Genomic DNA, 57,671 nt, shown 5'->3' with positions numbered 1-57,671 from the left:
CTACACCAAGACCAAAAGAACGCGCCACTCCAGTCTCTGTATCCGAATTCAAATCAATGGCGATTTTTTTATCTATTTTAAAGCCTTCTTTGATAATTTCCTTATAAGTGAATCCATGTTCCCGGCTAAGATGCGCTCCTGATACGATCGTTTGGAGACAAAGCTCCCGGTCGTCCCTGATCTTTTTCATGAGCGGTGCGAGTAATCCATATTCCGCCCGAGTTCCGGTAAAAACACAAATTTTTCTCTTCATCGCAATTCTCATAAAACAATCATCTCATCTTGTTGAAAATCCCTTGGCGAAATTTTACCCAAAACCTCATGCCATCGCATAGGACTTATTCCTATCCCCGGCCGTTTAACCGCCAGGTTATGCTCATCAAAAACTTCGCCTTTTCGAATATATCTACGTGCCACAATACTTTTTCTTACAATTGGCAGATTCTTCTTTTCTGATAATGAAGGTTTTTTTACCCCATCTCCTAAGGACAATCCAATACGTCTAATCCCTGTTACCATTTTTTTTAGTTCTTCCACATCTGCAGAAGAACTATGATCAGGGCCTTCCATTTCTTTATCCAAAGTGAAGTGCTTTTCAATAATTTCCGCACCCAAAGCAGCTGCAGCCAGTGCGACCTCTATCCCTTCTGTATGATCCGAATAACCTACTTTAATGCCGAATTCTTTACGCATCGTTTCCATAGCCCTAAGGTTGGCTTCTTCAACAGGAGCAGGGTACTCAGTGCAACAGTGAAGAAGGGATATTCTTTCTCTGCTTGATCCGGCGTTAAGCAGCAAATCTACTGCGATCCTCACTTCCTCCAGATCAGCCATCCCCGTTGAAAGAATGATTTCTTTATGGAAAGAAGCTATTTTTTCAAGGCTAGGAAGATTCGTAATTTCCCCGGAAGGAATTTTAAAAATACTTACACCCAGGCTGTTAAGAAAGTCAATACTGTCCAAATCAAAAGCCGAAGCCAAAAACATAATCCCTTTTGATCTGCAATGCTGAAACAGTTCTTTTTGCTGATCGAAGCTCAACTCGAGTTTTTTTATCATCTCAAGCTGGCTCTCGGACGTTGATGTTGTTTTTTTCTGGTACTCGGCCTTGACAGCATTTCGGGAAATGCAGTCTTCCGCCCTGAATGTCTGGAATTTTATAGCATCAGCGCCTGCCAGCGCAGCCGCATCAATCATTTTTCTGGCTATGCTGATATCCCCGTTGTGGTTGACTCCAGCTTCAGCAATAATAAATACTTTACTCATCTAACGAGTCTCCCAGCTTTAATAAATGTGTTTTCCTGTACCGCTGCCCCCTGAATAACCCTGGCCCCCATCCCAACATGACTACCCGCTCCAATAATAACACTTCCACCTAAAATCGCTCCGGGAGCGATATGGACAAAATCACCTATGCGACAATCGTGATCAACAGAAGCATTTGTATTAACAATCACATTATTTCCGATAACAGTACCAGGATTAATGATAGCCCCGGCCGCGACAAATGTTCCTTGACCAATCATAACATCTGAAGAAACATACGCAGACGAATGAATCAATGACGGAAAAATAAAACCAACTTCAACCGCTTTTTCAAAAAGCTCTTTTCTCAAACAATAATCACCTACTGAACCGATAGAAATAAAAGCGTACTTGACCCCTTCCTGATAAAGTTTTTCTAGTAAAGAATCATCGCCCACAATTTTCACTCCTAAAACATCACCTTGTTTCTTGTCAAGAATTCCCGTAATCCTGAATTCTTGATTTCCCTTCAAGGCATCAATAACAACCTTGGCATGCCCGCCGCCGCCAATTAAAATTAAATCCTGCTTAATCATTGAGCACCTCTCTAATCGCCACCACCGCTTCTTTTATAACTTTTTCATCATTCATCGTTGAACCCGGTAAACATAGAGCATGATTATAAATTTTATCCGAAATTGAACAATGAACTGAATATTTCTTAAAATAAGGCATCTGAGTTAAAGGAATAAAAATATCTCTAACTAGCAGTCCGTATTCTTTCATAACACCAGCAGTCACATCTTTTTGACCATTTACCCATCCCGCCGAAAACCAGCGAGAAGAGCTGCCTCCTGCCTCCTCCTGCTGAAAATCGATCTTGTCAGATAAAAACTCTTCATAAATTGAAAAAATTCTTTTCTTCTTTTCAATAAATTCTTGCAGTCTTTCCAACTGGGCCAGCCCCAATGCCGCCTCAATATTCGTCATCCGATAATTAAAGCCCATCTCCGAATGAAATCCTGGGCGATCAGAATCTTTAGCCTGATTGATCAGATAACGGATATGATCCATTTTTTTCTGATCACGCCCGACAATTAAACCTCCGCCGCCAGTTGTTATAAGTTTGTTACCGTTAAAACTAAAACACCCAAAATTACCAAATGTTCCTGTAGGCTTATTTTGAAAAGTCGCGCCCAAACTTTCCGTGGCATCTTCAATAATATGCAGCCCATGTTCCTCGGCGATTTGCATGATTTCTGTCATATTGCAGGGGTTGCCATATAAATGAACCGGGATAATCGCTCTGGTCTTTTCAGTAACGGCTTTCTTAATCTTATCCGGATCAATATTCCACGTTTTTGAATCAACATCAACGATCACGGGATTCGCTCCGACATAAAGAACAGGATTGACTGTTGCCGCGAATGTCAGTGCGGGAACAATGACTTCATCGCCTGGGCCAATCCCCAGTTCATGTAAAGCCATATGAATGGCCGCGGTACCGCTTTGAACTGCCACTGCCGAAGGAACACCAAGATAGTCGGCCATCTTTTGTTCAAACTGTTTCACAAAAGGACCCACCGATGAAACAAAGCCCGAATCAATAGCTTCGCATAGATATTTTTTTTCCAGTTCCCCGATACATGGATCATCTAAATAAATTTTTTTAGACATTATAAATATCAGCCTTGTAACGGTTAAGGTTTTCCTTGTTGGAAAACCACTTAATTGTTTCTTTCAATCCATCCTCCAAAGAATACCTGGATTTCCATCCTGTCAACTCTTTGATCTTGGCATTTTCGCCGCATAAGCGCCTGACTTCGGATTTTTCAGGACGGATCCTTTGCTGATCACAAATAATTTTAGCCTGAGAGCCGATCAACGAAATTAATTTTTCTGCGAGCTCCTGTATTGAAATCTCACTTCCTGAACAAACATTAATCTCATCCCCAACTGTTTTATCTGATTTCGCGATCTCAATAAAACCCTGACAAACATCTTTCACATAATTAAGATCCCGCATGGGAGTTAAATCGCCTAATTGTATTTCTTTTTTTCCTGAAATTAGCTGGGTGATGATGGTGGGAATAATCGCTCTGGCTGATTGTCTCGGACCATAGGTATTAAAAGGCCGAACAATTGTGACCGGCAAATCAAACGATCGATAAAAAGATTCGGCGATTTTATCCGCGGAAATCTTTGTGGCACTGTAAGGAGACTGTCCTTGCAATGGATGTTTTTCATCAATGGGAACATATTGTGCTGTTCCATAGACCTCAGAAGTTGAGGTTACCAATACTCGTTCAGTCTTCTGCTCTCGTGCCGCCTGTAAAACATTTAAGGTTCCTTTAATGTTTGTATCAACATACGAATCAGGAGAATGATAGGAAAATGGGATGCCGATTAATGCCGCCAAATGAAAAACCATTTCACAGCCCCTCATAGCCTCCCGGACACCGTTAGGGTCTCTCACGTCCCCGCAAAAGACATCTATCTTTGCAAGGATTTCCTTTGGCAAGCTATCAAGCCATCCCCAAGAATTGAAAGAATTATAAAAAACAAAAGCCTTAACTTTATATCCCTCTCTTACTAACTCCTCAGTCAAATGGCTTCCAATAAATCCATCTGCACCAGTCAAAAGAATTTGTTTTATTTTTTTCTGCTTAGTCATGATTGTTCAAAATCTAAAATCTTAATAGTTAAAATAGTATTTAGCACTGATCAAAAAAACAAGAGCTAAAAAACAGAGCTCTCGCCATCCTCTTGCAAACCATGCTCTTTAGCCAATTCATGAATACAATCAACAACCTGATTTGTAATTGATTTATCAATAATGACATTTTCTTTACAAATTAAAAATAAGCCGTCCATTTTTTCTTGAGGAATGACCTCAAAATGCTCCAAAGAATAATCTTTAAGATTCATCTCCTTTACAGCTATATCAATCATCATAGCTAAATCAGATTTTCCAATAACAATAAATTTTCGCTCCCCTTTTTCATAAATTTCTCTCAGAAGATCTTTGAGACGCTCTTTGATAAGGCTAATAGAATTAATCGTCCTTAAGGTATATTTGATGGATTTGTTCATTTTTTCCGCAAGACCTTGCGGAGTAAGCAAGTATTTGACTCTGCGCTTATCAATTTTTCTTATGCGAATATAGCCCTTAGCAATAAGCCTGCGCAAAAGCATGTTTGTCTGACCTAAGGAAAGGTTGACGTGGTGGGATAGATCTCTTTGATTGGAAACAATTTCAGAGCCAATAATATTCACAAGTTCAAATTCTCTTTCATCAATCATATCAAAATCCTTCAGCGGTTTATTCTAAAAACAAGATCAATGTTCAATTAATGAACATTATTATAAAAGATTTTAATATTCTGTCAAGGATTAACCCGAATTTTACATTTGAATATCTTTTTCGTCTTAAAACAGGGAATTAAAGAATTCAAATGCAAAACGCTTTATGGCGAGGGTAACCCCGCAAGTCGCAACAAGTTGCGACGCTGCGACCCTACGGGCGGATTTTGCTTCTGCAAAATCCGGATTAAAAATGTTGTGCTGTAATGACTTAGGACAATACGCTTGGAAATAGGTCGTTCTCAGAATGTTGTTACTTTACGCTCTTAACGAATCTTATTTTTGATAAAATCCTTAATAACTTCGAAAACATAATCAATCTGCTCAAGACCAATATCTTGATGAACACCAATATAAATTTCGTTTTTTAATTTCTAAGATAAAGGTTCATTCTTTCCTTTTTACAGGCCTTGCATCTATTTTAAATCTACACCAAGAAGCATCTGCAGGAGAAATGTACCGTTTTCTCATCTTCACCTTCTTGGCAATGACTTTCTAAGACTTTGTATTTCGACAGATCCTTAATTTTAGGCATATCAGATCCTGATTTCCCTCATCACCTTATTGATCCTCTTAAACGCGTTATCCAAATCAAAATTCTCCCTCTCGCTAACGGTCAAAACATCAAACAACTCATTTTCAATCCTCGATTTCATGTCTTTAATTTCTTTATCTGAACGACCGAGATTGATCCTGTATTTTGCTAAATCCGTATCGCCACCGTCTTCTTCTAGCTTCTTAACAAAAAGATTCAAAACTTGCTTATCAGACAAATTAAAACCTTGTCTTACTATAAAATCCAGATCATAGAAATCCCGAGGAGCAATCGTCTTTCGATTGGCAGCGGCTCTTAATTTTTCACTAACAATTTCTTTCAAAGACAAACAATTGACCTTGCCTCCATCAAATAATGGTTTGCCTGTAAACGGATGTAAAAATTTATGCTTCACTTCTCTTGCTTCAACATCAAGAATCGGATTAAATCTAAGACCAATCTCAAATTTAATGACTTGTTCTTTTGGCTGAACAACGGATTTGTACATAAAATAATAAACATATTGCTTCGATTCATTTCGCCCTGCATTTTGTGTATCGCCCAAAGTCATTCCAATCTGATTAGCATAGGCTTCAATTCCATCTTTGATCGGCTGTATACATTTTTGCCGCTTCCCTCGAGCTGTTGCATCCTCGGACAACTTCATACTAAAATCCAAATCTTCGCTTAAACGATAGTAAGAATAATAAATCTTGTTGAGACAAGTCCCTCCTTTAAAGATCAAATCCTCTGAGAGATCATTAATCTTGGAAAGAAGATGTGTCAAATAATAATCCTTTTCCAAAAGATGTGCTCTAAATCCTGTTCTTTGAACAGTCATATTAATTAAATCAATAAATTCTTTTTTATTCTTGTGGATCATTAATGATAACTTTCCATTTTTTATTTAATTTCCCCTTAAATGATCCTGTCGATGAACTTATCGCAGTATTTTTAAGACTTCTAACAAGAGGAGCTAATATTTCATCAGAATAGCCCTTTTCCTCTAACGCCACGCCTATTATTTTACGAATCTTTATAACAGGAAATCTTGACGCAAAACGAATAAACTTTTTTACATCGCAGCGTTCTTTTTGAAGTTCAATATCAAGGATTTCAAGCGCACCTTTCAGTCCTCCAACCGGCTTATTAAAATAGACAAGATCTACCAACGTCTTCTCTAATGAGCTAATTACAACTTCCTGTCCTTCAATCTTTATTTTCTCAAGTCCATACATACGATTATCCGGTACTCGTAAAAAGTTAAATTGAATCCCGCAAATCTTCCTTTTCTTCTGGAAGGATGTATTTAAAACATAAATGACCTGAAAAAGTTGCTCTGTGAGATTGTAGTAATTAAACATCGTTGAATAGCCAATATAATAATTGCCCTGTGGGAAAAATTGTGGCGGGACAAGCATCTCATTAATTGCAGCGCCTTGTTCACCGTACTCAAGAGGAGAAAAAACATATACTCCCTTCTTAATTGGAAAAAGAATAGCTTTCTTCTTCAATCGATAAACAACTTTATTTCGCGCATTATCACTAAAATTAAAAAAGGTATCTAAATCTTCTTTTGTGACGATCCGCTTCTTTTCATAGGAAAGCCTTGATATCACATCAATTTCTTTCTTACCCAGACGCTCTCTAACTTTATTACCCATAATGCCCTCTAAAGGAATTTGAGTTAACTTCTATATAGTGTTAAAATACCATCATTTCTTATATTGTCAATAATATTATTTTTCACTGTCAAGCCAAAGCAAGAATGTCCTATCGTTACCAAAAGCAGAAATGTCCAGTTTTTAATTCTTAAAATAAAGGTCTGTTATTCTGCTCCCCACTAACAGATTAAAGATTTTAAGTTAGAATAAGGCTCTTAAGAAAAAAGCTAAATTCAAAATCCTAAAACGAGACAACAACCTCTCTCCGTTTTACTCACTCTTCGAAACGAACGCCAAACGGACCACCTCAGGGGGGGGGGTAGATCTTTTGGGTTAACATAATCACAAAGAAATTAAACATCTCCTAGTTTCTTGACCCTATCCAAAAAAAGGTCCACATTCCACAAATCAAGTGATGCCAGTTCAGCAGGCTTAATGAAACGAGCAACATCATTACGTGCCGCTTGCCAATCAATCGATAAAATCTTTTCACTTAGCTGAGCGCAACACCATTGATCATCAATTTTTACGTTCTGCCCAGCCCAAGGACCGATTTGTTCAAGAGCAGCTTCCAAGAACTTTAAATTAATAGTGGCGCGATAACTCACATACCATAGAAAATCATACCAATCCCTTCCTTTCACATACTCACGGCAAAGCAAAGCATGGATCTTTCCAGCAAAAAGGCTTGGAATATCTTGGGTTGTCAAAGCACAAACAAACGGAAAATCTAAAAATTTATTTTCAAAAAAGCTTCCTTGAGGTGGATTTGTGTCGACCTCAATCTTGATCCTGATCTTCGACATTGATCGATCAGTTTTTAAATGCTGTAGCTGTAAAACTTTTCCTAAGGAATCATCTTTAATAAACGCTTTTTTAACCGTTGTCTCAGCCTTAGATCTATCGACAATCTCAACCTGATATCCATAGGCTTGAAATTCAATCGATAAATTCTTAAGATATTTTTCAAAAGAAAATGCACCATTAGTCTCTTTTAAAATAAAATCAAGATCCTCAGAAAAGCGGTTTAACCCATAAAAGATCCGCAAACATGTTCCTCCTTGAAAGGACGCAGTTTGGTAGAAATCTGACCGCGCAAGAGCCGCAAGCGCCACCTCCTGAGTGATCTCGCGCAAGGCATGGTCCTCTTCCTGAGCCGAACGGCACCGATAAGACTCTAATCGTTTCTGGATAATCTTAATGCTCATCGCGCAGTTCCTTTTCTATAGATCTGATAAAACAACAGACGCGCTTTGAAGGATATGTTTTTTTAAGCTCAAGAAACTCTTTTTTACGCACACTTCGAAAATTCTCAAGATCTATTCTTAAGCTGCTTACAAGAGGACTTAAGCCCTCCCATTCTTTCTTGTGAACATAAACATAATCCGCCAAAGCCTTAAGCGGCCTTGCGATAAAAAAAATCCCTTGCCGTGCAGACCCCGCTGTCTCAACACCTTCGTAGAAAATCTTTAACGGAACTCTACAATAAGAAAAATTCCCAACAGATGTCTTGAAATCTTTAGATCGACGAACACAAGCACTTGTAACCGTATGAACCGCTTCCGGGATCCATCCATGATACGCCAAAGCAGATTCCAGGCTGATATATGATGGACCATAAATTTTCTGAGCAACTTCAAAAAGATCTAGCGCATTACGACGATATTTTTGCGCAAGGCAATACAAGCCTCTACGCAAATGAATAATTTCTTTTGAAGCGATGGCTCTTTTTATCATCGCATGGCGCCTATCCCTAGATCCGGCAATAATATTTATTAATACCGAATAAGAAAACACATCATAAGGGATATTCTGAATGATCAAATCAACAATTTTGTTCATGTTATCTCCTGTATGAAACTGTCATTAAATGACAGTTTCATACATAATATAGCACACAAAGTTAAAATAATCAAACATTCACTATGTTTCTACTTCACGCTCTTAGCGAATCTTGCTTTTAATAAAATCTCCGACCGTTTCAAAAACATAATCAATCTGTTGTGCACCAATATCTTGATGAACACCAATATGAAGACCATTAGTTCCCATAAACTCAGAAACTGGAAATTCGCCTAATCTATGTCCTAGATATTTAAAACCCGCGCACTGCGTCGGCATTGAAGAAAAAAGATCACGCGTATCAATGCCATTTTTATCTAAATAATCAACTAATTCATTGCGAGTAAAAGGCGCGTCTTTTTTAACAATGATTGGGAAGGCATGAGGACCGATTTTTTCATCTTTTTCCTCTTCAATGGTATCTAAAAAATCACCGAATTCTTTTAGCCGATTAATCATGGTGATCAAATTATGATGTCTTTTTTCAATAATATCGTCATACATCTCAAGGCTTGCGATACCCACAGCAGCCTCTAGCTCGTTCATTTTTGATGAATAGCCAACGCGCTCAAAAATAAATCGAATATCTTTGCCGTCCGCAAAACGTTTTTCACAATAACCATTAATTGTATTAACTACACATGTCTTACATTTACACGCACGCCCATGACATCGAAGAGACCGCAAAATCTCTGCCAAATCTTCTCTGTTGGTTGTCACAATTCCACCCTCAACCGTTGTAATGATATGCGCTAAATAAAGACTATAGGCCGCCATGTCACCCCATTCGCCTACTTTTTTACCCTTATAAACAGCACCATGGGCTTCAGCCGCATCCTCAACAACAAACAAATTATGCTTTTTAGCAATATCCATAATAACATCCATCTGGGCAGGCTTACCCATCAGATGAACCGGCATAATGGCTTTTGTTTTTTTTGTAATAACAGCTTCTATTTTTTGCGGATCAATATTAAGCGTCTTGTAATCAATATCAACAAAAACAGGCTTGAATCCTGCATGCAAAACAGCATTGCCCGTCGCTACAAAAGAAAGCGCAGGAACAATAACTTCATCTTCCCTTTGCGCTCCAAAATCATAAGCCGTTGCCAAAGCTAAAATATCAGCATCCGTGCCACTACTGACAGCAATCGCCTCTTTTGCATTAACAAGGCTGGCAAAGCCTTGCTCGAATTCAGAAACGTATTTGCCCGACGAAACGCGACCAGAGTTTAGGGCCTCATTAACAAGATCTTTTGCTTGTTTGTTAATTGTAATCGTGCCAAATGGAACTTTCATATTTTTTCCTTTAAATGAGTGCCTGACTTACGCGACTAGAAGAAGCGTCAAGTCAGCCGCACGAATTTATACAGATGCAGCTGCGGCCCAGCAGCTGTGTCTGTACTTTAATTTAATATTTGCCTTGTTTTAAACTAATAAAGCTCTCAACAGATTTCTGCCAGCTTGGCATGTTCCAATTCAAAAGCTGGCAAACCTTCTCGTTGGACATGGCAGAAAACTTTGGTCTTTTTGCTTTTAAATTAAAACTTTCCAGCGAAACAGGCTTGATATCAATCTTCTTTTGCATTCTCTCAAAGAAATACTTTGCCCACTCATAACGAGAACAAAGCCCGCTATTCGGCATGTGATAAAGCCCAACTAAACTCTTCTTCATCGCTCGCATTGTTCCCTCAACAATATCATCCACTGATGTCGGAACAGAAATTTCATCATCTGTAATTTGAAGAGCATTGCTTTTTTGCACCCATTCATTAAGCTTGTACAGAAAATTCTGCTTGCCCTTGCCAAACACCCAGCTAACGCGAAAAATCAAATAATCACTTAGAATTTCTTCAACCGCTTTCTCGCCAGCCAATTTACTAATGCCATATTGATTAAGGGGATTAGACGCATCTTCTTCTGTATAAGGTTTTCCTTTTTTGCCATCAAAAATATAATCCGTTCCGTAATGAACAAGAAAGATCCCCTTTTCGCGACACAAAAGAGCTAAATTCTTTACTCCCTCACGATTAACTAAAAATGCCTCTTTTGGGTCATCTTCAGCTTTGTCCACCAGATTATAGGCCGCGCAATTGACAATAAAATCTGGCCGAGTCTGCTTAATAAGCTCTTGGGCTTGATCAATATCAGAAATATCAAAATCTTGCTTATCCGCTGAACAAAAATCAACGCGATCTTTTAGAAATCGCTCTTGGAAAGCGATTCCTAGCTGACCTAGTCCACCGGTAATTAAAACTTTATTTTTCAAAAACAAAATTATTCTCTGCCTCTTCGAAATACGGATATGTCAAATCTTTGTTTGATAATTTGGGGCTGGCCTCGGGCCAGGCGATATTTATTGCTGGATCATTATAAATAATACCGGCTTCACTTTCAGGACAATATTCTTTCGAACAACAATATTCCACTTCAGCCTCAGTCGACAATGTCAAAAATCCATGGGCAAAACCCTCGGGGATATAGAGCATGTTCATCTTTTTAGAATCAAGGTACGCTGCGACCCACTGGCCAAAGGTTGGCGACCCTTTTCGAATATCAACAGCCACATCAAAAATTTCTCCCTTAACGGCTCGCACCAGCTTACTTTGCGCAAAAGGATTTTTTTGATAATGAAGACCTCGCAAAACATTTTTCGTTGAGCGAGAATAACTGACTTGAGCAATCGGGGCATCAATGCCTTGTTTTGAGAAATCTGTTTTTTTATAAAGCTCGACAAAAAACCCTCGAGAATCACCAAATATTTCTGGCTCAACAAGAATAACCTCTGGAATTTCTAATTTCTTAAAAATAAATGGCATAATATTATTTATCTCCTTGGGCAAGTCGCTTGAGATAGGATCCATATTCTGTCTTAAACCCTCGCGATAATTTTTCTAGCTGTTCTCTAGAAATAAATTTCATACGGTACGCAACCTCTTCAATGCATCCGATCTTTAATCCCTGACGCTCTTGAATTGTCTTAATGAAAAGCGAAGCCTCAATCAATGACTCATATGTTCCGGTATCCAACCAGGCACATCCTCGCCCTAGAAACTGAACATCTAAATTTTTACGCTTTAAATACGCCTTGTTAATATCCGTAATCTCTATCTCGCCTCTTTTAGATGGCTTTGTATTTTTAGCAATTTTTACGATGTCTTGATCATAAAAATAAAGTCCCGTGACCACCCAATGAGATTTTGGTTTTTTTGGTTTTTCTTCAATCGAAATAACTTTTTTATTTTTATCCAGAGCGATCACCCCATATTCTTCTGGGTTATTAACGAGATATCCAAAAATAGTCGCTCCTTGTTTTTTCTTTGTCGCCTTTTGAAGAGCCATCGAAAGATGATCTCCATAAAAAAGATTATCTCCTAAAACAAGACAAACATTTTCTCCGGCAATATACTCTTCTCCAATAAGAAAGGCTTGTCCAATGCCCCCTGGTTTTGGCTGCGCTGCATAACTTAAATCTATTCCTAAGTCTTTTCCATCTCCCAAAAGAGCCTTAAAACTACCCAAGGCCTCTGGAGTAGAAATAATCAGAATATCTTTGATGCCCGCTAACATCAAAACAGACAAAGGATAATAAATCATTGGTTTGTCGTAAATAGGAAGAAGTTGCTTGGAAATACTTTTTGTAATCGGGTACAGTCGTGTGGCTTTACCTCCAGCTAAAATAATTCCCTTCATAACGCCACCTCGCTTTTTTTGAATATATATATTAATATTTGAATATTAGTAATACGGCGATTATTATAGCAAATATTCTAAAAATGTCACAATAAATTGCCGCAAAGCCATAAGCATGTTATAATGCAGACTGTTATGAAAAAAGTAACCGAAATATTTAAAAACAAAGAAAAAACATTCTCTTTTGAGCTTTTTCCGCCAAAAACAGATCAAGGCTACCAAAATCTGCTTAAAACCATTGAATCTTTGGCAGACCTAAAGCCAGATTTTATCTCCTGCACTTATGGAGCTGGTGGTGGAAGCCGTAACAAGACTTTGGACATTGTTGAGCATATTGAAAAAGAACATCACATCCCAGGAGTTGCTCATCTAACCTGTGTTTTAAATACAAAGAGCGAAATACAAAATATCTTAGGAGACATCCAGAAGCGCGATATTCAAAATATTCTAGCCCTGCGCGGGGATTCGCCAAAAGACAATCCTGACTGGCAGCCAACAAAAGATAACTTTAAGTATGCTTATGAACTTTGCGATTTTACGCGCAAGCAATATCAAGATTATTTTTCTATCGGCGTTGCAGGCTTTCCCGAAGGGCACATTTTATGTCCCAACAAAGAACTAGATGCGCAATATCTAAAGAAGAAAATTGATTCCGGCGCCGATTACATCATCACGCAACTTTTTTTTGACAACAAAGACTATTTTGATTATGTCAAACGTCTTCGTGACTTAGGCATTAAAAATCGCGTTATTCCTGGAATTCTGCCGATTACAGACTATATCGGCGTATCGCGTTTTTGCAAAACTTGCGGAACAAGCATTCCGAAGGCCGTTGATGAAATTTTTTCTCCTATTGCAGAAAACAAAGATGTTGTTTTAGAAAAAGGCATTGATTTTTGTGTCAAACAATGCCAAGATTTACTCGAAAAAGGTGCCCCAGGAATTCATTTTTATACGCTCAACAAACTTTATCCTATTAACAAAATCCTTTCTCAAATAAAAGAAAATAAATGAAAAAAATAATTTTAGCGATCCTATTTCTGTTCTTTTTTTATTCTTTCTCCTATGCCGGCGGCGTTGTTGCCATGAAGCAACAGCAAGCTGCACGAGAAGCTGCAATGCAACAAGGTATGATGGAACAGCAAATGATGCAGCAAGCCGCAGTCCAAGGAACCGCGATGCAACAAGCGGCAGTCCAAGCCGTACAAGGAGCCGCGATACAGCAAGCCGTGATGCAGCAAGCCATCATAGATCAGCAAATAATGCAAGGAGTCGCGATGCAACAAGCGGCAGTACAGGGAGCCGCAATGCAACAAGCTATCATAGAACAGCAACTAAGGTCTCAAGGAATTGAACTTGAGATGGACATCCCCATCCAAAAAGAAATTGAAATTGTTGATGATTCAGAAATTGTCGAAGTCGCTGATATGTCAGATGTTTTAACGGCGCTCGAGACCTCAAGCAAAGCATGGCCTCTAATCGCAGATATCGAACCAAAACTATTTATCGTTGCAAGCTATATTGATTTCTTTAGAGAAAAAGGTGTTATTATCAAGAAATCTCCTGAATTCTACGTCGACATGATTGACGGCATGGCACAAGAAAGTCCGCAAATGCTAGAAAATCCCTTTGAATTTGTCTTGCAAGTTTTGGCCATTATTGAATACGATTTTGATGCAGGGATAGATAAAGATGAAATGGCCTTAAAAATTCTGGGGCCTGAAGGATTCAAATCAAACAAGCAACGCTTTACGCAACCTTAAAAATCACTTCTTTTCTCTCTTTTGAGAATCCATCATTTTCTTTAAACGATCCTGTGGCAACTCAGAACTAGAATCAATACGTGAAATTTCTTCCAAAATCTCTTTTGCTTTTAACAAATCATTCTTTTCCATATAGCAAAAAGCTAAATTATTAAGCACACCTATATTAGCAGGGTCAGCTTCAAGCGTTTTATTAAAATATAAAATCGCATTATCAAAATCCTTCATATGAAAATAGCTAACCCCAATATTGGTATAAATCTTAAAATCATTCGGGTCAATGGCTAATACCTGTCGATATTCTTCAATGGAACGCTCAAAGTCCTTTTTTCCTTCATAACAATGCGCTAAATCAAAATGAATCTCCTTAATAAAATTAAGATAAAAACTCTCGGCTTTTGTTCCTGCGGCCTTCATCATATATTCTTGCATAATTTTAAGAGCTCTTTGGTATTCTATAATCGCCTTATCATATGAATGATCAAAATAATACGCACGAGCCAAAAGAATACGAACGCGCCCAAGATTTTCTTCAAATTGAAGAGTTCTTTTAAAAAGAGGAATTTCTCCTCGCCAATAACGGCTCTGATGTATTGTCAAAACAGAAAAAATCAAAAGAATTGCAATAAAAAAACCATAAGAAATACCACGAAAGTTTCTCAGAAAAATTCTTTGCTGCAACACTTTTAGCAAAGTCATCAAAAAAAGAACAAAACCAAGAAATGAAAAATACAAAAAATGCTCCGAAGTTAGAATAATCGAATATTCATTAATCAAAGGAACAATATTTAAAACCGGTAAAAGGCTAATAAAAAACCAACCCAAACCAAACAGTGCAATTTGCCGCTCTTCTTTAAAGAAAAATTTTACAACATAAAGCAACAACAAAAGCACTGCTATCAATCCAAGCGTCGAGAAAACAGAATACAGAAGAATATCTTGGCTTCGGTAATAATGCAAATTCGACGGAAAAACAAGAATCCCAAAATAAACCAAAAGTGTTTCCGGAATAGATGCGATCCTTAGCCAAAGCTCTTGAGTATTGGAGGCAAAATCTGGAAGAGACTTTCCAAGAACAATACTTCGAAACTTAAAATATCCTAACAAAACAACAAAAAACGCAACACACCTGAATCCAATTTCTTTTATTTGTCTTAATCTCACTTTAAAATTTACCCGACAAAACTCATAACACAAAATTAACAAAGGAAAAACAATCGCCCTTTCTTTTGTGAAAAGCGAGAGAACAAAAAACAAAATAGACCCCATATACAGCCAACTTCGTTTTGTTCTTGTCGAACAGTTGCCGCTGCGCAGATAAAAAACAAAACCCAACAAGCAAAACAAAGTCATTAAAAGATTAGAAATTCCAGCGATAGCGCAAACACTTTCTGTTTGAACTGGATGAAGCAAAAATAGGGTTGCGCCAATTAACGCAATCTTTTTTTCTTTTAAAAGAAAACGAACAATCCAGAAAATAAAAAAACTATTGAAAATATGAAGAAAGACATTTGTCAAATGATATCCAGATGGATAAGATCCAAAAAGATAATATTGAATTTTATAAACAATATCTAGGATAGGTCGGTAATATAAATTAACGATTGGAGAGCCGCCTTCAAATCTTGATGATCTCAAAAAAACTTCTTTCAAATCATCAAGCCGTCCAATATCAGGATTTCCAACAATAAAAACAAAGTCATCGTGGACAAAAGAATACCACATCGTCTGAAGATATGCCACAGCCCCTAAGGCTAATAAGATCAAGAATACTTTTAGCGATGTCAGAGATTCAAAAAAGGCATTTATTCTTAAAGTGATATTTTGCAATAATTCTCCTTGCAACAAGTGTTCCACTGCAATTATACGATAAATTAAACAAAAATATATGAAGATTTATTTTAAAATTATGTGAGTCAATCAGAAAGGATTTTATTGTTAATGCAAAAAGCAGTCCAACACTACTTTAAGCCAATTTTTCTTTAAGCTCTGGAAAATATTGCTTTAATTCATCAAATTCTTGATCTATTCTTACAATCATTTCTTCAAATTGATCAATTGCGCCAGATTTGGCAGCTTCTTCTGCCTCAAGAAATGTTTTCCAAAGTTTTTTTGCGCCAATATTAGCAGCAGCGCCTTTGGCCGAATGTGCCGCTTCAGACAATTGATCAAGATTTCCACGCTCTACGCATTCTTTGATATCGTTTATTTTCTGAGGGCAATCATCTAAGAAAATTTCGATCAACTCCACTAAAAGCTCTTTGTCTCCTTGAATGCGCCCTAAAACATCATCTAGGTCAATAATCTGTTCGCTCATGATATTATCCTTTTTCTAAAACTTGTTCGATGATCGAATACATTTTAACTGCATCGATTGGCTTTGGAATATATCCATCCATACCAGATTCTATACATTTTTTTTCATCTTCAACCATGGCGCGCGCTGTCATGGCCAAAATCGGGATATGCTTGCCGGTTTGTTTTTCTTGTTCACGGATTTTTTTTGTTGCCTCCAGCCCATCTAAAACAGGCATCTGAACATCCATTAAAATAACATCAAAATTTTTATCGACAATATGATCAATCGCTTTTTGCCCATTATCAACAACCTCGACAAGCCATCCTTTTTTTTCCAAAAGCTTAACAGCAATCTTTTGATTTAAAGGATTGTCTTCTGCAAGTAAAATATTTAGAATTCTTGCTGCCTTCGTTACAGGCTCCTTGCCCTGGACAAAAACCTTTTTGTGTTCTTTTTCATCTTGCGTTTGTAACTGATCACTTACATCAAATCGTGCTGTAAAAAAGAACGTGCTTCCAACGCCTTCTTCACTTTCAATCCAAATCTTTCCTGACATCATTTCAACTAACTTACGAGAAATAGCCAATCCCAACCCTGTTCCGCCAAATTTTCTTGTTGTTGACGCATCGGCTTGAGTAAAAACTTCAAAAATCGCCTGCTGCTTATCTTTTGGTATCCCAATCCCAGTATCCGTAACAGAAAAAAGTAATTCAACTTCACCTTCAAGAGAACTTGCCACGCCTACTTTCAGCTCAACGCTCCCTTTGGCTGTAAACTTTATAGCATTGTTAAGCAAATTAATAATAATCTGACGGAGACGTGTCGAATCTCCAACAATCATCCTTGGAACCTTTGGATCAACATTAACCGTTAGCTGAATATTTTTTTTGTTGGCAAGAACCGACAAGCCTTTGCCAACGCTATCGGTGACTTTCCACAAATCAAATTTAACCTTCTCTAGAACAATCTTCCCTGCCTCAACACGAGAAATATCTAAAATATCATTTAAAAGACTTAAAAGATTGTCCGCAGCTTCTTTTGCGGTTTCTATATTATCTTTTTGATCGTCAGTCAAATCTGTTTCAAGCGTCAAATCAAGCATACCGATAACCGCATTCATCGGTGTTCTGACTTCGTGAGACATGTTTGCCAAAAACATACTTTTTGCACTACTCGCTTCTTCGGCAGCCAATTTTGCCTGCAAAAGACCTTCACGGGCCTTTTTGTGCTCTGTAATATCCTCGATAATTCCATCAATCAAAAGATCTTTTTCGTTGTCATCTTTTACCAGCACCGCTTTAATCGAGCACTGAATCAGACTTCCATCTTCTCTCTTTAATCCAATCCATTCATTCTCAACACGTCCCTGAGAACAAATCTTTGTGTTTAAACGCGTAAGCTCCTCTGGATTCTCACAAATATCCTGAAAACTTATCCCTAAAACATCTTCTGTTTTCTTGTTGAGCATACGAGAAAAAGCAGCATTGGCAAAGACAAATTTACCTCGAGAATCTAAGGAATAACGAAAAATACCAATCTCTAAATTATTAACAAGATCTTTAAGCTTCGTATTCATTTCAATCATTCTTTAATTCCTTTTAATTTTTACATTAATGCCAATAGCATATAAATTAAATATTCCGATAACGATCCCTAAAAACATCATGCAAATTGAAATCGGAGAAATGTTTCCTTTTTGTAAATCAACAATAATAGGCATCTGTGTTAAATAAGCAATCGCAAGAAGACCAAGAAAAATAAGTAACCCAGAGATAATAAAAACAAGAAGTGACAATAGAAACGATAACAAAATAACGAAAAAATTATACAAAAAAAGATTTCCTTTGGCAATTTTACTTGCGGCAATTCCGATTCTTTGCATAGAGCCCTCTTTTTCCTATTTTAATTATTTCTCTGTATTGCCATTATATCGATACGGCGCAAAAACAATTTCTTCTTTCACCGACTCAATTCGATCTTCAACAAAGGGATGTGTTCGAAGCCACAGCGGAACGCTTGACCCCTTTGATTCCTTTAATAAAATCTCGAATGATTCTATGATACCATTGAGGTCATATCCTGCCAAGAACATATACTTAACGCCCAATCGATCTGCTTCGTATTCATCTTGACGACTAAATGACGCAGAAACGATATTCATCAAAACTCCAGCAGACATCGAAGCAATCTGAGTCGAGAAATCTCCGCCCATATCCACCATTGAAAAGATAATTGACCCCGCAACATTATATCCTAACGCTGCCTGAAACTTCTTTGCAATATGCCGAGCAGAATTATGACCCAATTCATGCGCCACTACAGAGGCAATCGCATCATCTGTTTTTAATTTATCAAATAACCCTGTAAAGAAATAAATATACCCGCCAGGTGTCGTAAAAGCATTAAGCTCATCTTTTTCAATTAAGAAAAAATGATATGGATATATCTTTTTCTCTAAAACATTGACTAAACGTCTTCCAATCTCATCAAGGCGTCTCTGCTTATCTTTGTCAGACGAAAGTTTATATTCCTTGATAATGCTTTTGTTCGAATCATACCCGATCGAAACCTCGTCTTGAGGTGAAAGTAAAACAAACTCGTAACGCTCGGTCGCTGCATTATACGTCTTTAAACTTGCACATCCGCCCAAACTAAAGGATGCCAATAAAAAACAAAATGTAAAAAATAAGAATTTATATCGACGATTACTCATTATCGCTCAAACTTAACAACGCTTTGCCACCAAGAAGCACTGTCCCATTTCTTTAAACTATTCCATATTTTCTTAGCACTCTTAGTTTTTAAAAGATCTGGCGCTTTTGTTAAGAAGATCTCTGCTTTCTTGTGTCCGTTTTGCATATATTCTTTTGCCTGCAAAAGACATTCTAAGATATCCGCATCTCGTGCAACCAAGCTTTCCTTGGTCTTTTGCTCATCATAGGACTTTCGAAAACGAGACAATTCTTCTTTTACTTTCTTATCTAAACCCTTAACCTGATCATCGAAAACTTTTTTTTCTGCTGTTTTAAAATCAATATAATAATGACCCATTTTATGCAAATCATTAATGCGCGCTTCATGAATATCATTAAAAAGCGCCATCACAATTGCTTTGTATGGATCGACACCTTCTAAGTGAGCGATATAATACGCCATAATCGCGCAGCGAAAACTATGATCAGCCACGCTCTCTGGATCCTTGATTCCAGCGACCCACCAACCACTGCGCTTAACTCGCTTTAGAAGTCCTGCCTCAGCAAAAAAATCCAATGCCTTTGATTGACTTTTAACAATCTTTTTTGTTTTTTTGTTTTGTGATTTCATAGCATAAAATAGCAGTTGCTTGTGCTGCGTTAAACGACAAGCGTTCATGTTTCATAGGGATTGTAACGCTAACATCAATTTGTTTTCGAATAACATCCCGAATACCTCTTTGTTCAGATCCAATAACAAGGCCGATCGGAAAAGGCAGAGATTGCTCTGATAAATCTTCTCCTCCTTCAACCACAGATCCTGCAATCCAAAAACCTTGTTTCTTAGCCAAGGAAATAGCATTACTTAGGTTAGAAACTCTTGAGACAGAAACGTAGTTATCTCCCCCAGAAGCAACACGAAAAACAGCTTCGGTAATTGAAACCGATTCTTTTTTTGGAAGAACAATTCCAAAATCACCCAGACAAGCAACGCTTCGAATAATAGCCCCTAAATTTTGAGGATCCTTTAAATTATCCAAAAACAATAATGACAGCTTCTTTTTCAGCGCCTGATCCAAAAGATCAGAATACTCTGTATACTGAAAATCTTCAACATCCGCAACAACGCCTTGACTGTTCAAATTTCGAGTCATCTTCAAAATCTTAGATTGAGCAACACCATAAACTGCAATGCCCCACTTCTTTGCCTTTTTTCGAATATAAGAGGCATCCGCGTGATCCGTTTGGACATAAATCGTTCTTATGCTTTTAGGATTAGATTTTATTCTTTCGATAACTGAATTTTTTCCAAAAAGTTTCATACACCCTTCCTTAATCAGAACTTCATAACAATATTCTGATTGAACAATGATTCCATCGAACCATCAAAAATTCTTATTAAAAATAAGCACAATTTAGAACTCAAAAATTCTACCGAAAATAGGCATAACTAATAAAGTGAATAAAAAAAGATAGAGCATAATTGAACTTAAAATCGATAAAACATCCAAGAATGATTCCCATCCTACATTACGGTTGCGCGCATCATAAACAGCGCTTCTTTTTCCATTCTTTCTTTTCTCATTTGATTGTGCAATTAGCTCATCTAAATCAATAAAAACGTTTCCTGAAAATATTTCTTCTGAAAGTCGATTGTATTCCTGATTATATTCGCACTCATCCTTCGCATGGACACCTTTACCATCAGATAAAATATATTTCCAACCACATTCAGGGCAATACGAGTGATACAAAAGACGATACGAGAGCGAATAAATAAAATTAACCAAGAGCCATGGCAATTTAATAATATAGCTGATATCAAGAGGCTGGACAAAAAAACGTTTAAATTTTTCTCCTTTTTTCATCTCGTTTGCACTAAACGCAAACGAAGACAAAAATGTTTTTCCTTTTAGAAAAACCCCAATCAGGTACGCTTTGCGCTGATGCGTCATGGGATCTTTCATTCTTATTTGCTTTGGTTGAGAAAGACTTGTTCCACTATTTCTTTCAAAAGCTAAAAGATCCGCATCTATCAAAATTCCATCACAATACAGACATTTGATCTCATGATCATCTTTATAAGCAACCTGACATCGAGGACATTTCTTCATTTTATTCTCCTTAGAAATTAACACAAAACAAATTCTTCCTAATACTAAAACTGATAAATCTCAGCAAAGATCGGCATGCTCACACGAATCACAACATAACCATATAAAGCAATCGAAATAAGTATCGAAAGAATATCTAGAAATCTTTCCAACTTAATGTTTCTGTGAGTTAAATCAAAAAACGCACTCTTTTTCCCTCTTCTAACCTTCTCTTCAGACTCCTTGCGCAATACTCTTAAATCAACACGTTCTTTTTTTAGAAAAATTTCATCTGAAATACGATTGTACTCCTGACAATATTCACATGCATCTTTTGGGTGTTGAGCTTCCTGAAAATGATAAAATATAAAATATCGCGTGTTGCATAAAGGGCAATACCGAGAATGCAATATATGAAAAAAGAGCGAATAAACAATATCAACAACAAGCCACGGAATTTTCACAACATATCCAATGTCAATTGGCTGAACAAGAAATCTGGTTGCTTTCTTACTACGCTTAATATCATTACAGCTAAAAGCAAAGGATGACAAAAATGTTCTTCTGCGAAAAAGAATTCCCATCAAATAATCTTTATTCTGATGCGTGAGAATCTTTTTTGAAGGCAATGATTCTGTGCCTTGAGCAGAAGGCGCAACATCTTCTCTCGATTGATCCTGATGAATCTTGACAAGAATGCTCTCGCAATAAAGGCAGCCAACGAGATTTTCATCATCAAAAGTGATATTGCAACTTAAGCATTTTCTCATATTTTTCTTTTATTCAATGAACATAAAAAATCTTTATTTCTTGATTCTAAACCCTAAATAAAGAATTGGTTTTAAAATGCTCCACCATCCTAAAAAAGGTCGCATTTTTGTATATCCTAATTTTCTAGAAGGATAAACTTTCTTCACTAAAACTTCTTTAAACTTATAATCAAAGATTAAAACTTTAAATAAGATATAAGGCTCAAGTTCATACGCATTAAGCCACTGCTGATCCAAATTAATTCGCTTGTCTTTAAAAACAGAGAGCTTAATCGCCCTAAAACCATTGGTGCTATCGGTGACTCGCTTTTTAGTAAAAAAAGAAAGCAATGCTGGATGAAGGCGTGTAGCAATTCTTCGGTACATTGGCATGTCCCCTCCGACTCCGCATCCACCCTTGTATCGAGACCCTTGCACAAAATCAAAATCTTCTTTTATCACTGGATCAACAAGAGAAAATATTTCATTTGGATCATCCTTATCGTTACCAGCCATAATAACAATAATATCAAAATTCTTTTTGATCGCGTGATTTATCGCTGTTCGAATTGCAGCCCCTACTCCAATTCGATGAGCGTGCTTAATGGTTTGAACACCTTGATTTGAAAAACTTTCAATGATTTTGGTTGTTTCATCTGTCGACCCATCATCCATTACCAGATATTCAACTTTTCCAAAAGCCGGGCTTGCAATAAAACGCTCTATTGTTCTTTTAATCTTAACATGTTCATTAAAAGCAATCGGACAAACTAAGACCTTAGTCATTAATTTCTAATCCCTTTTCCCCTATGCTATACAGTAAGCCACAAGAACACTTTAAAGATTCTTCTAATCTTTTTCCGCAACAACATGCATAACCTATTTTTCTAGCAGGATTACCAACAACCATTTCAAATGGCAAAACATCTTTTGTCACAATGCTACCCGCTCCAACAAAAGCATATTCTCCAATGGTAACACCGCACAAAACAGTTGCATTGCTTCCAATGGTAGCGCCCTTTTTTACAATTGTTTTTTCAAGAACCCAGTCTTCTTTTTTGCTGCGAGGATTTCGATCGTTAACAAAAACAACATTTGTCCCACAAAAAACATCATCTTCTAAAATAACACCATCAAAAATCGAGACACCATTTTTAATTGTTACGCGATTTCCAAGCTTAGCCCCTTTTTCCAAAAAACAACAATCACAAATATTGCAATCGGATCCGACAATAGCCCCATCTTGAATATTAACAAAAGCCCAAATACGCGTCCGGTCTCCTATCTGGGATTTATCGTTAACTAATGCGGTTGGATGCTTTGAATAATTCATTTAAGAAATCTTTACTGGCGATCCGCCATTGTTCATTGATTCAGAAATAGCTAAAAGTGTCCTAACAACATCTTCCCCTTTTTTCGCATCTGAAACATCAGGCAACCGATTATTCTTAATGCAATCAAGAAAATATTGATTTTGATTTTTCAAAGGCTCTTTAATCGCAATCTTCGGAATCATCACACTTCCCTCTTTTGATAAAAGCTGAAATTCACCATACGTTTCATAAAAAACTTCTGTTCGCTCAACATGTTTATCATAAAGTCGTATCGGACCCATATTATCCAAATCATCCCACACAATCATTTTTTCATCTCCAACAATCGTAATCTGCCTTACTTTTCGAGGATCAAGCCAGCTCACATGGATATTCACCAAAATGTTATTTGGATATTCCAATGTCACAAATGCCAAATCTTCCAGAGATGTTTTTAAACATTTTTGGCCCCTGGCAGAAACATTGATAGGACAACTATCAAACAAATAATTAAAAATAGAAATATCATGAGGTGCCAAATCCCAAAGAGCGTTAACATCGTAGCGAAATGGGCCAAGGTTTGTTCTTTCTGAATGAGCATAATAAATATTACCAAGCTCGCCCTGCGACAAATATTTCTTTAACTGCACAATGCCTTCATTAAACAAAAAAACGTGCCCGACCATTAAAATCTTCGAATTTTCTTGAGCTAAACGACCCAACTCTTGACATTCTTTCGCGGAAATAGCTAACGGCTTCTCACACAAAACATGCTTGCCGGATTCTAAGGATTCTTTGGCAATTTGAAAATGACTTGCTGTAGGAGTCACGATGCAAACCGCGTCAACATCATCAGTGCTTAAAATATCTCGATAGTCTTTTGTTATTTTAATATGAGGAAAAAGGTTCTTAATGGCCGTTAATCGATCTTGCTCCAAATCCGAACACATGACAACTTCAGAATCTGCAAGCTGAGAAAATGTTCGAATATGGTTAGGCCCCCAATGACCACATCCAATAACACCAATTGAAATCACGCAAACTCCTATCGATTAATTTTTGTAATTTTATATCTTAAGGCTCCCGCAGGAACTTGAATTTCAACTTCATCATCTAATTTACGACCAAGCAAAGCTTTTCCAATTGGCGATGTAATCGAAATCTTTCCCTCTTCATAATTTGACTCTTCCGGAGATACCAGAATATACACAGATTCCTCGTTCGTATCCAAATCAATTAAGGTCACAGTTGCTCCAATAAAAGCCTTGTCTTTTGGAATATCCTCATCTTCAATGATTCGAGCACGAGACAAGGTGCCTTCAAGCTCTGAAATTCTTGCTTCACAATGAGCCTGAGCGTTTTTAGCAGCATCATATTCTGCGTTCTCTTTTAAATCCCCTAAAAGCCTGGCCTCTCCGATAGCCCTTGAAATCTTAAGACGCTCAACTCCTTTAAGCTGATCAAGATCTTTAATCAATTTTTCATATCCTTCTCTCGTTAAATAAACATCACCTGACATATAATTTCCTTTGCATATCAATTTTCTTTAATTTAAAATAAGAAATCTTGTTGGGATGCTCTTTTTTAAAAAAGAGCATCCCAAAAACTCTTACTACATGTTCTCGATAGCAGTCTTAAGCGAAGGAAGAATTTCTTGAATTTCCGCTTTGTTCATGCGACCTAATTTAGCAAAACGCCATTCTTCAGCTGCATTTTTATTTTCTCGTGAAATCTGAAGCTTTTTTTCGCCTCCGTTGTAAGAAAAAACACCAACTGTAATTCTTGTCTCTTCGAATTCCTTTGCATCCTTAAAAATTTCAATATCAAGCGATTTATCATACGGCATGATACTTCTCCTTTTGTTGTGTTGTTAGTTAAAGCCCTGGAATGTTTAATCCAGCCATTTTTTTCATTTTTTCTGCAGCCATTGCCTGGGACTGAGCAATCGCATAATTAATACTCTTTAGAATTTTTTTCTGAAACTCTTGCTGATTATCTTGTCCTAAAAGACTAGGGTCGATTTCAACAGAGTGAAACCTTTGTGCTCCATCGATAACAATCTTAATTCCAGACCCATCATCAGCTTCAGTTCTTGAAGCTTCAAGCTCTCGCTTAATCTGGTCCGCTTGCTTTTTCATCTCCATCAATTTTTTCATCTGATCAAACATCGCACAACTCCTTTATTATATTAAATTTTTCAATCGATATCCCATTTCAATCAATGTTGAAATTAAAAAAGATTTTAAGAACACAATGCCTAAAAATGCCACGATGGGAGAAAAATCAATCGCCATTCTTGGCAAAATCCGGCGAATAGGCTCTAAAATTGGCTCTGTGGTTCGATGCAAGAACTGCACAACGGGATTAAAAGGGTCTGGATTAACCCAGCTAATCAGAGCACGAATCAAAATTAACCAATATAAAAATGTTAAAATAATATCAAGAATTTTTGCCAATGAAATAATTAAATTTCCAAAAATAAACATAAAGCTCCCCCGTGGTTATTTTAGCTTTTTTGAATGTTCTCAAGAGATTTTTCTTGATCATAGTTAATCGCACGAATCGGAAATGGAATCACAATGCCCTCTTTAGTATAGCGCTTCGCTAAACGCTTAATAAATTCATGTTTAATTAAATAATTATCCACAAATTCTTTGGCGCGCAAAATCACACTAAAATTAATACTCGAATGATCAAAAGTATGATATCGAATAAACGGCTCAAAATCTTTAATTCCGCCTACGACCTCTTTCATTACTTCTCTTCCGACTTCTATGGTAACTTTTTCTACTTTTTCCAAATCCGATGTATAGTGTACACCAACCTGAACTAACACAGCTAATTCTTGCTCAGGATAATAATAATTCGTTACTCTTGAATTAACCATCACCTTGTTGGGCATTACCACAATATTATTCGGAAGCATTCGAATCCAAGTTGAACGCCATCCAATTTTGTGCACATAGCCTTCTTCACCAGATTCAAGTTTAACAAATTGGCCAACTTTAATTGGTTTATCAACAATAATTTGAACACCTGAAAAGAAATTCTCAAGCGTTGGCTGCAATGCAAGAGCAACTGCCAGAGAACCAATCCCCAAAGAAGCTAAAACAGGTGTGATGGAAACACCAAAACTGTCCAAAAGAACCAAAAGTCCGATGCCAATGACAAGTAAGCGCGTAATCGTCTTAACAACGCTTCCTGAAGTCTGCAAAACATCATATTTCGGCGAATAGGCTTCAATTAATTTGTTAATAAATTTATCAAAAAATAAAACAATCGCAATAATTGTAACTGCTTTAAATCCAAGAACAACATACTTTGCCAAATCTGCGCCTGCAGTTATCGGAGCAATCCGCTCAACAAGAATTCCACCGCTTGTAAAAATTAATAAGAGCAACGGGACATCAAGCGAATCAACAAGAATATCATCAGCTTTTGTTTTTGTTTTTTTCGCGAATTTTTTGATAGATTTAAATACAATGCCTTTAATCAAAAGACCTGCCATAACCCACAATAAATAGCTAAGAGGGATATAAATCCACGCAAAAATCTTAATACCAAAAATTGTTATTGAATCACCCATAAACCAATCCTCCTTACTTTTCTAAAAAACTGTAAATAAATTTCCGTCAATTAATCTCTCTTCAATGCGGTTAAGCACTCTTTTGATCTTCTTGAAGTTATCATCAACTTCATTCATAACAACAGCCATTCCTTTTGCTGTGTCTTGAAGAGAAACAGCTGTCTGGCCAAATGTTCTAGCAAGATCTTGAACATCCAGAGGATCTTCGCCAACTAACGGCTTAGCAATATCAAGCTTTCGACCATTCCCGGACGGATCTTTGCTAATAGCAATCAACTTTTGCCCTAAGACACCTTCGGTCTTAATTTCAAAACTATACGCCTTTTCAATTTGCTTCTTATATCGTTTAAAAAGGCTTAAACTCACAACAACGTGACGCCCGTCAACTTCTTCATCAAGAAAATCGATTTTGCCAACAGTTCCCACATTAACTCCGGACAAGCGAACTGGTGCTCCGATGGACAGGCCGCCAACTTGACTAAATAAAACTTGAGCCGTAAACTTTGGCTGAGTCAATCCTCTCTCCATCCCAATCGTCAAAACAACAACACCAATCAAAATAACCCCAATAATAAAAAATAGACCTGCATATAACTTTATTGAAAACTCTTTTTTTTCCATTATAACTCCAAGGTTAATTTAGAAATTCTTTAACAAAAGCATTATCTATTGATTCAATCTCCCTAGCCGTGCCTTGCGCTACAAGCGACCCGTCTTTCATAATAACTAATCGATCGGCGATGCGAAACGAATTCTTCATGTCGTGGGATGTGATCACTGTTGTTGTATTAAAATGCCGTGAAATATTTAAAATAGCATCAGCAATATCTCGACTACGAATCGGATCTAAACCCGATGTCGGCTCATCACACAAAAGAATCTTTGAGTTTAAGATAACCGCTCGAGCTAGCGCAGCTCGTTTTTGCATCCCGCCACTTAACTCAGACGGATATTTTTCTTCAATATCATCGAGCCCAACTAAATTCAAAGTGCTCCTAACCTTTTCTCTGATTTCTTGCTCATTCATTTTTGTATGTTCTTTCAGCGGAAATGCGACGTTCTCAAAAATTGTCATAAAATCATATAGCGCTCCATCTTGAAAAAGATATCCCATTTTCTTTCTTAACAAAAGCCAATCTTTTTCACCAAAGCTTGTAACATCCATCGAATCAATTTCGATGGAACCTTTATCCAAAACAAGCAAACCAATTAAATGTTTAAGCAATACGCTCTTGCCGACCCCGCTTTGTCCTAAAATAGCAAGAATTTCACCCTCCTTAACCTCAAAATTAACATCTTTAAGAATCGGTTGATCGTTAAACGACTTGTACAAATGCGAAACTTTAATCATTTTTATTTCTTTTCAAAAATACGAAACTTATTCTTTTCAAATTTAGTATAGATACGATTATACGGGCGCACATCAATCGTCCCAACAAAAAACTGAACTCCATCTTGTTCACCTAACAAGTAAACCTCTGAATCCGATAAAATGTCAATATCATCTTTAGGGTACCATAACTCATCCTCAAAAAGAATAGGTTTGCCATCTTGAATCCATTGAGCTTCCACCTCTAAAACAGAAAAAGACTTTGGTCTTTTTCTTTTGGCTGCATTCGCATCGCACCCTATAAAACCGATCGCAACAATAAGAAAAATAAATATCCTTAAATAATTAAAGAAATCTCTCACGCTTTCCTCCTATCCCCAAAATGTCAAAATAATTTTTGTCAATATTGTATTTGAAACAACAACCAAAATATAAGCCAAAGCAACAGCTTTTGTCGTGAAACGACCAACCCCTAACGATCCACCCTTTGTGACAAAACCTTGATAACAACAAATCCATCCAATTAAAATAGCAAAAAAGAATGTTTTAATAAAACCACTAAAGAAATCAACATAATCAATCGATTGTAATGTTTGATTAATATAAAACGATCCTGGAATATTCGCCTCAAAAACTCCAACTAAATACCCACCCGTGATTCCAATAATCTCAGACATCACAACTAAAATAGGCAAAACAAGGAAACACGCTAACATTCTCGGAACAGCCAAAAACTCAATCGGATCAACACCCATAACTTTGGTTGCAACAATTTGATTGTTAACATTCATTGCTCCCAATTCTGCCGTAAGTCGTGCTCCGGCTTTTCCAGAAAAAACCAAAGCACTAAAAACAGGGCTAAGCTCTCGAACAAGCGAAAGAGCAACTAAGGCAGCTACCTTTTCTTTTGCCCCAAATCGGTCAAGCATAACATATCCCTGCAAAGCTAAAACAACACCAGAAGCAATCGACGTAAGAGCGATGACAACCACAGACTGCATGCCCTGTTCATAAATTTGCTTTATAACTTCCGAAAATCGAATTTTTCCTCTGACGATTCGATTTAATACACTAACCAAGAAATACAAGGCGTTTCCAAGACCAGCAATGCCTTCAAGTGCACTTTGAAAGAAATGTTTTAAAAAAATTAATATTTTCATTCGCCTTTTTTAAGCCACACCTTTTTAAGTTCTTGATTAATCTGGCATTCTTCCGTATTTGTAATCGACCTTTGAAAATCTTTTTTCTTCTTACCTGGCTTTCTCAAGAAAAAATCTTTAACAGCTAAAACCTTTGCCCCAAACTGACGAACATAAAACTGTATTTCTTTGTCATCTGTAACAACAATAATATTCTTTTTTAAATCTGCTCTCTCAACAATTTTCTTAATTGCTTCATCCGCTGTTTCGTTTTCGGTAAACAATATTTTTGGTGCTACCGCATATGCATTAATGCCTACTCCAGGCTGACCATCAAACACAATGGTTACCAGGTTTCGAGAACTTCCCTGCGGACAATCTTGTTCAACAAGGCGAACAAGACTCTCTCGAGATTCCTGCAAACTACCCCTCAGAAGATTTGGAATCTGATAAACAGCATTGTACCCGTCTATGAGATAATGAACAGACATAAACCATTGCCCCAATCAAGCCAATAATAGCCATAAATAAGAAATTAATCAAACTCATACTGGCAGCCGTTGCCGCAGCAACGCCGACCTTTGAAAACAAATAAACAGAGCTCACATCCCGAACACCCAAACCACCAATCGATGGAAAAGCTGATGCAACACAAATCAAGGGAACAAAAATAATCCAATAAATTAATCCAACATCTTGGTGCAAGCCTTTTGCGGTCAGATAAAATACTATCGCTAACAAGACCTGAACAAAACAAGAAATACTAATGACTAAAAATAATGCCTGTTTTTTTTCTTTAATCAGCACAATCGCATAATGAAGCTCCATCAATTTATCTTTAACAACTGGCCATTTATTAAAAACCTGGCAAGCAAACGAATAAAGCCGTTCATTAAAAAGAAACAAAATACCTAATGCCGTAGCTAAAGATATCATTCCAATGGCGATCAACAAAAATTTATCATAAACAATTCGGTACGCCGATGCAAAAGCAACAATCGAAACGATGACCAAAGCCACAAGACCAAAAACTCGATCCAAAAGCACCGAGGCGACCACCTTTGTTTTCTCAGATGTATCTCTAAAAAGCCCAATGGTCTTTACAACATCTCCACCTGTTGATGTTGGTAAAAATAAATTAAAAAAAGAACCAATCAAAAAACAACGTGCCACGCTTTTAAATGGAACCTTGATTCCCAAATAACGGATAATAATGTCCCATCGAATCAAAATAAGAAAATAAATAACAAACATAAAAAATAAACCAGCAAAAAGATAAGCAAAATTTGCTTCTTTCAGAATATCCATCATTTTGGCAACATCGATTTTCTTAAAAAGATAAAAAAGCAACGCTGCACTTAATCCTACTCGTAGCAATAATGAGGCTAATTCTTTGATTTTCTTCTTCAAATTCTAAACCCTTTTATATATCTAAACCCTTTAATCTATTTAAACAATTTTGGTATCCGTCCTCAGCTAAATATGAACTTCGAACGAGTGGGCCGCTTAAAACATGTCCGAATCCAATAGACATACCAAAAGTTTTGTACTCTTTAAATTCATCTGGCAAAACAAAACGATCAACACAAACGTGACGCTCTTTTTTTGACGGTGCTAAATACTGACCAATGGTCAAAAGATCACACCCAGCTGCCCTCAAATCCCGCATCGCCTGCTTCACCTCTTGCTTAGTCTCACCTAGACCAACCATCAATCCAGATTTAGTAAAGATACCTGGATTCAATTGTTTTGCTAATCTTAAAACATTCAGAGATCTTTCATAATCTGCTTGTGGTCGAAAGAGTGTTGACAATCTTTTAACCGTCTCAAGATTATGTCCAAAAACACTAGGTTCTGCATCCAAAACAATTTTGATTAAATTTTCATTACCCAAAAAGTCAGGAACCAATACTTCAATCCTTATTCCCGGAACAGACGCCTTAATTTCTTGAATCGTCTTAGAAAATTGCGCTGCTCCTTGATCTTCCAAATCATCTCTTGTCACAGATGTCACAACAACATATTTTAACCCTAGTCGCTTTACCGCCTGAGCTACATGACAAGGCTCAAAAGGATCAACTTCTTTAGCCTGCCCCGATTCAACCGCACAAAATCGACAAGCTCTAGTGCAACGATCGCCTAAAATCATAAATGTTGCAACGCCAGCTGACCAACAAGATCCCATATTAGGACAATAAGAATGTTCACAAACCGTGTAAATTCCTAACTGAGCAAATGATTCTTTCATGGAATCAATCTTATTTTTATTAGGAATCTTTTGCTTAAACCAACTAGGAAGTATTCTTTGTACAACTGTCATCTATTTTACGAATTTATTTTTAAATCTTTTTTAGTCTTTTTTGCTAAGTTATCCAATGCTTTTTGATTCTGCGCTCTTTCTTCCTCGCTTGCACGGTCGACAAAAAGCACCCCATCAAGATGATCTGTCTCGTGCAAAATAACGCGAGCAAAGAAATCTTCACATTCAATAATTCGTTTCTTTTTATTCTCATCTAGATATTCAACAGTAATTTTTTTTGGTCTCTTAATCGTAAAGGCAAACCCAGGAAAGCTCAGGCACCCTTCTTCCATAGACGATTGGCCCTCTTTCTTTAGGATCTTGGGATCAACAAAAACTCTTGGAAATTCAGGAAGATCAACAATAAAAATTTTCTTATTAATTCCTATTTGTGGTGCTGCCAGGCCAATTTCATTTTCGTTATCTGCAATTGTGTTAATCATTACATTAATGAGCATACGTTCAGCAGGACCAATTTTCTTAACTGGCTCTGATTTCCTTCTTAAACAAGGATCCCCATATGTCCTAATTCTTAACTTTGTTTTGATCATCTAAATAAACAACCTTTGCCTTATGTGTCTTTGCTTGATTTTCTTCTAAAAAACAATAACTTAAAATAATAAGCTTGTCTCCTACGCATCCTGATCGAGCTGCAGGACCGTTCAGACAAACAACTCCCGAGTTTTCTTTTCCCGCAATAGCATACGTTTCAATTCTAGAACCAGTATTTATATTTAAAAGCTCAACTTTTTCTCCAGGGAGAATACCAACACTTTTTAAGATTGCTTCATCAACAGTAATACTTCCTTCATAATACAGCTCAGCCTCTGTCACGCAAGCATTTGCAATTTTTGATTTCAGAATAGTCAAAATCATCTCTCAGCGTCCTCTCGTCCTGCCCTAATTTATAAATTCTTATTAATTTGCTCTAATAACTGATCCTTTGCCACAGCTCCGACAACCTGATCAACAGCTTCACCATTTTTAAACAAAATAAATGCTGGGATAGACATGATCCCGTATTTTACAGCTAAGCTTTGAGCTTCATCCACATTAACCTTCGCGACCTTAGCCTTTCCAGCCAATTCATCAGCCAACTCATCAAGAATTGGACTCATCATCTTGCAAGGACCGCACCATTCCGCCCAAAAATCAACCAAAACTGGAATCTCTGAATTGACGACTTCCTGCTCAAAATTTTTCTCTGTTAAATGAGATGCTCCCATAAAGCGCTCCCCTTTCGTTAAATTTATAAAAATATATTTAGATTTATATATACATATGTATATATAGTGAAAATGTATTATACAAATATTTAAGGTTTATATCAATAATATTCTTTAGAGGCTAAAGAATATTAGAATACGCATAAGTTATTTCTTTCCAACAAATTATGGTCCTCTTCAAATGCCTAAAGGACTATTCCGTAAGCTCTTTTAAACAAAAAACATAATTGAAGACCTTACGATAGAAAATGCGTGACAAAAAGTACCCTGGTTTTATTAATTTTAATACGGATAAGACGCAAATTAAAATGATGCAGCATCATTAGAAAAGTCGTTATTTTGTTATTTTTCCCTGCGAAGCCACAGAATCTGTGGCTTTTCTGATATCTTCAGGTTTTCCTAAATAATAATGTTTAATTGGACATAAATTTAAGTTAAGCTCATAAACCAATGGAATGCCTGTTGGAATATTAAGACTAGAAATATCTTGATCAGAAATGCCGTCTAGATGCTTAACTAAAGCGCGCAAACTATTACCGTGGGCGGCAATCAAAATTCTCTTCCCCTTCTTTATCTCAGGCGTAATTGTATTATGCCAAAAAGGTAAAAATCGATTAACTGTTTTTTCTAAGCTTTCAGTTAAAGGAATATCGCTCTCATCTAAGTTTTTATACTTTTCATCAAACCCAGGATAACGTTGATCTTGTTTTGTCAAAGGCGGCGGACAAACATCATAGCTTCTTCGCCAAATATGAACTTGGCTCTCTCCATATTCTTTTGCTGTCTCGGCTTTGTTTAATCCCTGCAAAGCTCCATAATGCCGCTCATTTAAACGCCAAGAAAAAGAAACAGGAATTGACGATAAGTCCATCTCTTGAAGCACAATTGAAAGGGTGTGTGTTGCGCGAGTTAAAACAGACGTAAAAGCAACATCAAAAACAAAACCTTCTTCTTTTAAAACTTGCCCTGCTTTGTGGGCTTCGGCGATTCCGTTTTCAGACAAATCCACATCTGTCCATCCAGTAAATCTATTTTCCCGATTCCAAATGCTTTCACCATGACGAAGTAAAACAATCTTATAAATATCTTTTATCATCTAAATATATTTTGTTTTTTAATAAAAATAGCCGCCATGCGAGCCACAAAAATAATTAAAAATATTTGTCCAGAAATAATCTCGAGATACGCCAAACTAATCGCCCATGTTGTAACCGGAAAAACACCAGAAAATTTCAAGGATGTCAAAACAGAATAACTAAAATAAAAAAATGGTATCTGTCCTAACTCGTAAGTAGAGAAGTTTGCACGATTAATCCAATACGTAAAAGAATAGAGAACCGCCCATAACAAACCAATCAATAAATATCCACAAATTCCAGATTTAAAAATATTAACAACGTCGTCCTCTTGCTCCATCAACTTTTTTATAATCATTTTGATCGAAAGCCCTAAAATCAAGATATAGATTCCATGAACAGAAACAATCAAAACCCTCTCGAGAAGCGGAGTAGTAATGAACGCGAGAATAAGATCAAGAAAAAAACCAATCGCAACTAATAGAATCGATTGCCAAAAAGTCTTCATTTTCAAAGACCCTGCTCGAAGAGACAAAACGAGAATAAAAAAGAACACAAATGGCGATATGGGAATAATCGGATGAACATCTTGAAGTGCGGGCATCAAAAAGAAAAGTGAAATCAATACAAAAAGAAGAACATTCATCTTCTCTTGTGCTATTTTTAAAAAATTCATATCTTTCTCCTATGCATAATAAACAACTGATTTATATTTATTATACCTTATTTTCAAAATAGAGAAATAAAAAAGGGCGCAACTTTTTTGTTGCGCCCTTTTTTTGCTATTCTTTAAAAAAATTATTTTGCAAGCTTTTCTGCCAACTCAATAACTCTGGTTGAATATCCCCACTCATTATCATACCAACCAATGACCTTTACCATATTTCCAGAAATCATTGTTGATAACGCATCAAAAATACATGAATGCGGATTTCCAATGATGTCACAAGAAACGATTGGCTCATCACAATACTCTAAAATACCTTTTAGAGGACCTTCAGCTGCTTTTTTCATAGCAGCGTTAATTTCTTCAACTGTAGCTTCTTTTTTAAGTTCAGCAACAAAATCAGTGACAGATCCATCTGGAGTTGGTACGCGAATCGCCATTCCGTTTAATTTTCCATTAAGTGCTGGAATAACTTTTCCTACCGCTTTAGCAGCTCCTGTTGTTGTTGGAATCATAGAAACAGCAGCTGATCGGGCGCGTCTCAAGTCAGAATGTGGAAAATCAAGAAGACTTTGATCATTTGTATAAGAATGAATTGTTGTCATCAACCCTTTAACCAAACCAAAATTATCATTTAACACCTTAACCATCGGAGCCAAACAATTTGTTGTACAAGATGCATTTGAAACAACAACGTCTGTACTCTTTAGCTCATTATCATTAACACCTAAAACAATCGTGTTATCAATTTCATCTTTAGAAGGAACTGTTAAAATAACTTTTTTAGCCCCTGCCTTAATGTGCTCTAGACACTGTTCTTTTTTACGAAAAACACCTGTTGATTCAACAACAACATCAACACCATATTTTCCCCATGGAATCTCAGCTGGATTCCTAATCGCCGTCACTGGAATTTCTTTGCCATTAACAACAATTGCACTGTCTTTTGCTTCAATAGTTCCATCAAATCTACCTTGAACAGAATCATATTTCAATAAATGTGCCAATGTCTTAGCATCTGTCAAATCGTTAATTCCGACAATTTCAATATTGCTTTTTTTCATAGCAACACGAAGTACCATTCTTCCAATGCGTCCAAAACCATTAATTCCTATTTTCATAATCTTCCTCCATCTGGTTTGTTAATAAGTGATTTTATGATCGTAATAAATTTAAAATATCTAATCTTAAGAATGACTATTATAATCATTCCCTTTATTTAGTCAAGAGCTTTGAAAATTTATTTGAAAGAAAACCTACGATGTGGATTGCCCTATTTTAGCTTCTCTTAAGAATTTTGCCGCAATCAAAGGGTCCGTTTGAACCACATAAAACCCAGTGCCCCATTCAAAACCAGCCATATTAGTCAATTTTGGGATCAACTCAATATGCCAATGATATCCCTCTGGATAGTGATACTTACCAGGAGCTGTGTGAATAAAGAAATTATATGAAGGATCGAATAAACAGGCTTTATTCCGCATCAACATTTCTTTTAAAATTTTTCCAAGACTATATTTCTGAGCATCATTCATTTCGCAAAACTGAGCCTGATGCTTTTTCGGCATAATCCATGATTCAAAAGAAAAACGAGACGCATATGGAGCGAAACAAATAAAATCTTCGTTTTCTGCAATAATTCGGTCCTTATCTTTTATCTCCTGCTGAATAATGTCACAATAAATACAACGTCCATGAAACCTATAATACTGATCAGAACCTTCCAAAGCTTCCAAAACATATTTTGGAACCATCGGAAGCGCCATCACCTGACTATGGGCATGCTCAAGACTAGCGCCAGCTTGAACGCCATAATTCTTAAAAATTAAAACATATTTAAATCTCGGGTCTTTTGCCAAATCAATAGAACGAGAACAATATTTGCTAATAACATCAAAAACTTCTTGATCTGTTAGATCAGGGATATCTTTGCTGTGATCCCGCGTTTCAACAATAACTTCATGCGCTCCGATTCCATTCGACATATCAAAAACACCAATACCTCGTCTATTAATTTCACCTGAAATATCAAGCGCTGGAAATTTGTTAGGCACAACGCGAACACGCCAATTAGAACTATTTGCCCCGCCACCATCGCGAATAGCTTCAATTTCTGGGGGCGTTCGATTCTCTCGCTCAGGACAAAATGGACACGTTACCTGCTGATGAAAAACTCTCGTCTCTTGCTCATAATCTTCAGGCATCAAAGATTTTTCTGTTTTAACAATAACCCATCGTCCTAAAATTGGATCTTTGCGCAACTCTCCCATTTAAATCTCAACCTCTCTTAAATAACTTGCCGCTTCTTCTGGCGGAATAGGACAAATATAAAAACCTGTTCCTTTTTCAAAACCAGCTGTATGTGTCAATCTTGGCATAACTTCAATGTGCCAATGATAATCCTCTTCCATAGTATTCTCCTGCATCGGTTTTTCTTTTTGTCGTTGAAATGGAGCTGTATGAACAACAAAATGATATGCTGGATCACCAAGACCAATTTTGATCTTAAGCAAAATTTCCTTTAATGCTTTTGCCAATTCAGTTTCCAGCCCACTGACTCCTTTTGGAAATTGTGCATTATGTTTTTTAGGTAAAACCCAAAGCTCAAACGGAAATCTTGATGCAAAAGGCACCACAACAAGAAAATGGTCATTTTCAAAAATAACGCGTTCTTGAGCAGCAATTTCCTGCTTAATTAAATCGCAATAAATACATCGCTCATGATAGTCAAAATACTTTTTTGAGCCATTAAGCTCTTCTTTAACCCGCATAGGTTTAATCGGTGTTGCAATAATCTCTGAATAAGAATGCGTGATATTTTGATTGTCCCTCGACCAATTATAATTCTTATGTGCCAAAACATATTGCAAACGAGTATCTTTTTCAAGATCATTAATGCGCGCTACATATGTCTGAATCACTAGTGCAATCTGCGAAATATCTAAATCAGCCATATTTGCAATATGACTTGGAGTCTCAATAATAACCTCATGCGCTCCTCTCCCCTCAAGAACATCATAAAGTCCATGACCTTTTGGTGTCAAATCAACATCTGTTTCTAAAACAGGATTCTTATCCGGTACAACGCGCACCTTCCAACCCTTAGAATTTGGCTTAGAATTATTTTCTCGAATGGCATAGATTTCAGGCGGGGTTTCTTTTTCATGACCTTCACAAAAACAACATTCTTTTTCCAAAGAAATATCGTCGTTACTTCTATCCGCAACAATAAAATTACCTGGACGTCTGGCTCTATCTTTTGCCATAACAACCCAGCGGCCAATAATCGGATCTTTTCTTAATTCATGCATATATTACTTTTCCTTTAATGCACGATTATAGCACAAAGGGGGAATAAGGAAAATTGTTTAGTAAAAATCTTAAGTGGGGTTTATCCTACAAAATTACATCTTATTAGCCTAAAATAGTACCGACTTCAATCTTATGCCCTGCAACGAAACTTGCTGCATCCATTTGTTTCGAAGACTCCAGATGAACTCTCTTAACCAAAAGAGCCTTATCTGATGCGCCAACCACGAAACCTTGCTTTGAAACATTAATAATTTTGCCAGGAACAGAATTCTGATCAACAACTTCTGTTTCTAGAATCTTTAAAATTTTTCCTTTGTATTTTGTATACGCGCTTGGCCACGGCAATAGCCCACGAACAAGATTTCGAATCTCTTCTGCAGATTTATTCCAATCAATCAGCCCTAATTCCTTTGTCAGTTTTGGGGCAAAACTAACTTTGGTGCAATCTTGCTTTTGAAGAGAAATATTATTATTTTCAATATCATCTAAGCAATTTAAAAGAAAATCGACGCTCTCATTAATCATCCGTTGCCTCAAAATCGCGGAAGTATCATCTTTTTTAATATCTAATTCTTTTTGCTTTAAAATATCACCAGAATCAAGATTTTGATCAATTTTAGCAATCGTCATGCCCGTTTTCTGATCGCCATTAATAATCGCCCAATTAATCGGAGCCGCTCCTCTATATTTCGGAAGAAGAGAGCCGTGAACATTAATTGAAAACATCATTGGTAAATCAAGAATTTCCTTTGTCAAAATACGTCCATACGCAATAACAACAAAAAGCTCAGCACCATAGCCTTTCAGTGCTTTTAAAAACTCATCACTTCTTAAATCTTTGGGCTGTAAAACATCTACGCCATAATTAGCCGAAATAATTTTAGGCATTGGCAAAGAAATTTTAAGATCTCTCCCTTTAGGCCTATCCGGTTGAGTCACGCACGCCAAAACCTCATGCCGAGAGCAAATCAAGCTCTCTAAATTTCTAGATGCAAAATCATCGCTTCCAAAAAAAACTATTTTCATAGCCAAATTCCTTTTTTAAGGATCCACATTAATAGTCACGATAGAATCTGCTTTTCGCTTTATATCCTTAAGACCTTGTCGGACAACTTTTACAATTTTTTGAACTTCCTTGCTTTTTATCAATATAGCAAATCGATACTGATCGCGCAACTGAGCAATCATATGTGGCTGCGGGTCAGAAACCTCGACGCCTTTGATATCCTGACTCAAGAAATTTTGATATAAAGCATCCGCTTGAATAAGCGCAGACTCTTTTTTAAGTGAACGAACAAGCACTTCGGCCATGTGCACAAACGGTGGACACTCAATTTCTTTTCTTAGCTCTAATTCATTTTCATAAAACCCTAAAAAATCATCCTTCGCAAGATTCTCAATACAATAATTGTCGGCAAGCCTCGTCTGAATAACCATCTGTTTATTTGTCAAACTCTTAAGATGCAACAATAAAGAAAACGCCTTGTGTGCCGCTCGGTAATCCAAGCGATTGAGCTCGCTATCAAGCTGAACAACGGCCGTTAGATCAAATGAAGGTTTTTTTTGTAAATTCAAAACAGCTTGGGTTGCAACCAAAACATCAAAATCTTTTTTAATCTGACCGCTGTCTCTGTCAAAACAACTAACACGCGCCGAAGGGAAAATGCGAGCGACCTCACTCTCTAACTTTTCAATGCCCTGCCCTGTAAAATTCAGATACCCAACATTACAACTTGGACAGATCTCTGGACGATTAGATTTATAATTGCAATGCCTGCAAACAACTTCTTTGGAATGAAACAAATACGTTAGATGCACATCACAGCGCGGACACTTTAAAACATTCTGGCATTTTGCACAAACTCCAAAACTACTAAATCCTCGTTTATTCATCAAAAGTAATATTTTGCCTCTTTCATTAAGTGTTTTTTCAATTGCATAATAAAGAGGAATAGAGACAAGTGTATTTTTTCGAGGCTTATAATTTGAAATATCAATAACCTGAACAGGCAAATTTGTTTTAGGGTATAAATTGACGAGATCTATTTCTTTAGATTTTGTTAAAAAGAAAATTTCTACCGATGGGACTTGGGCCAAGGCGACAAAAGAACACTTTTCGATTCTTGAACGCATCAAAGCCACATCGCGCGCATGATAAAAAGGCGATTGATCTTGCTTATAGGAGAAATTGTTCTCTTCTAAAATGACAATAAGGCCCAAATTGTAGACGGGGGCAAAAACACATGAACGCGTACCAACAACAACAGAAGCTTCTGCATTCTTAAGTCTTAACCAATTCTTAAGCTCCTCAGTCCCTCTAATCTTTTTATCTAAAACAATAACTTCTTTTTTTGTCTGTTCCTTTAATTGATCAGCAACATACTTAATTTTTAAATTCTCTGGAACTAAAACAATAACACCCTGGCCTGCATTGATTGTATTTTTTATCTTATTTAAAACCTTTATCCAACTTTGATCGGTCGGCTGTCCGCAAACTAAGAAAAATCTAGGTTTCCTTTTATTCGGCAGAACATCTTTCTTAATAGAGATTTCTACTGATTTCTTTGTTTTCTTTAAATTTCTAGGCAAGAATGTTTCTACCGCCTCGCCAAAAGAGCAACAATAATATTTTGAAAACTCTTCTGCGAGCTTAAGAAGGTTAGGCGAAATAACCGGCTCTGAGTCTAAGACATTAATAATCGATCTTAGTTTTTCAAAAGGACTTGTCTCTTTTAAACCAACAACAAATCCCATCATTTTTTTTGACTGGAATGGGACAATAACGCGTTGACCCACTTTTATCTTTCCTAAAAATGCAGAATCAATCTTATAATCAAATGATTTATCTACAGGAAGACCAACAACAACCTGAGCAATTTGTTTTTTCATATTTTTTAATGAATAAATTTACGCGATTAGATTAATAATATCACAAGAGGCAGATGGACGGGCTAATTTCTTTATATTGGCCATTGCTTTCGCTCTATATTCTAGGGAAGCATTGAGAGTCTTAATTTCCTCAGCCATTTCAAGAATTGTTACACCGCTTACTCCAACACCATATTCTTTTAAAACTTTAATATTATTTGTTTCCTGTCCAGGAATCGCGCTGAAGAAAATAAGAACAAGCCCTGTAACTAGGGCTTCTGAAATGGAAAGACCACCTGGCTTTGTAACCATAGCATCGGAAACAGCCATAAACTCGTTCATGTTATCAATAAAACCATATACCTTAGTAAGGTCATCTTTAGTTTTCAATAAACGATTAAATAAACTCTTGTTATGCCCACAGACAACAACTCGCTGAAACCCAGATAATGATGCGATAATTTCTTCAATCGGTCCTATACCAAAAGATCCGGTTGCAATTAAAACTGTAAAAATATCTTTTTTAAGCCCTAGCTTATCACAAAGACTTGCACGATCATATTCTTGTGAAAATTTCTCGTCCGTTGGAATTCCTGTGATCAATATTTCTTCACTTCGAACACCTAAAGAAACTAGCGTCTTTTTAGTATGTTCACAAGCAACACAATAACGATCAACACCCTGAGAGACCCAGATGCTATGTGCATCATAATCCGTAACGCCACAAATAATTTTTGAAGTGATCTCTCCTCTGCGCTTTAAAAACGCCGCGACCTCATTTGGAAAAAAATGCGTCGAAATAATATAATCAAAATTTTCTTTTTTTAAAAATTGATGCAATTTCTGCGCATTGATGGCATTAAAAAAACGTCTCAACCCCTGCACAACCCTCAGCAAAAAACGAATATCCGCAAGCCAAAAGAAAAACCCCCACGCCTTTGGGCATTTGCTAATTAAAAGGGCATATGTTTTTCGATAAATCTTTTTGTAAAAAGAATTGGTATAGTCTAGAGCGTCAACGAGTTGAACATTAAAATCGGTATGTTTTTTGACGCTAGTATAAATAGCCTCAGCGGCTTTTTGGTGTCCGGCTCCTGCCGAGGCATGAATAAGAAGAATTTTCATTGATGATAATCTTTCTTGCATCTGAAAGTGTTTGTGCAATAAAATCAGGTTGAACCGCCCAACTCTTTGCATCTTTTCTTTGATTCTTTCCAGATAACACTAAAATTGTTTTGCATCCAGCATTATGCCCTGCTTCGATATCCGTCTTGTCATCACCAACAAAATACGCATACTTGGCATCCTTTGACTCTTTATTGATAATTTTAAGAGCCCGCTCAATAGAGCCTATATTTGGTTTTCGACAATCACACCCTGCATCAGAACGATGTCTGCAATAAAAAACTTTTTTAATTCGTCCACCAGCTTTTTTAACATGTCGCATCATATAATCATTAATCTGCTCAAGCTTTCTTTCTGAATAAATTCCCTTTGCAACGCCAGCCTGATTAGATACAACAAAAATAGCGTATCCTCTTTTCGTTAAATCAACAATAGCCTCAATCGATCCAGGAATAAAATGGAAGTCTTTAACCTTAGTAACATACTTCCCAAATCCAGGAAACTGATTAATAACACCATCCCGATCTAAAAAAGCAATTTTCATTTCTTCTTATCCTTTTTCAATATCCAAATATTTTGCACAGTTCATAATCTAGCAAAATGAAAAAACACACCTTTTTATTTCTTTTTCTTATTCTTTACAACAACCACACTGTTGGCCTGACCCATCAAACAAAGATTCCTTAAGCACTGCACAAACCAAATCAATTTGCTCTTTTTTAATATGCGGAAACATCGGCAAAGACAAAATCTCACCTGCAATTTTTTCTGATACCGGAAGATCACCTTTTTTATATTCTAGCTCTTGATATGCTTCTTGAAGATGAACAGGAATCGGATAGTGAACCAAAACCCCTATCCCTTTTTTCTGCATTCTTTCGCAAACAATATCTCTATTCTTTGTTCGAATAGCAAATGTTTGAAATGTGTGTGTTCGATTTTCTTTAATCACAGGCGCACAAACACCTTCAATTTGATCTAAAAGTTTTCCATAATAAACAGCTGCTTCATTTCGCATTTTATTCCACCGATCAAAATGTTTTAACTTAGCGTCTAAAACAACAGCCTGAACCGTGTCTAGCCTAGAATTATATCCCTTGATAACGTGCTCGTAACGGCCTTTTCTTCCATAATCGCGCAACATCAAAACTTTATTATAAAGATCTTCACTATTCGTTGCAATAAATCCTCCGTCGCCAAAAGCTCCTAATCCCTTAGTCGGATAAAAACTAAAACAACCTATATCGCCAAACGAACCAACTTTCTTGTTCTTGTAAAGCGCTCCATGAGCCTGCGCACAATCTTCAACAATTCTTAAATTATGCTTTTTAGCAATAGCTAAAATCTCATCTAAATTTGCAGGCTGACCGTACAAATGAACTGGCATAATAGCTTTTGTTTTCTTCGTAATAAGAGACTCCAGCTTTTTTATATCAAGACTATACGTGCCCTCTTCAATATCTGCAAAAACAGGCGTTGCTCCGGTGTACGACACAGCTAAAGCAGAAGCAATAAATGTAAATGTCGGAACAATGACCTCATCTCCCGGCCCGATATCAAGCGCACGTAAAGCCAAATGCAGTGCATCTGTTCCGGAATTAACGCCAATGCCGTATTGCGTATCACAATATTTTGCAAAATTTACTTCAAAATCTTTTTCTTCAGCCCCAAGAATAAAATTTCCAGTCTCGAAAACTTTTTTTACACCTTTATCAACTTCATTTTTTACCTCATCATATTGAGGACGAAAATCAACAAATGGAATACTCATTTTATTACAACTCCTTTAATAAGCGCCTAGCTTGCTTCCCATAAATATTAAATCATTGTCTGAATCATAAACTGACAGAGATATTTTTCGGAAGACCCTCTTAACAGTATAATTTTACAATGGCTTTTTTCAACCACTTTATCAGCTAATTTTCAATAATTCTTAATCAGCCATCTCCAGTAAAAACATTCTTTTCTTATTCATTATTGACTAATTTTTCTTGTGCTAGTTTGTATCGATCCGGGGTACCGATATCTAAGAAACCTTGATCCGTGATAAATCCAAAGAAACTTTTGTTAATGAGATTTGGAAAAAAATCATGTTCAATCGAAAAAGCTTCTTGGCTTGGCATTGAGTCAAAAACTTCTCTTTCAAAACAATAAATGCCAACACTAACATACGGCGAAAATGCTTTTTCACTCTTTTCTTGAAAACTCATAATTGCGTTATTATCATCAATAACAACAGATCCAAAATCCTTCTTATCCTTAACTTCTGTTAAGACCATTGAAGTAAAAGCATTCTTTTCATTATGAAACTTTAAGAAATCTTTAAATAAAACGGTGCAAAAACAATCACCATTGAGAGCAAAGAATTTATCGCTTCGCACAAATGATCGAGCTTTCTTAATTGCACCTCCTGTTCCAAGAGGCGCTTCTTCCGTAGAGAATTCAATCGTCAATCCTAAAGCATTATTCTGATAATAAGACTCAATCTCTTGAGACTGATAACCGGTACATAAAATAACTTTTTTAAAGCCTTGGCTTGAAAGATTTTTAAGCAAGATATCAAGAAAAGGAACACCATTAACCTGAGCCAAAACTTTTGGCGTATTTCCCGTCTCAGAACGAAGACGTTTTCCTAAGCCTCCGGCTAAAACAACAACATCTATTTTTGATAAGTCGCACAAAAGGCTTACTCCACTTTTCCAGTATTTGGTTGATAAAAAATAATTTGGCTTCCTTGCATCTCAAACTTAAAAGGAATTTCCAATAACGAATTTAGAGCTTCTCTGATCTGATTTTGTTTTTCTGGATCAGCAAATAACAAAACAAATCCTCCCCCACCGGCACCTAAAAGTTTTCCTCCTGAAGCCCCAGCTTTTTTAGCCTTTTCATAAATTTCGTCAATATATGGCGTTGATATTTTATCAGATAATTGTTTTTTTATTTGCCAAGATTCATCTAAAAGTTTTCCAAATTCTGAAATATCATTTCCATTTAGAATATCGAGAGCTGTTGATGCCATTTGATACATTTCAGTTAAATCTTTTTTCTTCTTTGGAATATTTTCAATTTGATGTTTCGCAATCTCTGATGCCGTTCTTGAGAATCCTGTAAAAAACAACATCAGACGATCTTGTAAAAACTTTAACTTCTCAGATGAAATCGTTACCTTTGTTGTCTTTAAATGGGTTGACCCACCAAATTCAACATAATTAAATCCACCATTTGCCACTAATGCTTGATCTTGACATCCAACATTTTCCTTGCACATTTCCTGCTCAACATAAATCGCTTCCTCAGCTAAACGTTGCTTGCTAACCATCTTTCCTTTTAAAGCATATAATCCGTTTAAAAGCCCAACGGTAAAAGACGAACTAGAGCCCAAGCCTGTGCGAGCGGGAAGGTCACCATCATGATGAATTTCAAGACCATCTGAAATCTTTAAAAACTTAATCGCTTCACGCACAGCCGGATGAACAATGTCGTCGACGTTGTTCACCTGCTCGACCTTAGAATAAATAATACGCGACTTATGATCAAAAAAAGGAGGCAAATAGCGACAAGTAATATAGCAATACTTATCAATAGTCGTACCTAAAGAAGCACCTTTATTTTCATTAAACCAAGCAGGATAATCTGTTCCGCCGCCAAAGAAAGAAACACGAAAAGGGGTTCGGCTTATAATCATTTCTTAACTCCTATAAATTATTTTGATAAAATATCCCGCTTGAGTTTATGTTTAAGCATCTCTTTAATATGATCTACTGTTTCTTGTCCAAACTTTTCCAAAATCATATCTAAATATTTAGAATTACTATAATAAGCGTTAAACGCATCATCACGAAAACGCAAAACTTCTTCGGCCGAACAATATTTTGTTGGCAAAGGAAGCGTTTGAGGGCTAAACTGCGAAAATCCCATCCATCCATCCGGCAGACTCAATCCTTGTTTAATCGCATCTTGATAAAGCGGCGAACCCGGATACGCCATGGTGGCGTAAAAATTAACATATTCACAATTAATTTCTTGCGCTAAAGAAAATGTTTCTTGCATAGTTTCAAGAGTATCGTCGGGAAGTCCAAACATAAAATTACCAATAATATGAATACCAGCATCTTGGGTCATCTTCATGGCTTTTTTAACCACATCCTGACTAAAACGCCCTTTTGAAACACCTTGTCGAACATCCGCAGAGCCTGCCTCTATTCCATAACAGAGCCAATTAATTCCTGCGGCTTTTAATTTCTTTAAAACTTCCTCGGAAACCGTATCGACTCTTGCATATGCCCAGAAATTTATATTGTGGTTTCGCTCAATTAAAAGATCACAAATTTCAAACATACGTTGCTTATCAATAACAAAAAGTTCGTCTAAAATTTTCATATGCCGCACTTGATATTTTTCAACCAAATAGTCGATTTCCTCAACAACTCGTTTTGGACTTCGAAAACGAATGCCTGGATTGCCACTATAAAGTGCGTGAATATTACAATAATGACAATGAAACGGGCAACCTAAGCTTGAATAAATAATCGCATACGGCGAACGATGCTTAACATCACCAAAGCAATGCCAATTATGTGCTCGATACTTTTCCATCGGGAGAAGGTCCCATGCAACAAAAGGCAAGCTGTCTAAATCTTCCACCACATCCGCCCATCCGTTATCAACAAAATTTCCATTCTTCAGATAACAAAGACCTTTAATATCAAGATTCAATTCTTTTTTTTGTGATTTAAGCTCTTCTAAAAGTTTTGATATCGGTTCAAAAGCTTCTCCCCGACAAACAAAGTCAGCTCTTTCTTCTTTTAAAGTTTGCTCAGGCAGTGCAGAAGGATGAATACCATACAAAATTGTTGCAGATGCTATATTTTTTTCTTTAAGTAAAGACACGACATGACGAACACCAACCATTTTCGGCGTTGAACTCGCAGAAGGATTAGCCCCAACAGCCCCAATGCCAATGGTTAAAGGGCTATATTCAATAATTTTATCAACCGTCTCTTTTGCGCCTAAGCCTTCAGCCTCTGCATCAATAATTTTTACAGAAAATCCTCGATCCCGCAAAACCGCGGCCAAAAGACCAATCCATAAAGGCGGCTCAATGCCGGCAAGGCTTTCTCCGAGCTTGCCAAACATTTCTTTTTGAATACTTGGATTAACTAAAACAATATCAAGAGACATTAAATTTCTTATACTTATTTTAAGAATTCATTTATTTTTTGCACAACACTGTCAGCGTCAATGCCATAATGCTGACGAATGACATCACGTCCGCCATATTTATAGCAATATCCTTGATCCATCGAAAGCCCAATACGTTTCACAGGAATTGTAACAGCATTATCCTGCAAAACTTCACAGATAGCTCCACCAAACCCACCAGAAACAAAGTGTTCTTCGAGAGCGATTAGCTTCTTAGATCCGTCGATAGCTTCAACAAAATTCTTTTCATTAATAGGAATAGTGTATACGTCCACGACACCGACGTTAACTCCGCTCTTATTAAGCTTTTCTGCTGCTTCAAGCGCAACATGCACCATACTGCCTGTCGCTGCAATATAAATATCACCCGGTCTTAAAATTGCGACACCTTTAGAAAAGTCTTCCTCTTGACCATACAATGTTGGCAAAACAAGTCTATCTAAGCGAACATAGTTTGCTTTTTTCATCCGCGTCGACATCTCAGCAACAGCCGCAGCCATCGTGCTATCCGAGATGCTATTAATCACGATATCTGGCATAGAACGCATAAGCGCAATATCTTCTATCATGTGATGCGTGGGCCCAGAATCTTCATATCCAAAACCAGCACCAACCCCAACAATTGTAATTGGAATTTTCATCATTGAATTATTAACACGAATCTGCTCGAGACATCGAAATGTAATAAAAGGAGCGATCGCATAAACAAAAACTCTTTTGCCCTCCTTCGCAAGACCAGAAGCTATCAAAATAGCATTTTGCTCAGCGATGCCAACATTGACAAATTGAGCAGATAAATCTGTTCTAAATTTATCCAGAGATGGCGCACCCATATCTGCAGATAAAACAATGATGTCTTTATTTTCTTTTGCTAAATCATAAACTTTATTCCAGAATGAATCACGTTGAGTAATATTATTCATAGCTACACCTTCTTTCAAGTTCGGCTAATGCTTTTTTAGCATCATCTCCTTTTGGAGCAATACCATGACACACGGGTTGATAACAAAAAGATTCGACGCCTTCTCCTTTGATCGTGTCTGCGATAATTAGCAAAGGTTGCGTTGATCGACGAGAACGAACACGTCCTAAAACATCAAGCAAATCATCCATTGAATGTCCGTCAATACATTCAACATCCCAACCAAAAGATCGCCATCGTTCATTCATCGGCTCTAGGCTTACAATATTTTCCGTAAAATCAGTTACACACAAATAATTACGATCAATAATCGCTACTAAATTATTTAAATGATTGTGCGATGCAAACATCGCTGTTTCCCAAATAGATCCTTCGTAGCACTCACCGTCACCTAAAAGTGTAAATGTTAAAAATAAATCTCTATTTTTCTTAGCTGCCAACGCCGTTCCCGCAGCAAACCCAAAACCTTGCCCTAAAGATCCACATGTAATTTCAACGCCTGGAACGCTGTTTTGAAGATGAACACCAAAGTTGCCATCTTTTTGAGCAAATTTATCTAGCTCCTTCATATTAAAATATCCACAATCCGCAAGCACAGTATAAAGCGCAGGACTAGCCTGTCCCTTGCTTAAAATAAAACGATCTCGATCACTCCAATCTGGATTCTTAGGATCATGACGCAGGATGCACCCATGATACAGCGCAACTAAGATATCAACACAAGACATCGACGAGGTCACATGACCTGTCTCGGCCTTAACACACATATTCAAAATATGCTTTCGAATATCCCAGGCTTTTTTCTTTAATTGTTTTTTCATAAAATCCTCTCTTTACTTTAAATATTTGCGTATTGGCTACGCTTAATAATTTGATACGCCTTAACTAATTCTTCAATACCGTCTGCCAATGAAACATTTGGCTTAAAGCCTTTTTTTTCTATTTTCTCATTGCTCACAACATAATCACGCTTATCTGGATCTTCTCCAATAGGAGATTCATAAAAATAGAATTCTTTGACATGTTTTTTAATCTCCTCGCAAAGTTCTTTTTTGCTCAAATTCGCATCGCTTAATCCGACGTTATATGGCTCATTCTTCATTTGATCAAAATTACATAGTCCTAGCATAAAAGCCTGAGCAGCATCTCTAACGTGAATATAATTTCTCTTAAAGTGAGCTTCAAACAGAATAACGCAACGATCATATACAGCACGATACGTAAAATCATTGACCAAAAGATCCAAACGCATTCTTGGGCTTGCGCCAAAAGCAGTTGCAAGCCTTAATGTGATGCCGTTTCCTTTATCTAAAATCATTTTTTCAGCTTCACACTTTAATTTTCCGTAAAGCGAAACAGGATTCAACGGAGTTTCTTCCGTACAAAAATTATCTTTTTGCCCAATACCATAGCCACTATTTGTCGTCGGATAAATAATTACTTGGTCAGGACTTCTTAAATCTAAAATCATTTTTACAGCATCAACAATAACCGATTGTGCCGCCAGAGGATCTTGCTTGCAAAGAGGTGCTCCCGTGAGGCATGCCAAAGGAAAAATCGCATCCGCTTGCTTTAGCTCTTTTTCTATAATGGTTTTATTTCGACAATCCCCACGCACAATCTTTAATTTCTTATTCAAACAACAATCCAGCAATGAATTTTGATTGTACATAAAATTATCGACAACGCTTACCTCATGGCCATTTTTAAGAAGTTCCGGAACTAAGATCGACCCTATATACCCAGCTCCACCGGTTACTAAAATTTTCATGTTATCATCTCCGCTTTTCTTAAATTTTCATACCACTGAAAAGTTTTTTTAATACCCTCTTCTATCGTAACTTCTGGACTCCATCCAAAATCTAAAATTTTAGTATTGTCTAAAAGTTTTTTCATCACACCTTCTGGCTTTGCTGCATCAAAAACAACTTCTCCATTAAACCCACAAACTTTCTTAATCATTAAAGCTAAGTCACGAATCGAAACATCTTCCCCTGACCCAATATGAATAATCGGCGCGCTGTCATATCTTTTCATTAAAGTAAGACAAGCACGAACAAAATCGTCAGCAAAAATAAATTCTCTTCTAGCATTGCCTGTTCCCCAAACAATCACTTCTTTTTGATCTTTTTCTTTTGCCTCATAAAATTTATGAATCAAAGCACCAATAACATGAGCCGTTGATAAATCAACATCGCATCCAGGCCCATAAACAGTTGCTGGAATTACAACAATAACGTTAAGCCCGTACTGCGCGCGAAAACTTTCACATAATTTTATGCCCGCAAGCTTAGCCGTTGAATACGCAACGCTTGTTGGTTCCATCGGCCCTGTCGTTAAATATTCCTCTTTCATCGGCTGAGGACAATCCTTGGGATAAACACAAGAACTTGCAAAATACATTAATTTCTTTACACCAAACTTCTGCGCAGCATACACCACATTGTTCTGGCTTTCAGAATTCTTATAAAAGAAATCCGCAGGATTGTTTTTGTTTGCCTCAATGCCGCCAGAACAAACAGATCCCAAAAAAACATATTCGGGCTCAACTTCTGAAAAAAATTGATACACAGAACTTTGTATTGTTGTGTCCAGCCCTATTTGAGATGACGAAAAAACACCAGAAAAATTATTGTTAGAAAAATATTCGAACAATGATTTTTCAATTCCATCATTGTGTCCAACAACTAAAATCTTAGAATTCTCATTCATATAATTACATTTGCTTCTCAAACCATGTAATGGTTCGAGACAATCCTTCTTTTAAATCAACGACTGGCTTCCACTTTAGTTTTTCTTTTGCAAGCGAAATGTTTGGTTTTCGCTGCTTAGGATCATCTTTTGGCAAAGGACATCTAATAATGCGACATTTTGTCTTTGCTACTTTCTGAATAATCTGAGCCAGCTCTAACATCGTAAATTCACAAGGATTTCCCAAGTTAACAGGTGTTTTAACGCTCGAGCGAAGAAGTCGAACAATCCCTTCAACTAAATCATCAACATAACAAAAAGACCGCGTTTGTTTCCCTGTTCCATAAACCGTAAGCGGTTTTTTATGCAAAAGCTGATAAATAAAATTTGGAACAACTCGTCCGTCTAACGTTTGCATGCGCGGCCCATATGTATTAAAAATACGAACAATACGCGTGTCTATTTTATGCTCTCTCTGATATGCCATAGTCATTGCCTCTGCAAAACGTTTGGCCTCATCATAAACGCTTCGAATGCCAATGGGGTTAACATTGCCCCAATAACTTTCAACCTGAGGATGAATCAAAGGATCACCATAAACTTCAGAAGTCGACGCTAAAAAGAATCTAGCTTTCTTTTTTTTAGCTAGCTCAAGCATATGATATGTTCCAAAAGACCCAACTTTTAATGTCTCAATTGGATATTTTAAATAATCAATAGGACTTGCCGGAGAAGCAAACTGCAAAACATAATCAATCGGTCCAGTTATCACAAATTCCTCAGAAATATCTTGTTTGAAAAAAGAAAAATCTTTATTTTCTAAAAGATGAGCAATATTTCTTTGGCTTCCCGTAATCAAATTATCAACACAAATAACCTTGTATCCGTCTTGAATCATGCGGTCGCACAAATGGCTTCCAATAAATCCAGCGCCGCCTGCAATCAAACATATTTTCTTTCTTTGAGCCATGCTTTCTCCACTATAAAATCATTAACTTAGAATTTCTTTTTCCTTTATAAACATTACATAAATCAAAAATAAGATTAGCATGCGTTTTAATTTTCTTATAATCAACACCCGTGTGTTCAGTTGCAATAATCACACAATCAGCTAATTTTAATATTTTCTCACTTAAATATTCTGATTTTAAATGTAATGACCCAATCTCCAAGTAAGGAATTAAAGGATCAGAATAGCTAACTTTGTATTCTTCTTTTTTAAGCAATTCTAAAAACTTTATTGCTGGCGATCGACGCAAATCCTTAACATCTTTTTTGTACGTTACTCCAACAACTAAAATTTTTGATTTCATAGAAGGCCTTTTATTTTCCTTCAAAAAAACCTTCATGCGATTAAGCACATATTCGGGAACCTTATCATTCGTATCCGCCGAGAGCTTAATAAACTTTGAGCTAACACCGTGATGTTTTGCTTTCCAATACAAATAAAGAGGGTCGTCTGGAATACAATGACCGCCAACCCCAAGGCTTGGATAAAACGGCATAAAACCAAAAGGCTTTGTCTTTGCCCCATCAATAACTTCCCAAATATCCACATTCATTTTGTGACACATCATAGCAACTTCATTAACCCAACTAATATTGACTAACCGAAATGAATTCTCTAAAAGCTTAACCATTTCCGCTGCCTTTGGAGAAGAAACAAGATGAACACTTTTAATAATTGTCTGATATAGCATCTTAGAGAGTATTCCTGAAGCTTTATCAACGCCGCCAACTATTTTTGGAATTTTCGTAACGGGATATTTCTTGTTGCCTGGATCAATGCGTTCAGGAGAAAAAGCCAAATAAAAATCTTTTCCTACTTTAAATCCGCCTTTTTCAAGCTTTGGTAAAATCAATTCTTCAGTTGTGCCTGGATATGTTGTACTTTCTAAAATAACAAGCGTTCCCTTCTTAATATAGAACTGAATAGTTTTAACTGAGCTTAAGATATAAGAAATGTCCGGGGTATATTTACGCTTCAGCGGTGTCGGAACACATATAAAAATAACATCCACCTTTGAAAGCAACGAAAGATCTGATGAAACAATAAATTTCTTTTTGCGTACAAGCCCTGAAATCTCCTTAACGGAAACATCTTCGTTGTAGTTTCTTCCACCCTTCACACGAGAAACACGGGCTTTGTTTTTGTCTAATCCTAAAACAGTAAAACCAACGCGTGCAAAACTAACAGCCAAAGGCAATCCCACATAACCTAATCCAATTACGCCAATTTTAGCTTTTTTTGATAAAATCTTTTGTTTTAATTCTTTCATGACTTGCCTGCATACCATTTAACTGTCAAATCAAGGGCCTGTTCTAGAGAATATTTTGGCGTAAAACCTAGCTGACTCAATTTTTTATTATCAATTGCGTAACGAAAATCATGACCTAACCGGTCTTTGACATTCTTGATCATAGATTCTGGCTTCTTCATTCGTTTTAAAATCTTTTTTGTAAGCTGAATATTACTTAAGTGATTCTTTGCACAAATATTATAAATCTCCCCTATTTTTCCTTTATGAGCAACCAAATCAACGGCACGGCAATTGTCTTCAACAAAAATCCAATCACGCACATTTTCGCCTTTAGCATAAAGAGGAACTTTTTTATTCTCCATCAAGCGCGTAATAAATAAAGGAATGATTTTCTCAGGAAATTGACGCGGGCCAAAATTATTAGAACTCCTCGTAATGATCACGGGAAGACCATACGTTGTGCGATACGCCATAACCATCAAATCGGATGCTGCCTTGCTTGCCGCATAAGGACTACTGGGATTAAGGATGTCTGTTTCCTTAAAAAATCCTTTTTTTCGACTCCCATAAACTTCATCAGTACTAATATGAATAAACTTTTTTACCCGATGGCGCACAGCCGCATCCAAGAGCACCTGAGTCCCCAAAACATTAGTTAGGGTAAAAATATCTGCACTTTCAATAGAGCGATCAACGTGGGATTCAGCAGCAAAATGGATAATCCAATCACATCCCTTGATCAATGGATCTATTTTTTTACGGTCACAAATATCAGCTTTTACAAATTTATAATTCTTATTCTTTTCAACATCTTTAAGATTATGCAAATTCCCTGCATAAGTAAGGTTGTCAATATTAACAATCTTATAATTTGGATATTTCTTTAGAATATGATGAATAAAATTTGAGCCAATAAATCCAGCTCCACCTGTCACAACAATGCGCATTTATATCCTTTTTTCTAAACAGTATTTGTCCCAATCCCGTAATACTCAAATCCCAACTTTTTGATCTGTTCCTTGTTATACATATTGCGGCCATCAAATATCAAAGGATTGCTCATTAGTTGACGAATTTTTCTAAAATTAATCTTTGTAAATTCATCCCACTCCGTCAAAACAACAAGACAATCAGATCCCTTGGCGACTTCATAAGCATCTTTACAAAATTTGACATTAGAAAATATTTTCTTTGATTTCTCCATTGCTTGAGGATCGTAGGCTTTGATTTTGGCCCCTTCTTTTTGTAAATCCCGAATAATATCAAGCGATGGCGCACTTCGCATATCATCTGTATTTGGCTTAAATGCAAGCCCTAAAACACCGATCGTTTTATTCTTTAAAATCCACATATGATCTTCAATCAACCTTGAAAAAGATTTTTTCTGAGATTCATTGATCTGACGGACCTCTTTTAAAAGAGCAAAATCATACCCGACTTTTTCACTTAAGCGAACAAAAGCATCCACGTCCTTTGGAAAACAGCTACCACCGTACCCTACGCCAGCGGACAAAAAATCTCGGCCAATTCGTCTATCAAGGCCCATGCCCTCGACAACCTTAAGTACATCAGCCCCTACTTTATCGCAAATTTGAGAAACAGCATTAGCAAAAGAAATTTTTGTCGCCAAGAATGAATTAGAAGCATGTTTGATTAATTCAGCAGAATTAACATCTGTCACAATGAGTCTAGCTTTCAGAGGCTTATAAACTTCGCTCAACATTTCTTTAGCTTTTTTAGTTTCAGCACCAATAACAATCCGATCTGGATTCATAAAATCAGAAACTGCAGATCCTTCTCTTAAGAATTCTGGATTAGAGGCAACATCAAAATCAATGCTCTTATTTTTCTTATTCTTATATTTCTGATCAAGAGTCAACCTTATGGCATGCTGAACTTTCTTTCCCGTATGCGCTGGCACAGTCGACTTTTCCACAATCAGTTTATAAGAATCCATGCCCTTGGCAATATCCCGTGCAGCTCCCTCGACATACGTTAAATCAGCATCCCCATTCTTCTTTGAAGGCGTTCCAACCGCAATAAAAATAACTTCTGACTTCTTGGCTGCATCCGTTACAGAAGATGAAAAACTTAATCGTTTCTTTTTAACGTTACGCTTTAGGATCTCTTCGAGACCCGGCTCATAAATCGGAAGCTCTAATTTCTTTAATTTCTTAATCTTCGAAATATCGCTATCAACACAAATAACCTTGTGTCCAATATCCGCCAAACAAAGACCTGTCACAAGACCAACGTATCCAGAGCCAATAATTGCAATATTCATCTTCTTGAAGTCTCCCATCTAATTTACAAATTTCTTTCAGACCCTACTTTTCTTTCATTAAACCCTGTGCTCATAATATCAATACTCATATCAGGAAACGCTTTTAACCGGAAAACCATCCAAATTTCACTTCCCTGGTCCCTTGTTTCATTAAAGCTAATGTCCATCTCCCAGCAATGCAAGTCTCGCGTAACAGTATATTCTTGTTCTTTTTGAGTACCGCTGCCAACATCAAATCGCTCGTATACTCTAAATCTCCATTTTGGATTAATCACATATTGCAGCTGTGCTGTGATTTGGTCATCAACATCAACATGATACCGCTTACCTAAACCAAACGACCATTTATCCCCTGAATTAACATAAATCTCAAAATTGCTTGAAACAATCTGTTCTTCCTGGACATCGTAATCGGAATCACTATAAAATGTTAACCATTCCGTTGGACGAAATTCAAGGTCCGTCTTGATATTGTTAAAACTTCCGCTTCCAGGATCCTCCTTGAGAAGAAAGTCTGTTGATGTAATAAAACGCAAAAGATCAACATTCTGTCCATCACGCTTTGTTTGCAACTTGTTCTCTAGAGAAAACTCTATCTTATGTGCACTCTCAATAGAATCGATTCCTGCATCAAAAACATTCAATTTGGAACCCGGAAAAGAAGGCTCATTGCGGTATAAATAAGCAACTGTTGGCGTAATAATATGCCTTAACCGATCAATCTCCACACCCCAGACATCAGCTTCAACATCAAACGTTTTATAAAACTTTGTACTTAGCGTTGCTCCCGCTTCAAAAATACTACGAACAATATTTCTCTGCGAATCATCTTTGGTTTTAGTATAAAATGTCTCTCTCTGGCCAATCGACGGTGTAAAATCAAGAAATCCAATCTTTCTAGGAAGAGAAAGCGAATTAACAGAATCAATTCTGATTGTATCTTTTCTTACATCCGATGGCGAGGCTTCTGGATAAGACAAATTAGAAAATAAATTTCGACTTTGGAAATATAAACCTGTATTCCCGACTTCTTGATTAGTCATGTCGTATCCAATTTCTGGAAGACGCTCAACGCTTGAAACAAATCGATTCACTCTTTTATCTACACGAAAACTAAAAATGCCCTTATTCAAATTCTTTGTAAACAAGAAATATGTTTCCGGATTAGGATCCTTATCATATTCTCGCGAGAAATAATCTTTTAAGAATTCATTATCGCTTAATTTATAATACTGCAACACAAGATTGCTTGTCTCATCAATTCGCCACTTATGACGCCATTCTGCTTTAAACCGTTCTCTCTCCACTGTTGGATCAAGTCGATCATCCCAAAAACGATCAGAAGTAATATTCCGCTCATTCATATAATATGTCTTAATCAACCCCTCGCCATAACCAGGCACCTTGTAATCCACATCAAAACCAGAGGCAAAATCTTTTTTCTCCCTAATATCTAAATGAATATTACCTTTAAAATTCTCATTGAAATAATATCTCCACGCGCTCAAAAGAAAAATACCCCAATCTTTATCATAGCCTGGCGTATATACCACGCGAGGCTCTGTATCGTTAAGCACCTGGGTAAACTGTGGAAAATAAACGATTGGAAGCTTGCCAATAATCATACGAAGACTACGCGCCTGAGCCTTTTCTCCTGGATAAACATCAATCCTTTTAGCTTTCATTTTATAGTGCGGCTTGTCCAAATCACATGTTGTAATATATCCTTGTGTCATAACCATGTGATTTTCGCCAACTTTAGAAATCTTTTCTCCTCGTCCATAATAAGGAGCAGAGATAATCTTTGCTTCAGAAAACTCTCCGGTCATTGTGTCAAAATTAAAAATCAAATTCTCCCCAGATATTTGACCCTTAGGATTAGATAAAACGACATTGCCCTGAGCAAAAGCTTTTTTATCCTTATGATAATATTCAACGCGATCACAGGTTAAACGAGTATCGCCTTTAACCATCGAAACATTGCCATCAACAACAACTTTATTCTCATCCTGCATAAGCTCAACATTGTCGCCATCAATTTCAACAGGATTAATCACCTGATCGTCAAAACCAGATTCAGAATCAGGCTCTGTCTCTTTGACTGTTTCTTTCACAAGAATTTCTTCTTTCGGCTCCTCAAATACTTGCTCTGTTTTTTCTTCATTAACATCCTTCTCGATTATCCCTTCATTCAAATCAACGCTATCTAACACAACAGAATCAGGGACACTTTGCTTCTCTTGAGCAATCGCATTAACACAAAATGCTCCGCACAAGCATCCAATCAACGTTAAGAAAATAATAAAGTTTAGAATTGTGTTTCTCATATTTTTATGCTTGGTGCGCTCCTAGCATCTCTAAAACCAAAACCTGCGAACCAATAATACCCGCGTCTTGTCCTAATGTTGTCTTTTTAATTCTTACCATCCGA

General features: G+C 36.8%; 65 protein-coding genes (1 of these 65 running past the window's edge). 2 read left to right on the top strand and 63 right to left on the bottom strand.

Translation table 11 applies throughout. The features are described from left to right. From neuC to rfbA, 14 genes are all read right to left on the bottom strand, one after another. Positions 1–253, bottom strand: partial view of a UDP-N-acetylglucosamine 2-epimerase gene (gene neuC, locus PHY73_04905; protein ID MDD3375044.1) — the 5' portion only. The gene continues 926 nt to the left of window position 1, outside the view; only the first 253 of its 1,179 coding nucleotides appear in the window; its start codon is at positions 251–253; its stop codon lies off the left edge, out of view. 8 nt (positions 254–261) lie between these two features. Beyond that, positions 262–1,266, bottom strand: coding sequence for an N-acetylneuraminate synthase (gene neuB / locus PHY73_04900; GenBank protein MDD3375043.1), 1,005 nt, complete (start codon positions 1,264–1,266; stop codon positions 262–264). Beyond that, positions 1,263–1,841, bottom strand: coding sequence for an acetyltransferase (locus PHY73_04895; protein ID MDD3375042.1), 579 nt, complete (start codon positions 1,839–1,841; stop codon positions 1,263–1,265). Before PHY73_04895 ends, neuB begins: the two co-directional genes overlap by 4 nt. After that, positions 1,834–2,922: an aminotransferase class I/II-fold pyridoxal phosphate-dependent enzyme gene (locus PHY73_04890; protein MDD3375041.1), complete on the bottom strand. Its 1,089-nt coding sequence runs from the start codon at positions 2,920–2,922 to the stop codon at positions 1,834–1,836. Before PHY73_04890 ends, PHY73_04895 begins: the two co-directional genes overlap by 8 nt. Further along, the gene (locus PHY73_04885) at positions 2,915–3,901 is read right to left on the bottom strand and encodes an NAD-dependent 4,6-dehydratase LegB (GenBank protein ID MDD3375040.1); all 987 of its coding nucleotides are present in this window, start codon (positions 3,899–3,901) and stop codon (positions 2,915–2,917) included. Before PHY73_04885 ends, PHY73_04890 begins: the two co-directional genes overlap by 8 nt. A gap of 83 nt (positions 3,902–3,984) precedes the next feature. Further along, the gene (locus PHY73_04880; protein MDD3375039.1) at positions 3,985–4,548 is read right to left on the bottom strand and encodes a winged helix-turn-helix transcriptional regulator; all 564 of its coding nucleotides are present in this window, start codon (positions 4,546–4,548) and stop codon (positions 3,985–3,987) included. Between the two features lie 596 nt (positions 4,549–5,144). After that, a complete protein-coding gene (locus PHY73_04875) occupies positions 5,145–6,026 on the bottom strand; it encodes a nucleotidyl transferase AbiEii/AbiGii toxin family protein (protein MDD3375038.1) in 882 nt (293 codons plus the stop codon). Then, positions 6,010–6,807 (bottom strand): type IV toxin-antitoxin system AbiEi family antitoxin, encoded by a 798-nt coding sequence (locus PHY73_04870; GenBank protein MDD3375037.1) that lies wholly within the window; start codon positions 6,805–6,807, stop codon positions 6,010–6,012. The genes PHY73_04875 and PHY73_04870 overlap by 17 nt, the downstream gene beginning before the upstream one ends. A gap of 353 nt (positions 6,808–7,160) precedes the next feature. Next, positions 7,161–8,015: a nucleotidyl transferase AbiEii/AbiGii toxin family protein gene (locus tag PHY73_04865; GenBank protein MDD3375036.1), complete on the bottom strand. Its 855-nt coding sequence runs from the start codon at positions 8,013–8,015 to the stop codon at positions 7,161–7,163. Next, positions 8,005–8,649, bottom strand: coding sequence for a hypothetical protein (locus PHY73_04860; protein ID MDD3375035.1), 645 nt, complete (start codon positions 8,647–8,649; stop codon positions 8,005–8,007). The genes PHY73_04865 and PHY73_04860 overlap by 11 nt, the downstream gene beginning before the upstream one ends. A 102-nt stretch (positions 8,650–8,751) precedes the next feature. Then, on the bottom strand, positions 8,752–9,948 hold the full coding sequence (locus PHY73_04855; GenBank protein MDD3375034.1) for a DegT/DnrJ/EryC1/StrS family aminotransferase: 1,197 nt from the start codon (positions 9,946–9,948) through the stop codon (positions 8,752–8,754). Positions 9,949–10,060: 112 nt separating this feature from the next. Next, positions 10,061–10,918, bottom strand: a complete 858-nt coding sequence (rfbD, locus tag PHY73_04850; GenBank protein ID MDD3375033.1) for a dTDP-4-dehydrorhamnose reductase — start codon at positions 10,916–10,918, stop codon at positions 10,061–10,063. Continuing rightward, a complete protein-coding gene (gene rfbC, locus PHY73_04845; protein MDD3375032.1) occupies positions 10,908–11,468 on the bottom strand; it encodes a dTDP-4-dehydrorhamnose 3,5-epimerase in 561 nt (186 codons plus the stop codon). Before rfbC ends, rfbD begins: the two co-directional genes overlap by 11 nt. Positions 11,469–11,472: 4 nt before the next feature. Beyond that, positions 11,473–12,342, bottom strand: a complete 870-nt coding sequence (rfbA, locus tag PHY73_04840; protein MDD3375031.1) for a glucose-1-phosphate thymidylyltransferase RfbA — start codon at positions 12,340–12,342, stop codon at positions 11,473–11,475. A gap of 135 nt (positions 12,343–12,477) precedes the next feature. On the opposite strand from rfbA, the gene metF reads away from it, so the two are divergent. Continuing rightward, positions 12,478–13,356 (top strand): methylenetetrahydrofolate reductase [NAD(P)H], encoded by an 879-nt coding sequence (gene metF, locus PHY73_04835; protein MDD3375030.1) that lies wholly within the window; start codon positions 12,478–12,480, stop codon positions 13,354–13,356. Then, positions 13,353–14,105: a hypothetical protein gene (locus tag PHY73_04830; GenBank protein ID MDD3375029.1), complete on the top strand. Its 753-nt coding sequence runs from the start codon at positions 13,353–13,355 to the stop codon at positions 14,103–14,105. Before metF ends, PHY73_04830 begins: the two co-directional genes overlap by 4 nt. 3 nt (positions 14,106–14,108) lie before the next feature. Here PHY73_04830 and PHY73_04825 read toward each other — a convergent pair whose 3' ends face one another. The 49 genes from PHY73_04825 to lptD form a co-directional block, all read right to left on the bottom strand. Further along, complete coding sequence (locus PHY73_04825; protein ID MDD3375028.1) at positions 14,109–15,935, bottom strand: tetratricopeptide repeat protein; 1,827 nt, start codon at positions 15,933–15,935, stop codon at positions 14,109–14,111. 136 nt (positions 15,936–16,071) lie between these two features. Then, positions 16,072–16,422, bottom strand: a complete 351-nt coding sequence (locus PHY73_04820) for an Hpt domain-containing protein (protein ID MDD3375027.1) — start codon at positions 16,420–16,422, stop codon at positions 16,072–16,074. A 4-nt stretch (positions 16,423–16,426) separates the two neighbouring features. Next, a complete protein-coding gene (locus PHY73_04815; protein ID MDD3375026.1) occupies positions 16,427–17,989 on the bottom strand; it encodes an ATP-binding protein in 1,563 nt (520 codons plus the stop codon). 3 nt (positions 17,990–17,992) lie between these two features. Then, a complete protein-coding gene (locus tag PHY73_04810) occupies positions 17,993–18,286 on the bottom strand; it encodes a hypothetical protein (GenBank protein MDD3375025.1) in 294 nt (97 codons plus the stop codon). Positions 18,287–18,310: 24 nt separating this feature from the next. Next, entirely contained in the window at positions 18,311–19,117 is an 807-nt protein-coding gene (locus PHY73_04805) for a M48 family metallopeptidase (protein ID MDD3375024.1), read from the bottom strand. Beyond that, complete coding sequence (locus tag PHY73_04800) at positions 19,117–19,728, bottom strand: HD family hydrolase (protein MDD3375023.1); 612 nt, start codon at positions 19,726–19,728, stop codon at positions 19,117–19,119. Before PHY73_04800 ends, PHY73_04805 begins: the two co-directional genes overlap by 1 nt. After that, a complete protein-coding gene (rlmB, locus tag PHY73_04795) occupies positions 19,691–20,419 on the bottom strand; it encodes a 23S rRNA (guanosine(2251)-2'-O)-methyltransferase RlmB (GenBank protein MDD3375022.1) in 729 nt (242 codons plus the stop codon). Before rlmB ends, PHY73_04800 begins: the two co-directional genes overlap by 38 nt. Positions 20,420–20,512: 93 nt before the next feature. After that, positions 20,513–21,211 carry a hypothetical protein gene (locus PHY73_04790; protein ID MDD3375021.1) on the bottom strand — a complete coding sequence of 233 codons (699 nt, stop codon included), beginning with the start codon at positions 21,209–21,211 and terminating at the stop codon, positions 20,513–20,515. A gap of 44 nt (positions 21,212–21,255) precedes the next feature. Continuing rightward, a complete protein-coding gene (locus PHY73_04785) occupies positions 21,256–21,960 on the bottom strand; it encodes a hypothetical protein (GenBank protein MDD3375020.1) in 705 nt (234 codons plus the stop codon). Between the two features lie 33 nt (positions 21,961–21,993). After that, the gene (locus tag PHY73_04780) at positions 21,994–22,725 is read right to left on the bottom strand and encodes a glycosyltransferase family 2 protein (protein MDD3375019.1); all 732 of its coding nucleotides are present in this window, start codon (positions 22,723–22,725) and stop codon (positions 21,994–21,996) included. After that, positions 22,718–23,272 (bottom strand): acyltransferase, encoded by a 555-nt coding sequence (locus PHY73_04775; GenBank protein ID MDD3375018.1) that lies wholly within the window; start codon positions 23,270–23,272, stop codon positions 22,718–22,720. Before PHY73_04775 ends, PHY73_04780 begins: the two co-directional genes overlap by 8 nt. Beyond that, a complete protein-coding gene (locus PHY73_04770; GenBank protein ID MDD3375017.1) occupies positions 23,273–24,289 on the bottom strand; it encodes a Gfo/Idh/MocA family oxidoreductase in 1,017 nt (338 codons plus the stop codon). It lies immediately after the preceding gene. A gap of 8 nt (positions 24,290–24,297) precedes the next feature. Continuing rightward, on the bottom strand, positions 24,298–24,771 hold the full coding sequence (gene greA, locus PHY73_04765) for a transcription elongation factor GreA (GenBank protein MDD3375016.1): 474 nt from the start codon (positions 24,769–24,771) through the stop codon (positions 24,298–24,300). A 93-nt stretch (positions 24,772–24,864) separates the two neighbouring features. Beyond that, on the bottom strand, positions 24,865–25,098 hold the full coding sequence (locus PHY73_04760) for a hypothetical protein (protein MDD3375015.1): 234 nt from the start codon (positions 25,096–25,098) through the stop codon (positions 24,865–24,867). 28 nt (positions 25,099–25,126) lie between these two features. After that, positions 25,127–25,420, bottom strand: coding sequence for a YbaB/EbfC family nucleoid-associated protein (locus PHY73_04755; GenBank protein MDD3375014.1), 294 nt, complete (start codon positions 25,418–25,420; stop codon positions 25,127–25,129). A gap of 15 nt (positions 25,421–25,435) precedes the next feature. Continuing rightward, the gene (locus tag PHY73_04750) at positions 25,436–25,738 is read right to left on the bottom strand and encodes a YggT family protein (protein MDD3375013.1); all 303 of its coding nucleotides are present in this window, start codon (positions 25,736–25,738) and stop codon (positions 25,436–25,438) included. A 20-nt stretch (positions 25,739–25,758) separates the two neighbouring features. Next, positions 25,759–26,838 (bottom strand): mechanosensitive ion channel family protein, encoded by a 1,080-nt coding sequence (locus PHY73_04745; GenBank protein ID MDD3375012.1) that lies wholly within the window; start codon positions 26,836–26,838, stop codon positions 25,759–25,761. Positions 26,839–26,859: 21 nt separating this feature from the next. Then, positions 26,860–27,459 carry an MlaD family protein gene (locus PHY73_04740; protein ID MDD3375011.1) on the bottom strand — a complete coding sequence of 200 codons (600 nt, stop codon included), beginning with the start codon at positions 27,457–27,459 and terminating at the stop codon, positions 26,860–26,862. 13 nt (positions 27,460–27,472) lie between these two features. Beyond that, positions 27,473–28,189: an ATP-binding cassette domain-containing protein gene (locus tag PHY73_04735; GenBank protein ID MDD3375010.1), complete on the bottom strand. Its 717-nt coding sequence runs from the start codon at positions 28,187–28,189 to the stop codon at positions 27,473–27,475. Between the two features lie 2 nt (positions 28,190–28,191). Continuing rightward, positions 28,192–28,530, bottom strand: a complete 339-nt coding sequence (locus PHY73_04730) for a hypothetical protein (protein ID MDD3375009.1) — start codon at positions 28,528–28,530, stop codon at positions 28,192–28,194. A 9-nt stretch (positions 28,531–28,539) separates the two neighbouring features. Continuing rightward, on the bottom strand, positions 28,540–29,328 hold the full coding sequence (locus PHY73_04725; protein MDD3375008.1) for an ABC transporter permease: 789 nt from the start codon (positions 29,326–29,328) through the stop codon (positions 28,540–28,542). Continuing rightward, positions 29,325–29,798 (bottom strand): NYN domain-containing protein, encoded by a 474-nt coding sequence (locus PHY73_04720; protein MDD3375007.1) that lies wholly within the window; start codon positions 29,796–29,798, stop codon positions 29,325–29,327. Before PHY73_04720 ends, PHY73_04725 begins: the two co-directional genes overlap by 4 nt. Continuing rightward, on the bottom strand, positions 29,731–30,717 hold the full coding sequence (locus tag PHY73_04715) for a lysylphosphatidylglycerol synthase transmembrane domain-containing protein (protein ID MDD3375006.1): 987 nt from the start codon (positions 30,715–30,717) through the stop codon (positions 29,731–29,733). Before PHY73_04715 ends, PHY73_04720 begins: the two co-directional genes overlap by 68 nt. Before the next feature lie 13 nt (positions 30,718–30,730). After that, positions 30,731–31,627, bottom strand: coding sequence for a lipoyl synthase (gene lipA / locus PHY73_04710; protein ID MDD3375005.1), 897 nt, complete (start codon positions 31,625–31,627; stop codon positions 30,731–30,733). Positions 31,628–31,632: 5 nt separating this feature from the next. Continuing rightward, entirely contained in the window at positions 31,633–32,157 is a 525-nt protein-coding gene (def, locus tag PHY73_04705) for a peptide deformylase (protein ID MDD3375004.1), read from the bottom strand. Next, a complete protein-coding gene (locus PHY73_04700; GenBank protein ID MDD3375003.1) occupies positions 32,132–32,482 on the bottom strand; it encodes an aspartate 1-decarboxylase in 351 nt (116 codons plus the stop codon). Before PHY73_04700 ends, def begins: the two co-directional genes overlap by 26 nt. Before the next feature lie 29 nt (positions 32,483–32,511). Then, on the bottom strand, positions 32,512–32,832 hold the full coding sequence (trxA, locus tag PHY73_04695) for a thioredoxin (protein MDD3375002.1): 321 nt from the start codon (positions 32,830–32,832) through the stop codon (positions 32,512–32,514). 334 nt (positions 32,833–33,166) lie between these two features. Then, positions 33,167–33,916 carry a 2,3-diphosphoglycerate-dependent phosphoglycerate mutase gene (gene gpmA / locus PHY73_04690; protein MDD3375001.1) on the bottom strand — a complete coding sequence of 250 codons (750 nt, stop codon included), beginning with the start codon at positions 33,914–33,916 and terminating at the stop codon, positions 33,167–33,169. An 8-nt stretch (positions 33,917–33,924) separates the two neighbouring features. Continuing rightward, positions 33,925–34,584: a hypothetical protein gene (locus tag PHY73_04685; GenBank protein MDD3375000.1), complete on the bottom strand. Its 660-nt coding sequence runs from the start codon at positions 34,582–34,584 to the stop codon at positions 33,925–33,927. Between the two features lie 122 nt (positions 34,585–34,706). After that, the gene (gap, locus tag PHY73_04680) at positions 34,707–35,696 is read right to left on the bottom strand and encodes a type I glyceraldehyde-3-phosphate dehydrogenase (protein ID MDD3374999.1); all 990 of its coding nucleotides are present in this window, start codon (positions 35,694–35,696) and stop codon (positions 34,707–34,709) included. Positions 35,697–35,831: 135 nt separating this feature from the next. Further along, entirely contained in the window at positions 35,832–36,845 is a 1,014-nt protein-coding gene (gene galT, locus PHY73_04675; protein ID MDD3374998.1) for a galactose-1-phosphate uridylyltransferase, read from the bottom strand. Continuing rightward, on the bottom strand, positions 36,846–37,886 hold the full coding sequence (locus tag PHY73_04670) for a galactose-1-phosphate uridylyltransferase (protein ID MDD3374997.1): 1,041 nt from the start codon (positions 37,884–37,886) through the stop codon (positions 36,846–36,848). A gap of 103 nt (positions 37,887–37,989) precedes the next feature. Continuing rightward, positions 37,990–38,913, bottom strand: a complete 924-nt coding sequence (gene fmt / locus PHY73_04665; protein ID MDD3374996.1) for a methionyl-tRNA formyltransferase — start codon at positions 38,911–38,913, stop codon at positions 37,990–37,992. Positions 38,914–38,928: 15 nt separating this feature from the next. Beyond that, positions 38,929–40,776 carry a primosomal protein N' gene (priA, locus tag PHY73_04660; protein ID MDD3374995.1) on the bottom strand — a complete coding sequence of 616 codons (1,848 nt, stop codon included), beginning with the start codon at positions 40,774–40,776 and terminating at the stop codon, positions 38,929–38,931. A gap of 18 nt (positions 40,777–40,794) precedes the next feature. Beyond that, positions 40,795–41,880 (bottom strand): glycosyltransferase, encoded by a 1,086-nt coding sequence (locus PHY73_04655; GenBank protein ID MDD3374994.1) that lies wholly within the window; start codon positions 41,878–41,880, stop codon positions 40,795–40,797. Beyond that, positions 41,825–42,424: an HAD family hydrolase gene (locus PHY73_04650; GenBank protein ID MDD3374993.1), complete on the bottom strand. Its 600-nt coding sequence runs from the start codon at positions 42,422–42,424 to the stop codon at positions 41,825–41,827. Before PHY73_04650 ends, PHY73_04655 begins: the two co-directional genes overlap by 56 nt. A gap of 87 nt (positions 42,425–42,511) precedes the next feature. Further along, positions 42,512–43,651: a DegT/DnrJ/EryC1/StrS family aminotransferase gene (locus PHY73_04645; protein ID MDD3374992.1), complete on the bottom strand. Its 1,140-nt coding sequence runs from the start codon at positions 43,649–43,651 to the stop codon at positions 42,512–42,514. A 196-nt stretch (positions 43,652–43,847) separates the two neighbouring features. Further along, positions 43,848–44,561, bottom strand: coding sequence for a sugar phosphate nucleotidyltransferase (locus tag PHY73_04640; GenBank protein MDD3374991.1), 714 nt, complete (start codon positions 44,559–44,561; stop codon positions 43,848–43,850). Between the two features lie 5 nt (positions 44,562–44,566). Beyond that, positions 44,567–45,565, bottom strand: a complete 999-nt coding sequence (locus tag PHY73_04635; GenBank protein ID MDD3374990.1) for a kinase — start codon at positions 45,563–45,565, stop codon at positions 44,567–44,569. 17 nt (positions 45,566–45,582) lie between these two features. Continuing rightward, the gene (locus PHY73_04630) at positions 45,583–47,061 is read right to left on the bottom strand and encodes a radical SAM protein (protein ID MDD3374989.1); all 1,479 of its coding nucleotides are present in this window, start codon (positions 47,059–47,061) and stop codon (positions 45,583–45,585) included. A 14-nt stretch (positions 47,062–47,075) separates the two neighbouring features. Next, on the bottom strand, positions 47,076–48,005 hold the full coding sequence (locus PHY73_04625; GenBank protein MDD3374988.1) for a transketolase C-terminal domain-containing protein: 930 nt from the start codon (positions 48,003–48,005) through the stop codon (positions 47,076–47,078). Beyond that, positions 47,998–48,825, bottom strand: a complete 828-nt coding sequence (locus PHY73_04620) for a transketolase (protein MDD3374987.1) — start codon at positions 48,823–48,825, stop codon at positions 47,998–48,000. The genes PHY73_04625 and PHY73_04620 overlap by 8 nt, the downstream gene beginning before the upstream one ends. A gap of 17 nt (positions 48,826–48,842) precedes the next feature. Then, positions 48,843–49,775 (bottom strand): NAD-dependent epimerase/dehydratase, encoded by a 933-nt coding sequence (locus PHY73_04615; GenBank protein ID MDD3374986.1) that lies wholly within the window; start codon positions 49,773–49,775, stop codon positions 48,843–48,845. After that, positions 49,772–50,716, bottom strand: a complete 945-nt coding sequence (locus tag PHY73_04610) for a GDP-L-fucose synthase (GenBank protein MDD3374985.1) — start codon at positions 50,714–50,716, stop codon at positions 49,772–49,774. The genes PHY73_04615 and PHY73_04610 overlap by 4 nt, the downstream gene beginning before the upstream one ends. A gap of 4 nt (positions 50,717–50,720) precedes the next feature. After that, positions 50,721–51,665 carry an SDR family oxidoreductase gene (locus PHY73_04605; GenBank protein MDD3374984.1) on the bottom strand — a complete coding sequence of 315 codons (945 nt, stop codon included), beginning with the start codon at positions 51,663–51,665 and terminating at the stop codon, positions 50,721–50,723. 10 nt (positions 51,666–51,675) lie between these two features. Further along, positions 51,676–52,974 (bottom strand): nucleotide sugar dehydrogenase, encoded by a 1,299-nt coding sequence (locus PHY73_04600; protein MDD3374983.1) that lies wholly within the window; start codon positions 52,972–52,974, stop codon positions 51,676–51,678. Beyond that, entirely contained in the window at positions 52,971–53,903 is a 933-nt protein-coding gene (rfbB, locus tag PHY73_04595; GenBank protein ID MDD3374982.1) for a dTDP-glucose 4,6-dehydratase, read from the bottom strand. Before rfbB ends, PHY73_04600 begins: the two co-directional genes overlap by 4 nt. A gap of 14 nt (positions 53,904–53,917) precedes the next feature. Further along, positions 53,918–55,240 (bottom strand): UDP-glucose/GDP-mannose dehydrogenase family protein, encoded by a 1,323-nt coding sequence (locus tag PHY73_04590; GenBank protein MDD3374981.1) that lies wholly within the window; start codon positions 55,238–55,240, stop codon positions 53,918–53,920. Between the two features lie 23 nt (positions 55,241–55,263). Continuing rightward, the gene (gene lptD, locus PHY73_04585) at positions 55,264–57,567 is read right to left on the bottom strand and encodes an LPS assembly protein LptD (GenBank protein ID MDD3374980.1); all 2,304 of its coding nucleotides are present in this window, start codon (positions 57,565–57,567) and stop codon (positions 55,264–55,266) included. Positions 57,568–57,671 lie beyond the last annotated feature (104 nt).

Source organism: Candidatus Omnitrophota bacterium, from assembly GCA_028693815.1.
In the GTDB taxonomy this organism is placed as follows: Bacteria; Omnitrophota; Gorgyraeia; order Zapsychrales; family Aceulaceae; genus Aceula.
The sequence above is the reverse complement of the archived record's forward strand: the minus strand, read 5'-3'. Positions and strand labels throughout refer to the sequence as shown.

Bases quoted from the DNA above. Each gene is read 5' to 3' on its own strand.
- neuB (MDD3375043.1), bottom strand. From the start codon at position 1,266: ATGAGTAAAGTATTTATTATTGCTGAAGCTGGAGTCAACCACAACGGG.
- PHY73_04895 (MDD3375042.1), bottom strand. From the start codon at position 1,841: ATGATTAAGCAGGATTTAATTTTAATTGGCGGCGGCGGGCATGCCAAG.
- PHY73_04890 (MDD3375041.1), bottom strand. From the start codon at position 2,922: ATGTCTAAAAAAATTTATTTAGATGATCCATGTATCGGGGAACTGGAA.
- PHY73_04880 (MDD3375039.1), bottom strand. From the start codon at position 4,548: ATGATTGATGAAAGAGAATTTGAACTTGTGAATATTATTGGCTCTGAA.
- PHY73_04875 (MDD3375038.1), bottom strand. From the start codon at position 6,026: ATGATCCACAAGAATAAAAAAGAATTTATTGATTTAATTAATATGACT.
- PHY73_04870 (MDD3375037.1), bottom strand. From the start codon at position 6,807: ATGGGTAATAAAGTTAGAGAGCGTCTGGGTAAGAAAGAAATTGATGTG.
- PHY73_04865 (MDD3375036.1), bottom strand. From the start codon at position 8,015: ATGAGCATTAAGATTATCCAGAAACGATTAGAGTCTTATCGGTGCCGT.
- PHY73_04860 (MDD3375035.1), bottom strand. From the start codon at position 8,649: ATGAACAAAATTGTTGATTTGATCATTCAGAATATCCCTTATGATGTG.
- PHY73_04855 (MDD3375034.1), bottom strand. From the start codon at position 9,948: ATGAAAGTTCCATTTGGCACGATTACAATTAACAAACAAGCAAAAGAT.
- rfbC (MDD3375032.1), bottom strand. From the start codon at position 11,468: ATGCCATTTATTTTTAAGAAATTAGAAATTCCAGAGGTTATTCTTGTT.
- rfbA (MDD3375031.1), bottom strand. From the start codon at position 12,342: ATGAAGGGAATTATTTTAGCTGGAGGTAAAGCCACACGACTGTACCCG.
- metF (MDD3375030.1), top strand. From the start codon at position 12,478: ATGAAAAAAGTAACCGAAATATTTAAAAACAAAGAAAAAACATTCTCT.
- PHY73_04830 (MDD3375029.1), top strand. From the start codon at position 13,353: ATGAAAAAAATAATTTTAGCGATCCTATTTCTGTTCTTTTTTTATTCT.
- PHY73_04820 (MDD3375027.1), bottom strand. From the start codon at position 16,422: ATGAGCGAACAGATTATTGACCTAGATGATGTTTTAGGGCGCATTCAA.
- PHY73_04815 (MDD3375026.1), bottom strand. From the start codon at position 17,989: ATGATTGAAATGAATACGAAGCTTAAAGATCTTGTTAATAATTTAGAG.
- PHY73_04810 (MDD3375025.1), bottom strand. From the start codon at position 18,286: ATGCAAAGAATCGGAATTGCCGCAAGTAAAATTGCCAAAGGAAATCTT.
- PHY73_04805 (MDD3375024.1), bottom strand. From the start codon at position 19,117: ATGAGTAATCGTCGATATAAATTCTTATTTTTTACATTTTGTTTTTTA.
- PHY73_04800 (MDD3375023.1), bottom strand. From the start codon at position 19,728: ATGAAATCACAAAACAAAAAAACAAAAAAGATTGTTAAAAGTCAATCA.
- rlmB (MDD3375022.1), bottom strand. From the start codon at position 20,419: ATGAAACTTTTTGGAAAAAATTCAGTTATCGAAAGAATAAAATCTAAT.
- PHY73_04790 (MDD3375021.1), bottom strand. From the start codon at position 21,211: ATGAAGAAATGTCCTCGATGTCAGGTTGCTTATAAAGATGATCATGAG.
- PHY73_04785 (MDD3375020.1), bottom strand. From the start codon at position 21,960: ATGAGAAAATGCTTAAGTTGCAATATCACTTTTGATGATGAAAATCTC.
- PHY73_04780 (MDD3375019.1), bottom strand. From the start codon at position 22,725: ATGACTAAGGTCTTAGTTTGTCCGATTGCTTTTAATGAACATGTTAAG.
- PHY73_04775 (MDD3375018.1), bottom strand. From the start codon at position 23,272: ATGAATTATTCAAAGCATCCAACCGCATTAGTTAACGATAAATCCCAG.
- greA (MDD3375016.1), bottom strand. From the start codon at position 24,771: ATGTCAGGTGATGTTTATTTAACGAGAGAAGGATATGAAAAATTGATT.
- PHY73_04760 (MDD3375015.1), bottom strand. From the start codon at position 25,098: ATGCCGTATGATAAATCGCTTGATATTGAAATTTTTAAGGATGCAAAG.
- PHY73_04755 (MDD3375014.1), bottom strand. From the start codon at position 25,420: ATGTTTGATCAGATGAAAAAATTGATGGAGATGAAAAAGCAAGCGGAC.
- PHY73_04750 (MDD3375013.1), bottom strand. From the start codon at position 25,738: ATGTTTATTTTTGGAAATTTAATTATTTCATTGGCAAAAATTCTTGAT.
- PHY73_04745 (MDD3375012.1), bottom strand. From the start codon at position 26,838: ATGGGTGATTCAATAACAATTTTTGGTATTAAGATTTTTGCGTGGATT.
- PHY73_04740 (MDD3375011.1), bottom strand. From the start codon at position 27,459: ATGGAAAAAAAAGAGTTTTCAATAAAGTTATATGCAGGTCTATTTTTT.
- PHY73_04735 (MDD3375010.1), bottom strand. From the start codon at position 28,189: ATGATTAAAGTTTCGCATTTGTACAAGTCGTTTAACGATCAACCGATT.
- PHY73_04725 (MDD3375008.1), bottom strand. From the start codon at position 29,328: ATGAAAATATTAATTTTTTTAAAACATTTCTTTCAAAGTGCACTTGAA.
- PHY73_04720 (MDD3375007.1), bottom strand. From the start codon at position 29,798: ATGTCTGTTCATTATCTCATAGACGGGTACAATGCTGTTTATCAGATT.
- lipA (MDD3375005.1), bottom strand. From the start codon at position 31,627: ATGACAGTTGTACAAAGAATACTTCCTAGTTGGTTTAAGCAAAAGATT.
- def (MDD3375004.1), bottom strand. From the start codon at position 32,157: ATGATCAAAACAAAGTTAAGAATTAGGACATATGGGGATCCTTGTTTA.
- PHY73_04700 (MDD3375003.1), bottom strand. From the start codon at position 32,482: ATGATTTTGACTATTCTGAAATCAAAAATTGCAAATGCTTGCGTGACA.
- trxA (MDD3375002.1), bottom strand. From the start codon at position 32,832: ATGGGAGCATCTCATTTAACAGAGAAAAATTTTGAGCAGGAAGTCGTC.
- PHY73_04685 (MDD3375000.1), bottom strand. From the start codon at position 34,584: ATGAATTTTTTAAAAATAGCACAAGAGAAGATGAATGTTCTTCTTTTT.
- gap (MDD3374999.1), bottom strand. From the start codon at position 35,696: ATGAAAATAGGAATTAATGGTTTTGGACGCATTGGAAGAATGGTACTT.
- galT (MDD3374998.1), bottom strand. From the start codon at position 36,845: ATGGGAGAGTTGCGCAAAGATCCAATTTTAGGACGATGGGTTATTGTT.
- PHY73_04670 (MDD3374997.1), bottom strand. From the start codon at position 37,886: ATGCATGAATTAAGAAAAGATCCGATTATTGGCCGCTGGGTTGTTATG.
- fmt (MDD3374996.1), bottom strand. From the start codon at position 38,913: ATGAAAATAGTTTTTTTTGGAAGCGATGATTTTGCATCTAGAAATTTA.
- priA (MDD3374995.1), bottom strand. From the start codon at position 40,776: ATGAAAAAACAAATTGCTCAGGTTGTTGTTGGTCTTCCTGTAGATAAA.
- PHY73_04655 (MDD3374994.1), bottom strand. From the start codon at position 41,880: ATGAAAATTCTTCTTATTCATGCCTCGGCAGGAGCCGGACACCAAAAA.
- PHY73_04650 (MDD3374993.1), bottom strand. From the start codon at position 42,424: ATGAAAATTGCTTTTTTAGATCGGGATGGTGTTATTAATCAGTTTCCT.
- PHY73_04645 (MDD3374992.1), bottom strand. From the start codon at position 43,651: ATGAGTATTCCATTTGTTGATTTTCGTCCTCAATATGATGAGGTAAAA.
- PHY73_04635 (MDD3374990.1), bottom strand. From the start codon at position 45,565: ATGATTATAAGCCGAACCCCTTTTCGTGTTTCTTTCTTTGGCGGCGGA.
- PHY73_04630 (MDD3374989.1), bottom strand. From the start codon at position 47,061: ATGTCTCTTGATATTGTTTTAGTTAATCCAAGTATTCAAAAAGAAATG.
- PHY73_04625 (MDD3374988.1), bottom strand. From the start codon at position 48,005: ATGAATAATATTACTCAACGTGATTCATTCTGGAATAAAGTTTATGAT.
- PHY73_04620 (MDD3374987.1), bottom strand. From the start codon at position 48,825: ATGAAAAAACAATTAAAGAAAAAAGCCTGGGATATTCGAAAGCATATT.
- PHY73_04615 (MDD3374986.1), bottom strand. From the start codon at position 49,775: ATGAAAATTTTAGTAACCGGTGGAGCTGGGTATATAGGGTCGATCTTA.
- PHY73_04610 (MDD3374985.1), bottom strand. From the start codon at position 50,716: ATGAATGAGAATTCTAAGATTTTAGTTGTTGGACACAATGATGGAATT.
- PHY73_04605 (MDD3374984.1), bottom strand. From the start codon at position 51,665: ATGGCTCAAAGAAAGAAAATATGTTTGATTGCAGGCGGCGCTGGATTT.
- PHY73_04600 (MDD3374983.1), bottom strand. From the start codon at position 52,974: ATGAAAGAATTAAAACAAAAGATTTTATCAAAAAAAGCTAAAATTGGC.
- rfbB (MDD3374982.1), bottom strand. From the start codon at position 53,903: ATGCGCATTGTTGTGACAGGTGGAGCTGGATTTATTGGCTCAAATTTT.
- PHY73_04590 (MDD3374981.1), bottom strand. From the start codon at position 55,240: ATGAATATTGCAATTATTGGCTCTGGATACGTTGGTCTTGTGACAGGT.
- lptD (MDD3374980.1), bottom strand. From the start codon at position 57,567: ATGAGAAACACAATTCTAAACTTTATTATTTTCTTAACGTTGATTGGA.